General features: G+C 40.6%; 52 protein-coding genes, 1 tRNA gene, 1 rRNA gene and 1 other RNA gene (1 of these 55 running past the window's edge). 51 read left to right on the top strand and 4 right to left on the bottom strand.

The genetic code is table 11. The features are described 5' to 3' along the window. Positions 1 to 31 precede the first annotated feature (31 nt). Together rrf and D2908_RS07645 are read left to right on the top strand one after the other, a co-directional pair. A 5S ribosomal RNA gene (rrf, locus tag D2908_RS07640) occupies positions 32 to 147 on the top strand. 5 nt (positions 148 to 152) lie between these two features. After that, positions 153 to 226 (top strand) — tRNA-Asn (locus D2908_RS07645). Between the two features lie 78 nt (positions 227 to 304). On the opposite strand, the gene D2908_RS07650 is transcribed toward D2908_RS07645, so the two are convergent. Further along, positions 305 to 1,405, bottom strand: a complete 1,101-nt coding sequence (locus D2908_RS07650) for a transposase (protein WP_206269744.1) — start codon at positions 1,403 to 1,405, stop codon at positions 305 to 307. Positions 1,406 to 1,712: 307 nt separating this feature from the next. On the opposite strand from D2908_RS07650, the gene comW reads away from it, so the two are divergent. The 14 genes from comW to D2908_RS07720 all read left to right on the top strand — a co-directional run bounded on the left by comW (position 1,713) and on the right by D2908_RS07720 (position 14,398). Further along, positions 1,713 to 1,949: a sigma(X)-activator ComW gene (gene comW, locus D2908_RS07655; protein ID WP_117306090.1), complete on the top strand. Its 237-nt coding sequence runs from the start codon at positions 1,713 to 1,715 to the stop codon at positions 1,947 to 1,949. 230 nt (positions 1,950 to 2,179) lie between these two features. Next, a complete protein-coding gene (locus D2908_RS07660) occupies positions 2,180 to 3,466 on the top strand; it encodes an adenylosuccinate synthase (protein ID WP_117306279.1) in 1,287 nt (428 codons plus the stop codon). Between the two features lie 198 nt (positions 3,467 to 3,664). Further along, positions 3,665 to 4,132, top strand: a complete 468-nt coding sequence (tadA, locus tag D2908_RS07665) for a tRNA adenosine(34) deaminase TadA (protein WP_117306092.1) — start codon at positions 3,665 to 3,667, stop codon at positions 4,130 to 4,132. 32 nt (positions 4,133 to 4,164) lie between these two features. Further along, positions 4,165 to 4,262: signal recognition particle sRNA small type (gene ffs, locus D2908_RS07670), an RNA gene on the top strand. A gap of 56 nt (positions 4,263 to 4,318) precedes the next feature. Further along, positions 4,319 to 4,762 carry a dUTP diphosphatase gene (locus D2908_RS07675; RefSeq protein WP_000701981.1) on the top strand — a complete coding sequence of 148 codons (444 nt, stop codon included), beginning with the start codon at positions 4,319 to 4,321 and terminating at the stop codon, positions 4,760 to 4,762. Further along, positions 4,713 to 5,279, top strand: coding sequence for a histidine phosphatase family protein (locus D2908_RS07680; protein WP_117306093.1), 567 nt, complete (start codon positions 4,713 to 4,715; stop codon positions 5,277 to 5,279). Before D2908_RS07675 ends, D2908_RS07680 begins: the two co-directional genes overlap by 50 nt. Before the next feature lie 10 nt (positions 5,280 to 5,289). Continuing rightward, a complete protein-coding gene (gene radA / locus D2908_RS07685; RefSeq protein ID WP_206269745.1) occupies positions 5,290 to 6,654 on the top strand; it encodes a DNA repair protein RadA in 1,365 nt (454 codons plus the stop codon). A 72-nt stretch (positions 6,655 to 6,726) separates the two neighbouring features. Then, a complete protein-coding gene (locus D2908_RS07690) occupies positions 6,727 to 7,224 on the top strand; it encodes a carbonic anhydrase (RefSeq protein WP_165847471.1) in 498 nt (165 codons plus the stop codon). Between the two features lie 24 nt (positions 7,225 to 7,248). Next, positions 7,249 to 8,064 carry a PrsW family glutamic-type intramembrane protease gene (locus D2908_RS07695; protein ID WP_117306098.1) on the top strand — a complete coding sequence of 272 codons (816 nt, stop codon included), beginning with the start codon at positions 7,249 to 7,251 and terminating at the stop codon, positions 8,062 to 8,064. A 145-nt stretch (positions 8,065 to 8,209) separates the two neighbouring features. Further along, positions 8,210 to 9,178, top strand: a complete 969-nt coding sequence (locus tag D2908_RS07700) for a ribose-phosphate diphosphokinase (protein ID WP_117306100.1) — start codon at positions 8,210 to 8,212, stop codon at positions 9,176 to 9,178. A gap of 299 nt (positions 9,179 to 9,477) precedes the next feature. Next, positions 9,478 to 10,098: an amylase-binding adhesin AbpA gene (gene abpA, locus D2908_RS07705; RefSeq protein ID WP_117306101.1), complete on the top strand. Its 621-nt coding sequence runs from the start codon at positions 9,478 to 9,480 to the stop codon at positions 10,096 to 10,098. Positions 10,099 to 10,172: 74 nt separating this feature from the next. Then, positions 10,173 to 11,009 carry a class B sortase, LPKTxAVK-specific gene (srtB, locus tag D2908_RS07710; RefSeq protein ID WP_117306103.1) on the top strand — a complete coding sequence of 279 codons (837 nt, stop codon included), beginning with the start codon at positions 10,173 to 10,175 and terminating at the stop codon, positions 11,007 to 11,009. Positions 11,010 to 11,240: 231 nt separating this feature from the next. After that, complete coding sequence (polA, locus tag D2908_RS07715) at positions 11,241 to 13,874, top strand: DNA polymerase I (protein ID WP_117306281.1); 2,634 nt, start codon at positions 11,241 to 11,243, stop codon at positions 13,872 to 13,874. Between the two features lie 86 nt (positions 13,875 to 13,960). Then, on the top strand, positions 13,961 to 14,398 hold the full coding sequence (locus tag D2908_RS07720) for a CoA-binding protein (RefSeq protein ID WP_000076477.1): 438 nt from the start codon (positions 13,961 to 13,963) through the stop codon (positions 14,396 to 14,398). A 31-nt stretch (positions 14,399 to 14,429) separates the two neighbouring features. Here D2908_RS07720 and D2908_RS07725 read toward each other — a convergent pair whose 3' ends face one another. Next, positions 14,430 to 15,440 (bottom strand): YeiH family protein, encoded by a 1,011-nt coding sequence (locus D2908_RS07725; protein WP_117306105.1) that lies wholly within the window; start codon positions 15,438 to 15,440, stop codon positions 14,430 to 14,432. 149 nt (positions 15,441 to 15,589) lie between these two features. On the opposite strand from D2908_RS07725, the gene D2908_RS07730 reads away from it, so the two are divergent. The 28 genes from D2908_RS07730 (at position 15,590) to purB (ending at position 46,141) form a co-directional block, all read left to right on the top strand. Further along, entirely contained in the window at positions 15,590 to 16,759 is a 1,170-nt protein-coding gene (locus D2908_RS07730) for a pyridoxal phosphate-dependent aminotransferase (RefSeq protein ID WP_117306106.1), read from the top strand. After that, entirely contained in the window at positions 16,756 to 17,526 is a 771-nt protein-coding gene (gene recO, locus D2908_RS07735; protein ID WP_117306108.1) for a DNA repair protein RecO, read from the top strand. Before D2908_RS07730 ends, recO begins: the two co-directional genes overlap by 4 nt. Then, positions 17,523 to 18,515, top strand: a complete 993-nt coding sequence (gene plsX, locus D2908_RS07740; RefSeq protein WP_117306110.1) for a phosphate acyltransferase PlsX — start codon at positions 17,523 to 17,525, stop codon at positions 18,513 to 18,515. Before recO ends, plsX begins: the two co-directional genes overlap by 4 nt. A gap of 5 nt (positions 18,516 to 18,520) precedes the next feature. Continuing rightward, positions 18,521 to 18,757, top strand: a complete 237-nt coding sequence (locus tag D2908_RS07745) for an acyl carrier protein (RefSeq protein WP_000136444.1) — start codon at positions 18,521 to 18,523, stop codon at positions 18,755 to 18,757. A gap of 452 nt (positions 18,758 to 19,209) precedes the next feature. Next, positions 19,210 to 19,311 (top strand): class IIb bacteriocin, lactobin A/cerein 7B family, encoded by a 102-nt coding sequence (locus D2908_RS07750; protein ID WP_117306112.1) that lies wholly within the window; start codon positions 19,210 to 19,212, stop codon positions 19,309 to 19,311. A gap of 79 nt (positions 19,312 to 19,390) precedes the next feature. Then, entirely contained in the window at positions 19,391 to 19,585 is a 195-nt protein-coding gene (locus D2908_RS07755; protein WP_117306113.1) for a ComC/BlpC family leader-containing pheromone/bacteriocin, read from the top strand. Positions 19,586 to 20,504: 919 nt separating this feature from the next. Further along, positions 20,505 to 20,693 (top strand): class IIb bacteriocin, lactobin A/cerein 7B family, encoded by a 189-nt coding sequence (locus D2908_RS07765; RefSeq protein WP_117306116.1) that lies wholly within the window; start codon positions 20,505 to 20,507, stop codon positions 20,691 to 20,693. A 20-nt stretch (positions 20,694 to 20,713) separates the two neighbouring features. Beyond that, entirely contained in the window at positions 20,714 to 20,881 is a 168-nt protein-coding gene (locus tag D2908_RS07770; protein WP_117306118.1) for a class IIb bacteriocin, lactobin A/cerein 7B family, read from the top strand. Positions 20,882 to 20,890: 9 nt separating this feature from the next. Continuing rightward, the gene (locus tag D2908_RS07775) at positions 20,891 to 21,070 is read left to right on the top strand and encodes a hypothetical protein (RefSeq protein WP_117306119.1); all 180 of its coding nucleotides are present in this window, start codon (positions 20,891 to 20,893) and stop codon (positions 21,068 to 21,070) included. A 696-nt stretch (positions 21,071 to 21,766) separates the two neighbouring features. Further along, entirely contained in the window at positions 21,767 to 23,920 is a 2,154-nt protein-coding gene (gene comA, locus D2908_RS07785) for a peptide cleavage/export ABC transporter ComA (protein WP_117306123.1), read from the top strand. Between the two features lie 12 nt (positions 23,921 to 23,932). Next, positions 23,933 to 25,282: a competence pheromone export protein ComB gene (gene comB / locus D2908_RS07790; RefSeq protein ID WP_117306124.1), complete on the top strand. Its 1,350-nt coding sequence runs from the start codon at positions 23,933 to 23,935 to the stop codon at positions 25,280 to 25,282. A gap of 169 nt (positions 25,283 to 25,451) precedes the next feature. Next, entirely contained in the window at positions 25,452 to 26,159 is a 708-nt protein-coding gene (purC, locus tag D2908_RS07795) for a phosphoribosylaminoimidazolesuccinocarboxamide synthase (RefSeq protein WP_165847472.1), read from the top strand. Positions 26,160 to 26,361: 202 nt separating this feature from the next. After that, the gene (locus tag D2908_RS07800) at positions 26,362 to 30,087 is read left to right on the top strand and encodes a phosphoribosylformylglycinamidine synthase (RefSeq protein ID WP_117306128.1); all 3,726 of its coding nucleotides are present in this window, start codon (positions 26,362 to 26,364) and stop codon (positions 30,085 to 30,087) included. Positions 30,088 to 30,099: 12 nt separating this feature from the next. Further along, complete coding sequence (gene purF / locus D2908_RS07805) at positions 30,100 to 31,542, top strand: amidophosphoribosyltransferase (RefSeq protein ID WP_117306130.1); 1,443 nt, start codon at positions 30,100 to 30,102, stop codon at positions 31,540 to 31,542. A 217-nt stretch (positions 31,543 to 31,759) separates the two neighbouring features. Then, positions 31,760 to 32,782, top strand: coding sequence for a phosphoribosylformylglycinamidine cyclo-ligase (gene purM / locus D2908_RS07810; protein ID WP_117306132.1), 1,023 nt, complete (start codon positions 31,760 to 31,762; stop codon positions 32,780 to 32,782). After that, positions 32,779 to 33,333, top strand: a complete 555-nt coding sequence (gene purN / locus D2908_RS07815) for a phosphoribosylglycinamide formyltransferase (protein ID WP_117306133.1) — start codon at positions 32,779 to 32,781, stop codon at positions 33,331 to 33,333. The genes purM and purN overlap by 4 nt, the downstream gene beginning before the upstream one ends. A 2-nt stretch (positions 33,334 to 33,335) precedes the next feature. After that, the gene (locus D2908_RS07820; protein ID WP_117306135.1) at positions 33,336 to 35,153 is read left to right on the top strand and encodes a DUF262 domain-containing protein; all 1,818 of its coding nucleotides are present in this window, start codon (positions 33,336 to 33,338) and stop codon (positions 35,151 to 35,153) included. Between the two features lie 21 nt (positions 35,154 to 35,174). Beyond that, complete coding sequence (purH, locus tag D2908_RS07825; RefSeq protein ID WP_117306137.1) at positions 35,175 to 36,722, top strand: bifunctional phosphoribosylaminoimidazolecarboxamide formyltransferase/IMP cyclohydrolase; 1,548 nt, start codon at positions 35,175 to 35,177, stop codon at positions 36,720 to 36,722. Between the two features lie 116 nt (positions 36,723 to 36,838). Further along, positions 36,839 to 38,311: an AAA family ATPase gene (locus D2908_RS07830; protein WP_117306139.1), complete on the top strand. Its 1,473-nt coding sequence runs from the start codon at positions 36,839 to 36,841 to the stop codon at positions 38,309 to 38,311. A 16-nt stretch (positions 38,312 to 38,327) separates the two neighbouring features. After that, positions 38,328 to 39,305 carry a DUF4435 domain-containing protein gene (locus D2908_RS07835; protein ID WP_165847473.1) on the top strand — a complete coding sequence of 326 codons (978 nt, stop codon included), beginning with the start codon at positions 38,328 to 38,330 and terminating at the stop codon, positions 39,303 to 39,305. Between the two features lie 185 nt (positions 39,306 to 39,490). Further along, positions 39,491 to 40,753 (top strand): phosphoribosylamine--glycine ligase, encoded by a 1,263-nt coding sequence (purD, locus tag D2908_RS07840; RefSeq protein WP_117306141.1) that lies wholly within the window; start codon positions 39,491 to 39,493, stop codon positions 40,751 to 40,753. Between the two features lie 190 nt (positions 40,754 to 40,943). Further along, positions 40,944 to 41,435 carry a 5-(carboxyamino)imidazole ribonucleotide mutase gene (gene purE, locus D2908_RS07845; RefSeq protein WP_049509947.1) on the top strand — a complete coding sequence of 164 codons (492 nt, stop codon included), beginning with the start codon at positions 40,944 to 40,946 and terminating at the stop codon, positions 41,433 to 41,435. After that, positions 41,422 to 42,513 carry a 5-(carboxyamino)imidazole ribonucleotide synthase gene (gene purK / locus D2908_RS07850; RefSeq protein ID WP_117306143.1) on the top strand — a complete coding sequence of 364 codons (1,092 nt, stop codon included), beginning with the start codon at positions 41,422 to 41,424 and terminating at the stop codon, positions 42,511 to 42,513. Before purE ends, purK begins: the two co-directional genes overlap by 14 nt. A gap of 9 nt (positions 42,514 to 42,522) precedes the next feature. Continuing rightward, positions 42,523 to 43,200, top strand: a complete 678-nt coding sequence (locus D2908_RS07855; RefSeq protein WP_117306145.1) for a hypothetical protein — start codon at positions 42,523 to 42,525, stop codon at positions 43,198 to 43,200. Between the two features lie 169 nt (positions 43,201 to 43,369). Beyond that, positions 43,370 to 43,537, top strand: a complete 168-nt coding sequence (locus D2908_RS09960; RefSeq protein ID WP_165847474.1) for a hypothetical protein — start codon at positions 43,370 to 43,372, stop codon at positions 43,535 to 43,537. A gap of 42 nt (positions 43,538 to 43,579) precedes the next feature. Continuing rightward, positions 43,580 to 43,819 carry a DUF6261 family protein gene (locus tag D2908_RS10285; protein ID WP_006149148.1) on the top strand — a complete coding sequence of 80 codons (240 nt, stop codon included), beginning with the start codon at positions 43,580 to 43,582 and terminating at the stop codon, positions 43,817 to 43,819. Positions 43,820 to 43,964: 145 nt separating this feature from the next. Beyond that, entirely contained in the window at positions 43,965 to 44,831 is an 867-nt protein-coding gene (locus D2908_RS07865; RefSeq protein WP_223336345.1) for a hypothetical protein, read from the top strand. Positions 44,832 to 44,842: 11 nt separating this feature from the next. After that, positions 44,843 to 46,141 (top strand): adenylosuccinate lyase, encoded by a 1,299-nt coding sequence (gene purB, locus D2908_RS07870; RefSeq protein WP_117306147.1) that lies wholly within the window; start codon positions 44,843 to 44,845, stop codon positions 46,139 to 46,141. A gap of 55 nt (positions 46,142 to 46,196) precedes the next feature. On the opposite strand, the gene strH is transcribed toward purB, so the two are convergent. Both strH and D2908_RS07880 read right to left on the bottom strand, forming a co-directional pair. Continuing rightward, positions 46,197 to 50,198, bottom strand: coding sequence for an LPXTG-anchored beta-N-acetylhexosaminidase StrH (gene strH / locus D2908_RS07875; RefSeq protein ID WP_117306149.1), 4,002 nt, complete (start codon positions 50,196 to 50,198; stop codon positions 46,197 to 46,199). 315 nt (positions 50,199 to 50,513) lie between these two features. Beyond that, positions 50,514 to 51,230 (bottom strand): GntR family transcriptional regulator, encoded by a 717-nt coding sequence (locus tag D2908_RS07880; protein WP_117306285.1) that lies wholly within the window; start codon positions 51,228 to 51,230, stop codon positions 50,514 to 50,516. A 321-nt stretch (positions 51,231 to 51,551) separates the two neighbouring features. Between D2908_RS07880 and D2908_RS07885 the strand changes: the two genes are divergently transcribed. From D2908_RS07885 to D2908_RS07915, 7 genes are all read left to right on the top strand, one after another. Then, a complete protein-coding gene (locus tag D2908_RS07885; RefSeq protein ID WP_117306151.1) occupies positions 51,552 to 53,339 on the top strand; it encodes a beta-galactosidase family protein in 1,788 nt (595 codons plus the stop codon). Then, positions 53,336 to 53,812: a PTS system mannose/fructose/N-acetylgalactosamine-transporter subunit IIB gene (locus D2908_RS07890; RefSeq protein ID WP_049496992.1), complete on the top strand. Its 477-nt coding sequence runs from the start codon at positions 53,336 to 53,338 to the stop codon at positions 53,810 to 53,812. Before D2908_RS07885 ends, D2908_RS07890 begins: the two co-directional genes overlap by 4 nt. A gap of 26 nt (positions 53,813 to 53,838) precedes the next feature. Then, positions 53,839 to 54,744 carry a PTS mannose/fructose/sorbose/N-acetylgalactosamine transporter subunit IIC gene (locus D2908_RS07895; protein WP_117306153.1) on the top strand — a complete coding sequence of 302 codons (906 nt, stop codon included), beginning with the start codon at positions 53,839 to 53,841 and terminating at the stop codon, positions 54,742 to 54,744. Continuing rightward, the gene (locus D2908_RS07900) at positions 54,731 to 55,552 is read left to right on the top strand and encodes a PTS system mannose/fructose/sorbose family transporter subunit IID (RefSeq protein ID WP_117306155.1); all 822 of its coding nucleotides are present in this window, start codon (positions 54,731 to 54,733) and stop codon (positions 55,550 to 55,552) included. The genes D2908_RS07895 and D2908_RS07900 overlap by 14 nt, the downstream gene beginning before the upstream one ends. Positions 55,553 to 55,555: 3 nt before the next feature. Continuing rightward, entirely contained in the window at positions 55,556 to 55,960 is a 405-nt protein-coding gene (locus D2908_RS07905; RefSeq protein WP_117306157.1) for a PTS sugar transporter subunit IIA, read from the top strand. 210 nt (positions 55,961 to 56,170) lie between these two features. Next, positions 56,171 to 57,337: an SIS domain-containing protein gene (locus D2908_RS07910; RefSeq protein ID WP_117306159.1), complete on the top strand. Its 1,167-nt coding sequence runs from the start codon at positions 56,171 to 56,173 to the stop codon at positions 57,335 to 57,337. Positions 57,338 to 57,453: 116 nt separating this feature from the next. After that, positions 57,454 to 57,671 carry the start of an aldose epimerase family protein gene (locus D2908_RS07915; protein WP_117306161.1) on the top strand. 820 nt of this gene lie beyond the right edge of the window, so 218 of the gene's 1,038 nt are visible here — the first part of the coding sequence; the start codon lies at positions 57,454 to 57,456; its stop codon lies beyond the right edge, outside the window.

Consider the following 57,671-nt stretch of genomic DNA (forward strand, 5'->3'; position numbering starts at 1 on the left):
ATATTCAATTTTGAGTAGGTATTACTCAGAGTTAAGTGACGATAGCCTAGGAGATACACCTGTACCCATGCCGAACACAGAAGTTAAGCCCTAGAACGCCGGAAGTAGTTGGGGGTTGCCCCCTGTGAGATAAGGAAGTCGCTTAGCTTTTATCCGCCATAGCTCAGTTGGTAGTAGCGCATGACTGTTAATCATGATGTCGTAGGTTCGAGTCCTACTGGCGGAGTAGTTATTTCAAGGAGGTTTAGACCTCTTTTTATGTAATTAATAAGGCTCTTTGTCAACTGTAGTGGGTTGAAGTCAGCTAAGATCGAGAAAGGACAAATTTTGTCCTTTCTTTTTTGATGTTCAGAGCGATAAAAATCCTTTTTTTGAAGTTTTCAAAGTTCCGAAATCCAAAGGCGTTTCGTTTGATAAGTTTGATGAGATTATTGGTGGCTTCTAATTTGGCGTTGGAATAAGGTAATTGAAGAGCGTTGACGATTTTCTCTTTGTTCTTTAGAAAGGTTTTAAAGACAGTTTGAAAAATAGGATGAACCTGCTTCAGATTGTCCTCAATGAGTCCGAAAAATTTCTCTGGTTTCCTATTCTGAAAGTGAAAAAGTAAGAGCTGATAGAGCTGATAGTGGTGTTTCAAGTCTTCTGAATAGCTCAAAAGCTTGTCTAGAATTTCTTTATTGGTTAAGTGTATACGACTGGGAGAATGTTTCAGCCTGAGCCTAGAAATTCGAAATCGAAGCTGTTTAGCCAAGTCATAGTAAGGACGAAACATATCCATCGTAATGATTTTCACTTGACAACGAACGGCTCTATCGTAGCGAAGAAAGTGATTTCGGATGACAGCTTGTGTTCTGCCTTCAAGAACAGTGATAAGATTAAGATTATCAAAATCTTGCGCAATGAAACTCATCTTTCCCTTTGTAAAGGAGTACTCATCCCAGGACATAATCTTAGGCAGACGAGAAAAATCAAGCTTAAAACGGAAGTCATTGAGCTTACGAATGACAGTTGAAGTTGAAATGCCAAGCTGATGAGCAATATCGGTCATAGAAGTTTTTTCAATCAACTTTTGCACAATTTTTTGGTTGATGATACGAGGGATTTGATGATTCTTCTTGACGAGAGAAGTCTCAGCAACCATCATTTTTGAACAGTGATAGCACTTGAAACGGCGTTTTCTAAGGAGAATTCTAGAAGGCATACCAGTTGTTTCGAGGTAAGGGATCTTAGAAGTTTTTTGAAAGTCATATTTCTTCATTTGATTTCCACAATCAGGACAAGAAGGGGCCTCATAATCCAGCTTAGCGATAATTTCTTTGTGGGTATCCCTATTGATGATTTCTAGAATCTTGATATTTGAGTCTTTAATATCGAGTAGTTTTGTGGTAAAATGTAATTGTTCCATAGGATTCTTTCTAATGATGGTTTGGTCACTTTTCATTATAGATCTTATGGGACTTTTTTCTACACAATAATAGGCTCCATAATATCCATAGGGGATTTACCCATTACGAATATTATAGAGCTAAAGTTTTAAGGCGGTTTTTAGGACTTTAATCGTTTGAAATTTAGTTAGTAAATCTATTCCTATTCTGTCACTTTTTTCTATTTGTTATCTTTTTGAGGTTGATATTTGAGCAATTCAGGATTTGATAATAACTGTTTATAATTTTTTGTTAGAATAAGGTCATAAAAAGAAAAGGAGTATAATTATGCTACAAAATATTTATAATCAGATGACAGATTTCTATAACAGTATCGAAGAAGAGTATGCTACTTTCTTTGGTGATAGTTGGGACTGGGAACATTTTCATTTTAAATTTTTGATTTATTATCTTTTCCGATATGGCATTGGTAATCATCGGGATTTTATTGTTTACCATTATCGTGTTGCTTATCGTTTGTATCTTGAAAAATTGATAATGAAACAAGGTTTTGTTGCTTGTTGAGACAGTATGAATTAATTTCCGAACAAATTTAACTTTTTGTGGGAAAATAATGATAAATAGCCGGAATTTTTTCTAAAACATTTTTTAATAGTTGGAAATAGCAACTCTTTCTATTGTTTCTTCTTGATAAAAAGGCAATTTTTTCTTATAATAAATTGTAAGATATAATTGCAGGTGAGAGTCCTGCCATGTATGTGAGAAAGGAAGAGCCTGAGGGCTCAGACAAGATTATGACTTCAGTTGTTGTTGTAGGTACCCAATGGGGTGATGAAGGTAAAGGGAAGATTACTGACTTCCTTTCAGCGAATGCAGAAGTGATTGCACGTTACCAAGGTGGTGATAATGCAGGTCACACGATTGTGATAGATGGTAAGAAATTTAAGTTGCACTTGATTCCATCTGGGATTTTCTTCCCTGAAAAAATCTCTGTTATTGGAAATGGGATGGTTGTAAATCCTAAATCTCTTGTAAAAGAGTTGAGCTATCTTCATGAGGAAGGTATTACAACTGATAACTTACGAATTTCTGATCGTGCGCATGTTATTTTGCCTTATCATATCGAGTTGGATCGTTTGCAAGAAGAAGCTAAGGGTGAAAATAAGATTGGGACTACTATCAAAGGGATTGGTCCAGCTTATATGGACAAGGCTGCTCGTGTTGGGATTCGTATCGCAGATCTTTTGGATAAAGATATTTTCCGTGAGCGTTTAGAACGTAACCTTGCTGAGAAGAATCGTCTTTTTGAAAAATTGTATGACAGTAAAGCGATTGATTTCGATGATATTTTTGAAGAGTATTACGAATATGGTCAACAAATCAAGAAGTATGTGACAGATACATCTGTCATTTTGAACGATGCGCTTGATAATGGCAAACGTGTTCTCTTTGAAGGTGCACAAGGTGTTATGTTAGATATTGATCAAGGTACTTATCCATTTGTTACGTCATCAAATCCTGTGGCTGGTGGTGTGACTATCGGTTCTGGTGTTGGTCCAAGCAAGATTGATAAGGTTGTAGGTGTATGTAAAGCCTATACCAGTCGTGTAGGAGACGGTCCATTCCCAACTGAGTTGTTTGATGAAGTGGGAGAAAGTATCCGTGAAGTAGGTCATGAGTATGGTACAACTACTGGTCGTCCACGTCGTGTGGGTTGGTTTGACTCAGTTGTGATGCGTCATAGTCGTCGTGTTTCTGGTATTACTAATCTTTCATTGAACTCTATCGATGTTTTGAGCGGTTTGGATACAGTGAAAATCTGTGTGGCCTATGATCTTGATGGTCAACGTATTGACTACTATCCAGCTAGTCTTGAGCAATTGAAACGTTGCAAGCCTATCTATGAAGAGTTGCCAGGTTGGTCAGAAGATATTACCGGAGTTCGTAATTTGGAAGATCTTCCTGAGAATGCGCGTAACTACGTTCGTCGTGTGAGTGAATTGGTTGGCGTTCATATTTCTACTTTCTCAGTAGGTCCTGGTCGTGAACAAACAAATATTTTAGAAAGTGTTTGGTCCTAAGATATTTTTAAGATTTGTTTAAGATAGGTCGGGTATACTATAGACAGTTACAAGAAGACCTCCTAACTTGTTGTAACAATATCCTAAACTTTTCTTTTTCATAATAATCTCCCTATAAAGTCACCGCATTCGGTGGCTTTTTTTGTCTTGGGATTCATGATATAATAATAAAATCGACAAGTAGAAAAAGGGAAATTGATGAATTATACAGTTGAAGAAAAAGAAGTCTTTATGAGGAAAGCTTTGAGAGAGGCTGAGATTGCTCTTGAACACGATGAAATTCCAATTGGTTGTGTGATTGTCAAGGACGGAGAAATCATTGGTCGTGGGCATAATGCGCGTGAGGAATTGCAACGAGCGGTTATGCATGCGGAAATTATGGCTATAGAGAATGCGAATCTGAGTGAGGAGAGCTGGCGCTTGCTGGATTGCACGCTTTTTGTGACCATTGAGCCTTGTGTCATGTGTAGTGGAGCTATTGGACTCGCCCGTATTCCAAACGTAGTCTATGGGGCTAAAAACCAGAAATTTGGTGCTGCTGGGAGCTTGTACGATATCTTGACAGATGAGCGTCTCAATCATCGTGTGGATGTTGAAACGGGAATTTTGGAAGATGAATGCGCAGCTATTATGCAGGATTTTTTTAGAAATAGACGGAAAAAATAATTTTGCTTTTAAAATGAACAGGAATGTGATATAATAAATAATGGAGCAACAGTTCTGCGTGAAGCGGGTCAGGGGAGGAATCCAGCAGCCCTAAGCGATTTGAATTGTGTGCTCTTTTTTTCGTGCTTTTTCCGAATAAATAAGATAGAATAATCTAGAATAAATGATGATAGAAAAGAGAAGATGATGAAAATTCGTGGTTTTGAATTGGTTTCGAGTTTTACAGATGAAAATTTATTGCCCAAGCGCGAGACAGCGCATGCGGCTGGTTACGACTTAAAGGTTGCAGAGCGTACAGTGATTGCACCAGGAGAAATCGTTCTCGTCCCAACTGGGGTCAAGGCTTATATGCAACCGACTGAGGTTCTCTATCTCTATGATCGTTCTTCAAACCCTCGCAAGAAGGGCTTGGTTTTAATTAACTCCGTTGGGGTCATTGATGGGGACTATTATGGAAATCCTGGAAATGAAGGGCATATTTTTGCGCAGATGAAGAATATCACAGACCAAGAGGTTGTTCTTGAAGTTGGGGAACGTGTAGTTCAGGCTGTTTTTGCACCATTTTTAATCGCAGATGGAGATGAGGCAGACGGCGTGCGGACTGGTGGATTTGGATCGACTGGGCACTAAGATGAAGATTATCTTTGTGCGTCACGGGGAGCCAGATTACCGTGAGTTAGAGGAGCGTTCTTATACGGGATTTGGAATAGATTTGGCACCCTTGTCTGAGAAGGGACGGCAGCAAGCTAAGGAACTGGGCAAAAATCTTTTGCTACACTCAGCTGAAATAATCGTATCTTCTGCAGTCACAAGAGCTTTAGAAACGGCTTCTTATGTGGTTTGTGCTACGGAACTTCCTTTAAGAGTAGAGCCTTTATTACATGAATGGCAGGTCTATGAAAGTGGCACAGATAATTTTGAAAAAGCTCGTATTCTGTTTCTAGAAAATAGAGGGGAGTTACTTCCTAATAGTCCTATTCAATATGAGACAGCTGAAGAGATGAGAGCTCGATTTCTCGAATCTATGGGCAAGTATCGGGACCATCAAACTGTGGTAGTTGTCACTCATCGGATGCTGATACGGCAGTTTGTGACAAATGAGAAGATTGATTTTTGCCAAGTGATTGAGTGTGAGATAGAGATTTAGAAAGAGGTTTATTATCGCAAAGAAAAAAGCGACATTTGTATGTCAAAATTGTGGGTATAATTCCCCTAAATATCTGGGACGTTGCCCCAACTGTGGGTCTTGGTCTTCTTTTGTAGAAGAGGTTGAGGTTGCCGAGGTCAAAAATGCGCGTGTGTCCTTGACAGGGGAGAAAACTAAGCCCATGAAACTGGCTGAGATTACTTCAATCAATGTTAATCGAACAAAGACAGAGATGGAGGAGTTCAACCGTGTGCTTGGAGGCGGAGTGGTACCAGGAAGTCTTGTTCTCATCGGTGGGGATCCTGGGATTGGGAAATCAACTCTCCTCTTACAAGTATCGACCCAGTTGTCTCAAGTGGGGACTGTTCTCTACGTCAGTGGGGAGGAGTCTGCCCAGCAGATTAAACTCCGTGCAGAACGCTTGGGAGATATTGATAGCGAGTTTTATCTCTATGCAGAGACTAATATGCAGAGTGTTCGCGCAGAGGTAGAGAGAATCCAGCCAGATTTTCTCATTATTGACTCTATCCAGACCATTATGTCTCCTGAAATTTCAGGGGTACAGGGATCTGTTTCTCAAGTGCGTGAGGTGACGGCAGAACTGATGCAGCTGGCCAAGACCAATAATATCGCCATCTTTATCGTAGGACATGTAACCAAGGAAGGTACCTTGGCTGGTCCTCGTATGTTGGAGCATATGGTGGATACGGTACTTTACTTTGAAGGGGAGCGCCACCATACCTTTCGTATTTTGAGAGCGGTCAAAAACCGTTTTGGTTCGACTAATGAGATTGGGATTTTTGAGATGCAGTCAGGTGGCTTGGTTGAGGTCCTCAATCCGAGTCAAGTTTTCTTAGAAGAGCGTTTAGACGGGGCAACTGGTTCTTCCATCGTTGTGACCATGGAAGGGACGCGTCCGATTTTGGCGGAGGTTCAGGCTTTGGTGACACCGACCATGTTTGGAAATGCCAAGCGTACTACGACAGGACTTGATTTTAATCGTGCGAGCTTGATTATGGCTGTTTTGGAAAAGCGGGCAGGGCTACTTTTGCAAAATCAAGATGCCTATCTAAAATCTGCTGGTGGTGTTAAACTAGATGAGCCTGCGATAGACTTAGCTGTGGCGGTTGCCATTGCATCAAGTTACAAGGATAAGCCTACCAATCCTCAGGAATGTTTTGTGGGAGAACTCGGCTTAACGGGAGAAATTCGGCGCGTGAATCGTATCGAGCAACGCATCAATGAAGCTGCTAAACTGGGCTTTACTAAGATTTATGTACCGAAGAATTCCTTGACAGGAATCACTCCACCCAAGGAAATTCAGGTCATTGGAGTAACAACGATTCAGGAAGTTTTGAAAAAGGTCTTTGCATAATTCGTGACAAATCCTCTTAAAAATGATAAGATAGGAGAAATATTTGACTATCAAATTTTCAAGGAGGGAATCGTGTCGTATTTTGAACAGTTTATGCAAGCCAATCAGGCTTATGTTGCTCTACATGGGCAGTTAAATCTGCCACTTAAACCTAAAACTAGAGTAGCCATTGTGACCTGTATGGACTCACGTTTGTACGTTGCGCAAGCTCTGGGCTTGGCACTTGGGGATGCTCATATCTTGCGAAATGCAGGTGGTCGAGTAACTGAGGACATGATTCGTTCGCTAGTTATTTCCCAGCAACAAATGGGGACAAGAGAGATTGTGGTATTGCACCATACAGACTGTGGAGCTCAGACCTTTGAAAATGGCCCTTTTCAGGAGTATTTAAAAGAGGAACTAGGTGTTGATGTGTCAGACCAGGACTTTTTGCCTTTCCAAAATATAGAGGAGAGTGTACGCGAGGACATGCAACTCCTTATCGAGTCCCCCCTAATACCAGATGATGTCATTATCTCTGGTGCTATTTACGATGTAGATACAGGAAATATGACAGTCGTAGAATTATAAATACTTGATTTAGAAAGAAAGTGTATGAAGAAAAACAGTATACTATTTATTTTTATTTTATTGCTATGTATTGGTTTACAGTATGAAACCATCTACTATACGGACGGTTCGATGTCAGGTGCGGAATTTAGACTAATGGGAGTTTCTATCTTTCTAGCTCTTTTTTACATGATTCCGGCTCTTTATTTCCTTTTCCGTTTTGGAAAAAAGTGGGAATTGCCAAAGAAGGCCTTGATCTTGTCTTTATTGGGTGGAATGTTCCTCTCAGGTTGGTTGTCTAGCTTTGCGAATACCTATATCCATGATTTATTGGGTGCTCTTTTCCCAGATAGTGCATTTTTAAATGCCTTTGAAAGTGCGATTGTGGCTCCTTTGGTAGAAGAGCCGTTGAAATTGTTGCCACTTATCTTTGTTTTAGCTTTGATTCCTGTGCGAAAATTAAAATCTTTGTTTTTATTAGGGATTGCTTCTGGTTTGGGATTTCAAATGATTGAGGATATTGGCTATATTCGTACGGATTTGCCAGAGGGATTTGACTTTACTATTTCGAGAATTTTAGAGCGTATCATCTCAGGAATTGCCTCTCACTGGACTTTTTCAGGTCTGGCTGTAGTAGGTGTTTACTTGCTTTACAGAGCCTATAAAGGACAAAAGGTTGGCAAGAAAGAGGGGCTTATTTTCCTAGATTTAGCCTTAGGAACTCACTTCTTGTTTAACTCTCCTTTTGTAGAATTAGAGACAGAGTTGCCAGTAGCGATTCCAGTAGCTACGGCTATTACTCTTTATGGTTTTTACCAGGCTTATCGCTTTGTTGAGAAGCACAATGAGTTGATGAACTAGAATATTTTTCAAAAGAATGATGCAAGGGTACAAATATGGTACCCTTCTTTTATTTTTGATTGAAAAATACTGCAAAAAGCGCTACAATGGTAGATGGAAAAATCTTGTGAAAAGCACAAGCGATACATATATACCGGAGGAAATCATGTCTTTTTCTGATTTAAAGCTGTTTGCCCTTTCTTCTAATCAAGAATTGGCAGAGCGTGTGGCGCAGGAGATTGGGATAGAGTTGGGGAAATCAAGTGTCCGCCAATTTTCGGATGGAGAGATTCAGGTCAACATCGAAGAATCAATCCGTGGGAAACACGTCTTTATCCTACAATCAACTAGCTCGCCTGTAAATGACAACCTGCTTGAAATTTTGATTATGGTAGATGCTTTGAAGCGTGCCAGTGCAGAATCTGTCAATGTTGTCATGCCTTACTATGGGTATGCACGTCAGGATAGAAAGGCGAGAGCGCGTGAGCCAATCACTTCAAAACTTGTCGCAAATATGCTTGAAGTAGCTGGAGTGGATCGTTTATTGACCATCGACTTGCATGCTGCGCAGATTCAAGGATTCTTTGATATTCCTGTGGATCATTTGATGGGGGCTTCTCTGATTGCGGATTATTTTGAGCGTCGTGGCATGGTTGGTTCTGACTATGTGGTTGTCAGCCCAGACCATGGAGGGGTGACTCGTGCCCGTAAGTTGGCAGAATTTTTGAAAACACCTATCGCTATCATTGATAAACGTCGTAGCGTTGATAAGATGAATACTAGTGAAGTCATGAACATCATCGGTAAGGTCGAAGGCAAGACTTGTATCTTGATTGATGATATGATTGATACAGCAGGAACGATTTGTCATGCGGCAGATGCCCTTGCAGAAGCTGGTGCTGTTGAAGTCTATGCAAGCTGTACGCACCCAGTTCTTTCTGGTCCTGCTATGGATAATATCCAAAATTCAGCCATTAAGAAACTAGTTGTTTTGGATACTATCTATCTGCCAGAAGAACGTTTGATTGATAAGATTGAGCAGATTTCAATCGCTCATCTTCTAGGGGATGCTATCGTACGTATCCATGAAAAACGCCCACTTTCTCCACTTTTCGGTATTGAGAAAAAGATTTAATGAATTCGTTGGATCAGACAAAACTCCTAACAAAATGATAGACCTTGTTGGGAGTTTTCTTAATTAGATCAGAAAAATGTGAAAATTTCACTAATTCTTCGTTTTTTAGTCCATTTTTTCCTTAATCTTTTGAGAATATTGCTTGTTTTTTAAGAATATAATAAATTTTACTAGATTTTTACCAGGAATTTTAAAAAAAGATTAAGAAAAAGCTTGACAACCTAGATATATGTGATATAATTTGAGTTAATAAGGTTTATCCTTATAAATAAAATTAAAATTAAAGAGGAGATAAGACAATGAAGAAAGTTTTATTGACATCAGTAGCAGCTCTTGCAGTATTCTCAGCAGCAGCTCCAGTTTTTGCACAAGGAGAAAATCCAGCTTCTTCTAACCAATTGATCCAAAAGAAATATGTTTCTGAACGTGATATTGCAGACGAAGTAAATACACAAGTTGCAGCACATGACGCTGAAATTCGTGCCGAAGTTGCAACACAACCTTCTGTAGTGGCAGCTCAAGCAACTCTTGATGCAGCTAAAGATTACACTGGTCATGATCATGATGTAAAACTTGCTCGCGCTCAAGAAGACTTTGATCGTGTTTACAACGAAGCTTACAACATTGTTCGTAACCGTTACGTTCAAGTAATGCAACAAAAACTTCGTGACACTCTTGCGAACCAGTATAATGATCCAATCAAAGATAACGAACCAAATGATAAACGTATTGCTGACGACCAAGCAGCACAAGGTAAAGCGCCTGCAGCATCAGCTGATGATCAAGATGCAACTAAACCAGCAGATGGTAAACCAGGTGCTGTAGACCAAGCTAAAAAAGCAGACGATGCTGCTAAAAAAGCAGGCGCAACTGCTAAAGCAGGTCAAAAAGCCCTTCCAAAAACACACGCTGCTAAATAATTTTATTTAAAAAGTAGCCAATCACTGAAACTTGGTTTCAGTGATTTTTTTGGTAAAAAATGAGGGAGGAAAAGATGAGTAGACGTTCTACGACAAAGAAATCACCAATTACTAAAATAATTGCTTCAATCGTTGCAGTAGCTATCGTTGCTTTGGGAGGCTTCTTTATCTATAAGAGCTTCCTAGCTCCAAGTGGAGATAAGCTAAATGATGCAAAGATTACTCAGGAAGCTCCAAAACAAGCCTATACTACTAGCGCAGAAGAAAAGGAATACCTCGCAAATAAATTTAAAGGCTTGCTTGCAACAAACTCTGAAACAGTTGGTTATGTCTATATTCCTGGTACTCAATTGGATGAACCAGTCGTTCAAACAACTGATAATTCAACTTATTTAGATAAGAGATTTGATGGTGGTCACGAACCTTATATGGGAACAGTGTTTATGGATACAGATAATAAAAAGGATTTTAGTGACCGTTTAACTTGGTTATTTGGTCATGCTCGTGGTAGTAAAGTTGGGGATCATCGTATGTTTAATGATGTGAACTACTATAGTCGTCAAGATTATTTTGATGAACATCCATATGTTGTGATTGAGACTCCAGAGAGAAAGTATTACTATGAAGCAGTTGCTATGATTATAGTACCAGAAGAAACAGCCTTTTATCGCACTTCATTTGATGATGATAAAGATTTTCAAACTCAGTTAACAACTATTTATGAAACAGCTGAAGTTAAGAAACCAAATGTTAAAGTGTCAGCTAAAGATAAGTACTTAGTTCTTTCAACTTGTCGTGAAGAAGATGAAACGATTCGTGCGAATCTATATCTTCGTCAAATACCAGACTCAGAAATGAGTGAGTTTGTCAAACAACACAAAGATCAATTAATGTATAAACCAACAAGATAAATATATAGACTATTACTACAATAGGAATGAATATAGTCTAGCAAGAATAAAAGTTCTTTGCAGTGAAAAAGGATTTCACTTTTATAATTATAAATCATAACAACAGAATTTAGTCATGGGCTAAGTTCTGTTTTTTAAAAACTAAATGGCTATATTCGAAAAAAGATTGAAAAATACTTGGTCTGACTCTTCCCAATGGTATTTTTTGGTGCTTTCCTTTATAATGGGTGTATGGATAAGAAAAAATTATTATTGATTGATGGGTCTTCTGTTGCTTTTCGGGCGTTTTTTGCGCTCTATCAGCAGTTGGACCGTTTTAAGAATGCGGCTGGTTTACATACCAATGCGATTTATGGCTTTCAGTTGATGTTGAGCCATTTGTTGGAGCGGGTTGAGCCTAGTCATATTTTGGTGGCTTTTGATGCGGGAAAGACGACCTTCCGTACCGAGATGTATGCGGACTATAAGGGTGGTCGAGCTAAGACTCCGGATGAGTTTCGTGAGCAATTTCCTTTCATTCGTGAGTTGCTGGATCATATGGGGATTCGTCATTATGAGTTGGCTCAGTATGAGGCAGATGACATCATTGGGACACTGGATAAGCTAGCTGAGCAGGATGGTTTTGATATTACCATTGTCAGTGGGGACAAAGACTTGATTCAGCTGACGGATGAGCATACAGTTGTTGAAATTTCTAAGAAAGGTGTGGCTGAGTTTGAGGCCTTTACGCCAGACTATCTCATGGAAAAGATGGGCATCACACCGACTCAGTTTATCGATCTAAAGGCGCTCATGGGTGATAAGTCGGATAATATCCCTGGGGTGACCAAAATTGGTGAAAAGACGGGTATCAAGCTCTTGCTGGAGCATGGCTCACTCGAGGGGATTTATGAAAATATCGATGGGATGAAGGCTTCTAAGATGAAGGAAAATCTCATCAATGATAAGGAACAGGCCTTTTTATCGAAAACACTAGCGACCATTGATACCAAGGCACCGATTGAGATTGGTGTGGAGGATTTGGTCTATAGTGGTCCAGATGTGGAAAATCTCGGGAAATTCTACGATGAGATGGGCTTCAAACAGCTCAAGCAGGCTTTAAATGTGTCGTCAGCTGATGTGGCTGAGAACTTGGACTTTACTATTGTTGACCAAATCAGTCAAGACATGCTGAGTGAAGAGTCTATCTTCCATTTTGAGCTTTTTGGTGAGAATTACCATACGGATGATTTGGTTGGTTTTGCCTGGTCTTGTGGGGAAAAGCTCTATGCTACAGACAAGCTTGAACTTTTGCAAGAGCCGATTTTCAAAGACTTTCTAGAAAAAACACCTCTGAGAGTGTATGACTTTAAGAAGGCTAAAGTTCTCTTGAATCGTTTTGGTGTGGATTTGCAGGCGTCTGCTTTTGACAGTCGCTTGGCTAAATACCTCCTTTCGACTGTGGAGGACAATGAAATTGCGACCATCGCTAGTCTTTATGGTCAGACTTATTTGGTCGATGATGAGACTTTCTATGGTAAGGGAGTCAAGAAGGCCATTCCTGAACGCGAGAAATTCTTGGAACATTTAGCTCGCAAGCTTGCAGTTTTGGTTGAAACAGAGTCTGTTTTGCTTGAGAAACTAAGCGAAAATGGGCAATTAGAGCTTCTTTATGATATGGAGCAACCTCTGGCTTTTGTCCTTGCTAAGATGGAAATTGCTGGGATTACGGTTAAGAAAGAGACCTTGCTTGAGATGCAGGCTGAAAATGAGCTTGTCATTGAAAAACTGACTCAGGAGATTTATGAACTGGCTGGTGAGGAGTTTAATATCAACTCGCCTAAACAGCTGGGCGTGCTTCTCTTTGAGAAATTGGGACTTCCTCTCGAATACACTAAGAAAACCAAGACTGGATACTCGACAGCGGTGGATGTCTTGGAGCGCCTTGCTCCTATTGCGCCAATCGTTAAGAAAATCCTAGACTATCGTCAGATTGCTAAGATTCAATCTACCTATGTGATTGGTTTGCAGGACTGGATTTTGGCTGATGGAAAGATTCATACTCGCTATGTGCAGGATTTGACCCAGACCGGGCGTCTATCTAGTGTGGATCCAAACTTGCAAAATATTCCTGTTCGCTTGGAACAAGGTCGTCTCATTCGTAAGGCTTTTGTACCTGAGTGGGAGAATAGTGTGCTGCTCAGTTCCGACTATTCACAGATTGAATTGCGCGTTTTGGCGCATATCTCTAAAGATGAACACTTGATCAAGGCCTTTCAAGAGGGGGCAGATATCCATACTTCGACAGCCATGCGAGTCTTTGGCATTGAGCGTCCTGAGGATGTGACTCCAAATGACCGTCGCAATGCCAAGGCTGTCAACTTTGGAGTGGTTTACGGGATTTCAGATTTTGGTTTATCTAATAATTTGGGTATTAGCCGTAAGGAAGCCAAGGCCTACATTGATACCTACTTTGAACGCTTCCCAGGTATTAAAAACTACATGGATGAAGTGGTGCGTGAGGCGCGTGATAAGGGCTATGTGGAGACCCTCTTCAAGCGTCGTCGTGAGTTGCCAGATATCAATTCACGTAACTTTAACATTCGTGGTTTTGCGGAGCGTACAGCGATTAACTCACCTATACAAGGATCGGCTGCAGATATTCTCAAGATTGCTATGATTCAGCTGGATAAAGCTTTGGTTGCAGGTGCTTATCAGACTAAGATGCTTCTACAAGTTCACGATGAAATTGTCCTTGAAGTTCCTAAGTCTGAATTGGTAGAGATGAAAAAATTGGTCAAACAAACCATGGAAGAAGCTATTCAACTCAGTGTTCCCCTCATTGCAGATGAAAATGAAGGGGCAACTTGGTACGAGGCTAAATAAAAAGGGGGCTAGTCCTCCTTTTTTGTAGTAGAATATGATGCAAGCCTTTTCAAATTGTGCTATACTGAAGAAAAAGGAGGATTTCTATGAGTCAAGAATTTATCAATCCAAGTGATGGCGTGATTCGTCAGTATCTCGCAACAAGTAAAACCCTTGCTGTGGTGGGTTTATCAGACCGTGAGGAAACAACCAGCAATCGAGTAACCAAGGAAATGCAGGCTCGGGGTTATAAAATCATCCCAGTCAATCCCAAGGCGGCAGGTGGCGAAATCTTGGGTGAAAAGGCTTATGCTAGCCTAGCTGAGATTCCTTTTCCTGTAGATATTGTCAATGTTTACCGTCGCAGTGAGTTTTTGCCAGATGTGGCGCGTGATTTTCTCAAGGCTGATGCTAAGATTTTTTGGGCACAGCTAGGACTTGAAAGTTTAGAAGCGGAAGAAATCTTGCGTGCTGGTGGATGTGATGACATTGTGATGAATCGTTGCATCAAGAGAGAACATACACGCTTGATTGAGGAAGCATAAGAAAAAGGTAGCTGATTGGCTATCTTTTGTATTAGAAAATTCCGATAAGGGTCTGCACACCAAGACTAGTGAGGATGATGGCAATCCAGCAAATGGCTCCGAGAACAATGGATTTTCCGCTGGATTTGATCATAGTGACAAGATTTGTTTTGAGGCCGATAGCACTCATGGCCATGACAATAAGGAATTTAGAGAGTTCTTTGAGAGGGGTAAAGAAACTACTGGACACACCTAGAGAGGTGAGTAGTGTAGTGAGGAGAGAGGCAAGGATAAAGTAAAGGATAAAAAGTGGGAAGACTTTTTTCAGTTGTAGGCTTTGCTTGTTTTCTTGCTTACGACTTTGCCAGTAGGATAGAAAGAGCGTGATAGGGATAATGGCCAAAGTACGTGTGAGTTTAACAATGGTTGCAGACTCGAGGGTATTGCTTTGGTAAAGACTGTCCCAAGCGCTGGCGGCAGCCGTTACAGAGGAAGTGTCGTTGACCGCAGTCCCTGCAAAGAGGGCGAAGCCTTCATTGGATAGATGAAGCCAAGTGCCGAGGGTTGGAAAGATGAGCGCAGCCAAGACATTGAAGAAAAAGATAACGGAGATGGCTTGGGCTACTTCCTTTTCCTTAGCATCAATAACGGGCGCTGTCGCTGCAATGGCAGAGCCACCGCAGATAGAAGAACCTACTCCAACCAAGGTAGCCAGTTTTGTGTCCAGTGCAAAGAAACGCTGGAAGAGGTAGGCAATAATCAAGGCTATTGAAATGGTGGACAGGATAACGGGGAGTGAGGATTGGCCAACTGCAAAGACCTGCGAGATATTAAGACCAAAACCAAGCAAGACAACGGCATACTGGAGCAATTTCTTGGAACTGAAGGTCAATCCAGCATCCAGTTGTTTATAGGACGAGAGAAAGGGATGTAGGAGCATTCCCATGAAAATGGCAAAAACGGGCGCGCCAATAACAGGGAAGAATCCTCCTAAGTACCAAGATACAATAGAAATGAGAAGGCAGGCCAAGATACCTGCTCCATTTTTTGATAGAAATGACATAAAAACCTCCGAATAGAATCTCTTATCATTATAGACCTATAAACAGGAAAAGTAAAGTAGAAAGAGGAAAAGCTATTCTATAATGTATTTTTGCGGTCGGGGGGCTTTTGTAGTATAATAGAGATATGTTTTGACAGTAGGAGGTATCTATGGACTTAACTAAGCGCTTTAATAAACAGTTAGATAAGATTCAAGTCTCGTTGATTCGTCAGTTTGACCAGGCTATTTCGGAGATTCCTGGGGTCTTGCGTTTGACTTTGGGGGAACCTGATTTTACAACGCCAGACCATGTCAAGGAGGCGGCCAAGCGAGCGATTGATCAGAACCAATCCTACTATACAGGGATGAGTGGCCTGCTGACTCTACGTCAGGCGGCCAGTGACTTTGTTAAGGAAAAGTACCAACTGGACTATGCTCCTGAAAATGAAATCTTGGTTACAATTGGAGCGACAGAGGCTTTATCGGCTACTTTGACAGCTATTTTGGAAGAGGGAGATAAGGTGCTCTTGCCAGCTCCTGCCTATCCAGGTTATGAGCCGATTGTCAATCTGGTTGGGGCAGAGGTTGTCGAGATTGACACGACTGAAAATGGGTTTGTCTTGACTCCTGAGATGTTGGAGAAGGCCATTTTGGAGCAGGGTGATAAGCTCAAGGCGGTTATTCTTAACTATCCAGCTAATCCGACAGGAATCACCTATAGTCGGGAGCAATTGGAAGCCTTGGCGGCTGTTTTACGCAAGTACGAAATTTTCGTTGTCTGCGATGAGGTTTACTCAGAATTGACCTACACAGGGGAAGCCCATGTGTCTCTAGGAACCATGTTGAGAGACCAGGCCATTATCATCAATGGTTTATCTAAATCACATGCCATGACCGGTTGGCGTTTAGGTTTTATCTTTGCTCCTGCGGCCTTCACTGCCCAGATAATCAAGAGTCACCAGTACTTGGTCACTGCCGCAAATACTATGGCTCAACATGCTGCGGTGGAAGCCTTGACAGCTGGTAAAAATGATGCGGAACCTATGAAGAAGGAATACATCCAGCGTCGAGATTATATTATCGAGGAAATGACTGCTCTTGGTTTTGAGATTATCAAACCAGACGGTACCTTCTATATCTTTGCTAAGATTCCAGCTGGTTACAATCAAGACTCCTTTGCTTTTCTGAAGGATTTTGCTCAGAAGAAGGCTGTCGCCTTTATCCCTGGTGCAGCCTTTGGGCGTTATGGAGAAGGTTATGTTCGTCTGTCTTATGCAGCTAGCATGGAGACTATCAAAGAAGCCATGAAACGACTTGAGGAGTACATGAGAGAAGCATGATTCAGTCTATCACGAGTCAAGGTTTGGTGCTCTACAATCGTAACTTTCGTGAGGATGACAAGCTAGTCAAGATTTTTACAGAGCAGGCTGGTAAGCGGATGTTTTTCGTCAAACACGCTAGTCAGTCCAAACTAGCTCCGGTTATTCAGCCCTTGGTACTAGCTCGTTTTCTCTTACGAATCAATGATGACGGACTCAGTTACATTGAGGACTATCACGAGGTGATGACTTTTCCCAAGATTAATAGCGACCTCTTTGTCATGGCCTATGCGACCTACGTGGCCGCTCTTGCAGATGCTAGTTTGCAGGATAATCAGCAAGATGCTCCTTTGTTTGCTTTTTTGCAAAAGACTTTGGAATTGATGGAAGCTGGCTTGGATTATCAGGTTTTGACTAATATTTTTGAAATTCAAATCTTGACTCGATTTGGGATCAGCCTCAATTTTAATGAATGTGTTTTTTGCCATCGGGTCGGTCAGGCTTTTGACTTTTCTTTTAAATATGGAGCCTGCCTCTGTCCAGATCATTATCATGAAGACGAGAGACGTTGCCATCTCAATCCCAACATTCCTTATCTGCTTAACCAATTTCAAGCCATTGATTTTGAAACCTTGGAGACCATTTCGCTCAAGACTGAAATCAAGCAAGAGCTACGACAATTTATGGATCAACTCTACGAAGAGTACGTTGGAATTCACCTAAAATCAAAGAAATTTATTGATTCCCTAGCCGATTGGGGACAATTACTAAAAGAGGAAAAGAAATGAAAAAAATCGCAGTAGATGCCATGGGTGGCGATTATGCACCTCAAGCCATCGTTGAAGGTGTCAATCAAGCCCTAGCTGACTTTTCAGATATCGAGGTTCAACTCTACGGAGATGAAGCTAAAATCAAGCAATATCTTACAGCGACAGAGCGCGTCAGCATTATCCATACGGACGAGAAGATTGATTCAGACGATGAACCTACGAGAGCTATTCGGAAGAAGAAAAATGCCAGTATGGTATTGGCGGCCAAGGCTGTCAAAGAAGGCGAAGCAGATGCTGTTCTCTCAGCTGGGAATACAGGTGCTTTGTTGGCTGCTGGATTCTTCATCGTGGGTCGTATCAAGAATATCGACCGTCCTGGACTCATGTCGACCTTACCGACTGTAGATGGGAAGGGGTTTGACATGCTGGACCTCGGTGCCAATGCGGAAAATACAGCCCAGCACCTTCATCAATATGCGGTTCTAGGTTCTTTCTATGCTAAAAATGTCCGTGGCATTGCGCAACCACGTGTTGGCTTGCTCAATAACGGGACAGAGAGTAGTAAGGGCGACCCGCTTCGTAAGGAAACCTATGAATTACTGGTGGCTGATGAAAGTTTGAACTTTGTCGGAAATGTGGAAGCGCGTGATTTGATGAATGGCGTTGCGGATGTTGTCGTGGCAGACGGTTTCACGGGAAACGCTGTACTCAAATCCATCGAAGGGACAGCCATGGGAATCATGGGCTTGCTAAAAAATGCTATCACAGGTGGTGGCTTTAGAGCCAAACTAGGTGCCATCCTTCTCAAGGACAGCCTCAGAGGTTTGAAAAAACAGCTCAACTACTCAGATGTTGGAGGTGCAGTCTTGTTTGGTGTCAAGGCGCCGGTTGTCAAGACTCATGGTTCCAGCGATGCCAAGGCTGTATACAGTACGATTCGTCAGATTCGTACCATGCTAGAAACAGACGTAGTTGCTCAAACTGCGCGTGAATTTTCAGGAGAATAAAAGAGATGACAGAAAAAGAAATTTTTGACCGTATTGTGACCATTATCCAAGAACGACAGGGAGAAGACTTTGTCGTGACAGAATCCTTGAGTTTGAAAGACGACTTGGATGCTGACTCAGTTGACCTGATGGAGTTTATCTTGACACTGGAAGATGAATTTAATATCGAAATCAGCGATGAGGAAATTGACCAACTCCAAAGTGTAGGAGATGTGGTAGAAGTCGTCAAAAGTAAAGAATAGCAAGAAGCAACATGCAAGTCGTGTTGCTTTTTATTGTTAGGAAAAATAAAAAATTTAGAACTTTTAGTGGGAATTACGAATAGATAGATAAGAAAGAAAAAGGAGGAATATTTATGTATGTGACTGGTTTTTATACGTAGTTCATTAAATTATTATTCAAATAAAATTTAATTTAGTTGTACATTTTTGAATTGTTTTTCGAATAAATAAGTGAGACGAGAAGGAAGGAGACTACGCGATGTATTTACCAATCTTATTGCCATGGTTTATCAAATGGTATTTAAAATAAATGAAATTTACCTGTTCATTTTAAACCACTTCTCAAATAGATAAGTGAGAAGAAAAGGAAGAAAAAAGAATTCAGTAATTCATCCATTCTGGTTTTTAAAATGGTTTAAGGTCCAGGAGTCGTAAACTAAAAAACGGAAATAAAGGAGACAAAAGATGACAAAATGGAACAGAACTTTGTAGCTCTTACAGAAGAAGAGTTGGTGAATGTAGATGGGGGATTCTTTGGTCCTGTATTGTTTACTATTTGGGGAACAGAAGTATGAGTAGGCCATCCTCTATCAGCAGGTGTAGCAGTAGGTTTTGCTGCTCTAGCTACTAATTAATAGATGAAGGGGATAGATAATGAATTATAACTTTGAAAATATGAAATCAGATGAATTGGAAAAAATTTTAGGTGGCTCTGTAGTAGGTGCTCTTTCGTTAGCATGGGGTGTAACCAAGGCGGTTGGAATCATTGGTGGGACAGCTGTTTCTGTTTACGTTGCAGGAAAAAGCGTTAAAGCAATAGGTGATTTGGGACTTTCAAGATTGCGATAATTTTTTAATATTTATGAGGTGATGCAATGAAAAATGAAATAACTAATGAAAAATGAAATAACTAAAGTAATAAAAATTGTTTTATTATTTATCTCTATGGCTATCATGAATTTGATGTTGCTTGGAATATTAGCTATGCTTGGTTTTTCTTTGACGGGCAGTGTATCTAGTTACCTCGTGTTACCTTTATTTTCTACTCTTATGTTGCTCTTCATTAACAAGATGATAACAAGGTTAGACAGACAGAAGGAAAAATAAGAGCTTGCTATGAAAAATTTTTTATTAGGTTTTGTTTTAACAGCTTACAGCATATTATTAATTTATTCTCTATTTAATTTAGAAAAGGTATCGTTGGAAAGCTGTATTTTGTTAGTAGCATTGACATACTATATTAATAAAAAAGAAACATTTAAACCAAAAGTGAATTAGACTAAGAATATTTTAGGAAATGATCATCAGTTTACAGCAATGACAGAAAAAAACGATAATCAATGAAAACAAGAACAGAGCAAAGAGTTTCGTAAAAGGTATATTATCGGAGGTTTATCTAATGTATGGCTAGTTGCATGGGGTTACTCTTTCTAAGATAAAACACTTTGGAGAAATCATAAATTTTCAAATAAAATTTAATTTAGTTGTGTATTTTCGGATTATTTTTCGAATAGATAGGTAAGAGGGAAACGAAAGGAGTCTAGTTCATGTATCTACCAATTTTCTATCCGTGGTTTGCTAAATTATTTTTCAAATAAATTTAATCTAGTTGTACGTTTTCGAATTATTTTTCGAATAGATAAGTGAGAAGAAAAGGAAGGAGATTAGAAATGATTATTTCAGCTATTTATCCAACTTGGCTATTTAAGTGGCTTAGAGGCTAAACATTAAAAATATAACAAAACATAAAAATTGAGGAGAAAAAAAGATGACAAATTTTGACAAAATGGAACAGAACTTTGTAGCTCTTACAGAAGAAGAGTTGATGGATGTGGATGGAGGAGCAATTCCTCTTGTAGCTTGGGCAATCGCTAATCCTGTGACGGCAGCCAAAATTGCTGGTGGAGTTGCTGCAGTGGGAATTGCAGGTTATCATTATGTGACAGGTAAGTGGTAAAAATTAAAGGAGAAATTGCTATGGAAAAATCTATTTTAAAATTTGAAAAAATGACTAATACAGACTTGCAGGAAATTCAAGGGGGAGCATTTCCTCTCCTTATCCCTATTGCCACTGGTTTTGTTAAAGGATTTGTATATACTGGTGGAGCTATTCTGACAACTCGGGCACTCTTGTCAGGTAAATAGGAGTCTATTATGAAACAATTCTTATTAGGTTTTGCTGAGGGGTATTTTACCGTATCGCTCATAATCTACATCGCAACGTATTTGATTTTGAGAAATCCAATCAATACCCTATTTTATCCAGAAATTTACCCTATTTTATTTGGACTCTTTTATCTAGGATATAAGGCCAATAAAAAGCAAGTAGAGTGAGCAGTTAAGAATGACTTTTTAGTCTGTGCTAAAAATAGCTAGGCTAGAATCTAAGAATGCATCACATTGGAGTTTAATATGAAATTTGTTAAATCAATACTGAAAGTGTGGCCTGAAATCATGGTATCACTTAGTTCGATGTTCTATATAATCATCAGATTGGTAACTGACATAAATAAAGTATCTTTACCTACTTGGTTTAATAGTTTCAATATACCAACGATTGCATTATTTATGATGGTCTTCATTCTTTTATACAGAAGTAAAGAAAAAAAGAATGGATAAATTTGAGGTAGTAGACGCTCTATAGGGAATAGGTGTCTTATAGTAATGAATCAAAAAAAGAAGTAACTATGAATCGTAATTTAGAATGGTGTTATCTATTCTGACTATGAATAGATCATACCATAGGTGGCTTAGAAATAGCAGGGACATTAAAAATTGAAGTAATAAATAAGATGTCGTAAATGTTACTATCAATGATTTATTTGTCCCAAGCTTGCCTAGTGTGTCAGTAAAACATCAATTTCCTTTCATACCATATTTTTAGTAGGTAGGACATTTGTTCTACCTATTTTTTTGTAAAAAAGTGCAGTTGGGAGGGAGATAGGCGCATTTGGGAATGAAGTCCAGCTTTTGTTTGGGGATTGGGGTAAGATAGTTGTTATCAGATGAGTTTAGGAAAAGGAGATGAATATGAAATTTGGGAAACGTCACTATCGTCCGCAGGTGGATCAGATGGACTGCGGTGTAGCTTCATTAGCCGTGGTTTTTGGCTACTATGGTAGCTATTATTCTTTGGCTCACTTGCGAGAATTGGCCAAGACGACCATGGATGGGACGACAGCTTTGGGCTTGGTCAAGGTGGCAGAGGAGATTGGATTTGAGACGCGAGCCATTAAGGCGGATATGACGCTATTTGACTTGCCAGATTTGACTTTTCCTTTTGTTGCCCATGTGCTTAAGGAAGGGAAATTGCTCCACTACTATGTGGTGACTGGGCAGGATAAGGATAGCATTCATATTGCCGATCCAGATCCTGGGGTGAAATTGACCAAACTGCCACGTGAGCGTTTTGCGGAAGAATGGACAGGAGTGACTCTTTTTATGGCACCTAGTCCAGACTACAAGCCTCATAAGGATCAAAAGAATGGTCTGCTCTCTTTTATCCCTATATTAGTGAAGCAGCGTGGCTTGATTGCTAATATCGTTTTGGCGACACTCTTGGTAACTCTGATTAACATTGTGGGTTCTTATTATCTGCAGTCTATCATTGATACCTATGTGCCAGATCAGATGCGTTCGACCTTGGGGATTATCTCTATTGGGCTGGTGATTGTTTATATTCTCCAGCAGATCTTGTCTTACGCTCAGGAGTATCTCTTGCTTGTTTTGGGGCAACGCCTGTCGATTGACGTGATTTTATCCTACATCAAGCATGTTTTTCACCTGCCTATGTCCTTTTTCGCGACACGTCGTACAGGGGAGATCGTGTCTCGTTTTACAGATGCTAATAGTATCATCGATGCGCTGGCTTCGACCATTCTTTCGATTTTTCTAGATGTGTCAACGGTTGTCATTATTTCCCTTGTTTTATTTTCACAAAATACCAATCTCTTTTTCATGACTTTATTGGCGCTTCCTATCTATACAGTGATTATCTTTGCTTTTATGAAGCCGTTTGAAAAGATGAATCGGGATACCATGGAAGCCAATGCGGTTCTGTCTTCTTCTATCATCGAGGACATCAACGGTATTGAGACGATCAAGTCTTTGACCAGTGAAAGTCAGCGTTACCAAAAAATTGACAAGGAATTTGTGGATTATCTGAAAAAATCCTTTACCTATAGTCGGGCAGAGAGTCAGCAAAAGGCTTTGAAAAAAGTTGCCCATCTCTTGCTCAATGTGGGTATTCTCTGGATGGGGGCTGTTCTGGTTATGGATGGTAAGATGAGTTTGGGGCAGTTGATTACCTATAATACCTTGCTGGTTTACTTTACCAATCCTTTGGAAAATATCATCAACCTGCAAACCAAGCTTCAGACAGCGCAGGTTGCCAATAACCGTTTGAATGAGGTTTATCTGGTAGCTTCTGAGTTTGAGGGGAAGAAAACGGTTGAGGATTTGAGCTTGATGAAGGGAGAGATGACCTTCAAGCAGGTTTCCTACAAGTATGGCTATGGTCGAGATGTCTTGTCGGATATCAATTTGACTATTCCGCAGGGTTCTAAGGTGGCTTTTGTAGGGATTTCAGGATCAGGTAAGACGACCTTAGCCAAGATGATGGTTAATTTTTACGACCCTAGTCAGGGAGAAATTAGTCTGGGTGGTATCAATCTCAATCAGATTGATAAAAAGGCTCTGCGTCAGTACATTAACTATCTGCCTCAGCAGCCCTATGTCTTTAACGGAACGATTTTGGAGAATCTTCTTTTGGGAGCTAAGGAGGGGACGACTCAGGAGGATATCTTACGGGCGGTCGAATTGGCAGAGATTCGGGAGGACATTGAGCGCATGCCACTGAATTACCAGACAGAACTGACTTCGGATGGGGCAGGGATTTCAGGTGGTCAACGTCAGAGGATTGCTTTGGCGCGTGCTCTCTTGACAGATGCGCCGGTCTTGATTTTGGATGAGGCGACCAGCAGTTTGGATATTTTGACAGAGAAGAGGATTATCGATAATCTCATGGCTTTAGACAAGACCTTGATTTTCATCGCCCACCGCTTGACCATTGCTGAGCGGACAGAGAAGGTTGTTGTCTTGGATCGGGGCAAGATTGTCGAAGAAGGAATTCATGCTGATTTGCTTGCACAGGGTGGTTTTTATGCCCATTTGGTGAATAGCTAGAAAGAGGAGAGGATGAAACCAGAATTTTTAGAAAGTGCGGAGTTTTATAATCGTCGTTACCATAATTTTTCCAGTCGGGTGATTGTCCCCATGTCTCTTCTGCTCGTGTTTTTGCTTGGCTTTGCAACTTTTGCAGAGAAGGAGATAAGTTTGTCTACTAGTGCGACTGTAGAACCTAGTCGTATCCTTGCAAATATTCAGTCAACTAGCAACAATCGCATTCTTGTCAATCATTTGGAAGAAAATAAGCTGGTTAAAAAGGGAGAATTGTTGGTTCAATACCAGGAAGGGGCAGAGGGTGTCCAAGCGGAGTCTTATGCCAGTCAGTTGGACATGCTTAAGGATCAAAAAAAGCAATTGGAGTATTTGCAAAAAAGTCTGCAAGAAGGGGAGAACCACTTTCCAGAGGAGGATAAGTTTGGCTACCAAGCCACCTTTCGCGACTACATCAGTCAAGCAGGCAGTCTTAGGGCTAGTACATCGCAACAAAATGAGACCATCGCGTCCCAGAATGCAGCAGCTAGTCAAACCCAAGCCGAAATCGGCAACCTCATCAGTCAAACAGAGGCTAAAATTCGTGATTACCAAACAGCTAAGTCAGCTATTGAAACAGGTGCTTCCTTGGCCAGTCAGAATCTAGCCTACTCTCTCTACCAGTCCTACAAGTCTCAGAGTGAGGAAAATCCGCAAGCTAAATCTCAGGCTGTTGCGCAGGTTGAAGCACAGCTTTCTCAGTTAGAATCTAATCTTGCTACTTACCGTGTTCAGTATGCAGGTTCAGGTACCCAGCAAGCCTATGCGTCAGGCTTAAGCAGTCAATTGGAATCCCTTAAATCCCAACACCTGGCAAAGGTTGGTCAGGAATTGACCCTTCTAGATCAGAAAATCTTGGAGGCAGAGTCAGGTAAGAAGGTACAGGGAAATCTTTTAGACAAGGGAAAAATCATGGCGAGTGAGGATGGGGTGCTTCACCTTAATCCTGAGTCCAGTGACTCTACCATGGTAGCAGAGGGGACTCTACTAGCCCAACTCTATCCGTCCTTGGAAAAAGAAGGGAAAGCTAAACTAACAGCTTATCTTAGTTCAAAAGATGTAGCAAGGATCAAGGTCGGTGATTCTGTTCGTTATACGACGATTCATGATGCCAAGAATCAACTTTTCCTAGATTCTACTATTACCAGTATTGATGCGACAGCTACTAAGACTGAAAAAGGGAATTTCTTTAAAATCGAGGCGGAGACTAATCTGACTTCCGAGCAGGCTGAAAAACTTCGGTACGGAGTGGAAGGTCGCCTGCAGATGATTACAGGTAGGAAAAGTTATCTAYGTTATTATTTGGATCAATTTTTGAACAAAGAATAATGTTCGTATTTTGGTAGTTAAATGATTTTAAAACTGTGAGAAAGATTCTTCTTGCAGTTTTTTCTTTACAATTTTTGAAACACATCTGTTATTTATTCGTTTAAATTCTTGTATTTTTTGGTTTTTTATGGTAGAATGTGCTCAAGTAATACGAAAGGCGAACTTTAAAATGTCAAAACAATTGATCTATTCGGGAAAAGCTAAAGATATCTATACAACTGATGATGAAAATCTTATTATTTCAACTTATAAGGACCAGGCGACTACTTTCAATGGTGTCAAAAAGGAGCAGATTGCAGGAAAGGGAGTGTTAAATAATCAGATTTCATCTTTTATTTTTGAGAAATTAAATGCGGCTGGCGTGGCGACTCACTTTGTGGAGAAACTTTCAGATACGGAACAACTCAATAAAAAGGTGGAAATCATTCCTTTGGAAGTCGTGCTTCGCAACTACACAGCTGGTTCCTTTTCAAAACGTTTTGGCGTAGATGAAGGTATCGCCCTTGAGACTCCAATTGTCGAATTTTACTACAAAAATGATGATTTGGATGATCCCTTTATCAATGACGAACATGTGAAATTCCTACAGATTGCGGATGACCAGCAAATCGCCTACTTGAAGGAAGAAACCCGTCGTATTAATGAACTTTTGAAATCCTGGTTTGCTGAGATTGGACTTAAGTTGATTGACTTTAAGCTAGAGTTCGGTTTTGACAAGGATGGTAAGATTATCTTAGCAGATGAATTTTCACCAGATAACTGCCGTTTGTGGGATGCGGATGGCAATCACATGGATAAGGATGTTTTCCGTAGGGGATTAGGAGAACTAACAGATGTTTACGAGATTGTTTGGGAAAAGTTGCAGAGTTTAAAATAATCTGTTAGCAACGGAAAACCTTCGTCTCTCAACTAAAAGGACTTAGGCTGAAAAAGGTCCCCCAGACCTTTTCACTCCTTAGGGGACTAGGGAAGTTTGACAGATGTGTACAAGGTTATGTTGGAGAAATTGTAGGGATTGAAGTAAAATTTTATTTGGTCGCCACTACAATCTTTAAGTAGAAATAGATAAAGGAACTAAAATGGATAAACGTATTTTCGTTGAGAAAAAGGCCGATTTTCAGGTCAAGTCAGAGAGTTTGGTTAGAGAACTCCAGCATAACTTGGGACTTTCAAGCTTGAAAAGTATTCGTATTGTGCAAGTTTATGATGTATTTGACTTGGCAGAGGACTTATTTGCACCCGCAGAGAAACACATTTTCTCTGAGCAGGTGACAGACCATGTTTTGGATGAAGCGGTTGTGCGGGCAGATCTTGCTAACTATGCTTTCTTTGCGATCGAAAGCTTGCCTGGTCAATTTGACCAACGCGCAGCATCTTCACAGGAAGCCTTGCTTTTGCTGGGAAGTTCGAGTGATGTGACAGTTAATACAGCACAATTGTACTTGGTTAATAAAGACATTGATGCGACTGAGTTAGAGGCGGTCAAGAACTACTTGCTCAACCCAGTCGATTCTCGTTTCAAGGACATCACGACAGGGATTGCCAAGCAGGAATTTTCAGAGTCAGACAAGACCATTCCAAAATTGACTTTCTTTGAAAGCTATACAGCAGAAGACTTTGCTCGCTACAAGGCTGAGCAAGGGATGGCCATGGAAGTGGATGATTTGCTCTTTATCCAAGACTATTTCAAGTCAATCGGGCGCGTGCCAACGGAAACTGAACTCAAGGTTTTGGATACTTACTGGTCTGACCACTGTCGTCACACAACTTTCGAGACTGAGTTGAAGCACATCGACTTCTCAGCTTCTAAATTCCAAAAACAATTACAGTCAACCTATGACAAATATATCGCCATGCGTGATGAGTTGGGACGTACCGAGAAACCTCAAACCTTGATGGATATGGCCACTATTTTCGGTCGATATGAGCGTGCTAATGGACGTTTGGACGATATGGAAGTGTCTGATGAAATCAATGCCTGCTCTGTTGAAATTGAGGTGGATGTTGATGGGGTCAAAGAACCATGGCTTCTCATGTTTAAGAACGAAACTCACAACCACCCAACGGAGATTGAGCCATTTGGTGGTGCGGCTACCTGTATCGGTGGTGCCATTCGTGACCCATTGTCAGGTCGCTCATATGTTTACCAAGCCATGCGGATCTCAGGAGCTGGTGATATTACGGCACCAATCGCTGAAACGCGTGCTGGGAAATTGCCACAACAGGTTATTTCTAAAACAGCGGCTCATGGTTATTCTTCATATGGGAACCAGATTGGTCTGGCAACAACTTATGTTCGTGAATACTTCCACCCAGGCTTTGTAGCTAAACGCATGGAGCTAGGTGCAGTTGTCGGAGCGGCTCCTAAGGGCAATGTTGTCCGTGAAAAACCGGAAGCGGGAGATATGATTATTCTTCTTGGAGGCAAGACTGGACGTGATGGTGTCGGTGGTGCGACAGGTTCTTCTAAAGTTCAAACGGTTGAATCTGTTGAAACAGCTGGTGCTGAAGTTCAAAAAGGGAATGCCATCGAAGAGCGTAAGATTCAACGCCTTTTCCGCAATGGGGAAGTGACGCGTCTGATCAAGAAGTCCAATGACTTTGGAGCTGGTGGTGTCTGTGTCGCCATCGGTGAATTGGCAGATGGTCTTGAAATCGACCTCAACAAGGTTCCTCTTAAATATCAAGGATTGAATGGTACCGAAATTGCCATTTCTGAATCTCAAGAACGGATGGCTGTGGTGGTTCGTCCTGAGGACGTAGATGCCTTCGTTGCGCAATGTCACAAAGAGAATATTGATGCTGTTGTGGTGGCGACAGTAACTGAAAAATCAAATTTAGTCATGCACTGGAATGGTGAGACAATCGTGGACTTGGAGCGTCGTTTCCTTGACACCAATGGTGTGCGTGTGGTCGTTGACGCCAAGGTTGTGGACAAGGATGTCAAACTCCCAGAAGAACGTCAAACATCTGCTGAAACCCTTGAAGCAGATACCCTTGCCGTTCTATCTGAACTCAATCATGCGAGTCAAAAAGGATTACAGACTATCTTTGACTGTTCTGTTGGTCGTTCAACGGTCAATCACCCACTTGGCGGTCGCTACCAACTTACACCAACTGAGGCATCTGTGCAGAAATTACCAGTTCAACACGGTGTGACTCACACTGCGTCAGTCATGGCCCAAGGTTTCAATCCATATGTGGCAGAATGGTCTCCATACCATGGTGCTGCTTATGCGGTTATTGAAGCAACTGCTCGTTTGGTGGCTGCTGGTGCCAACTGGTCTAAGGCTCGTTTCTCTTACCAAGAGTATTTCGAGCGTATGGATAAACAAGCAGAGCGTTTTGGTCAGCCAGTAGCAGCTCTTCTGGGATCAATCGAAGCTCAGATTCAACTTGGTTTGCCATCTATTGGTGGTAAGGACTCTATGTCAGGTACCTTTGAAGAATTGACAGTACCGCCAACCTTGGTAGCCTTTGGTGTGACAACAGCAGATAGCCGTAAGGTGCTCTCCCCTGAGTTCAAGACTGCTGGTGAAAATATCTACTACATCCCAGGTCAAGCCCTTTCTGCTGATATCGACTTCGATTTGATTAAGAAGAACTTTACTCAGTTTGAAACCCTTCGAAAGGCTCACAAAGTGACAGCTGCATCAGCGGTCAAATATGGTGGTGTGGTTGAAGCTCTTGCCCTTGCAACATTTGGTAACCATATTGGTGCCACTGTAACCCTTGAAAATCTTGAGACTGCCTTGACAGCTCAATTAGGCGGATTTGTCTTCACATCTCCTGAAGAAATTGCTGGAGTAGAGAAAATCGGTCAAACGAAAGCAGACTTTACACTAACTGTCAACGATGTGAAGCTAGATGGACACAAGCTTGACAGTGCCTTCCAAGGAAAACTGGAAGAAGTTTACCCAACAGAATTTACTCAAGCGAAAGAACTTGCTGAAGTACCAGCTGTGGCATCAGCTGTTGTGATTAAAGCCAAAGAAAAGGTTGAAAAACCAGTGGTCTATATCCCAGTCTTCCCAGGAATCAACTCAGAATATGACTCAGCAAAAGCCTTTGAAAAAGAAGGTGCAGAGGTTAACTTGGTACCATTTGTGACCTTGAATGAAGTTGCTATTGTCAAGTCAGTCGAAACCATGGTTGACAACATCGGCAAGGCTAACATCCTCTTCTTTGCAGGTGGCTTCTCAGCAGCCGATGAACCAGATGGATCCGCTAAATTTATCGTTAATATCTTGCTTAACGAAAAAGTGCGTGTAGCTATTGATAGCTTTATCGCCCGTGGTGGCTTAATTATCGGCATCTGTAATGGATTCCAGGCTTTGGTCAAATCAGGTCTTCTTCCATACGGAAACTTTGAAGATGCCAGCAGTACCAGCCCAACTCTTTTCTACAATGATGCTAACCAGCACGTGGCTAAGATGGTGGAAACTCGTATTGCCAATACTAATTCACCATGGTTGGCTGGAGTAGAAGTGGGCGATATCCACGCTATTCCTGTTTCGCACGGTGAAGGGAAGTTTGTCGTGACGGCTGAGGAATTTGCGGAGCTCCGTGACAATGGTCAAATTTTCAGCCAATACGTTGATTTCGAAGGCAAACCAAGCATGGATTCTAAGTACAATCCAAATGGTTCTGTCCATGCCATCGAAGGAATTACCAGCAAGAATGGTCAAATCATTGGGAAGATGGGACATTCAGAACGTTATGAAGACGGTCTTTTCCAAAACATCCCAGGAAATAAAGATCAGCACCTGTTCGCGTCGGCTGTGCGTTATTTCACAGGAAAATAAAAGGTATATAAAATGACATACGAAGTAAAATCTCTTAATGAAGAATGTGGTGTTTTTGGTATCTGGGGTCACCCAGACGCTGCCAAATTGACCTATTTTGGACTCCATAGTCTTCAGCACCGTGGTCAGGAGGGGGCAGGAATCCTCTCCAATGACCAAGGAAAACTAAAGCGCCATCGTGACATGGGGCTTTTATCAGAAGTCTTCAGAAATCCTGCTAATTTGGATAAATTGACAGGAACTGGTGCGATTGGGCATGTGCGTTACGCGACTGCTGGCGAAGCTTCTGTAGATAATATCCAGCCCTTCCTCTTCCGTTTTCACGATATGCAGTTTGGCTTGGCTCATAATGGGAATTTGACCAATGCAGCCTCTCTCAAGAAAGAACTGGAACAAAGAGGAGCGATTTTCAGCGCGACTTCGGACTCTGAAATCTTGGCTCATCTCATTCGTCGCAGTCACAATCCGAACTTAATGGGAAAAATCAAGGAAGCGCTCAGCCTTGTCAAAGGTGGTTTTGCCTATATCTTGCTATTTGAAGACAAGTTGATTGCCACTCTTGACCCCAATGGTTTCCGTCCGCTTTCTATCGGAAAAATGGCCAACGGAGCAGTAGTTGTTTCCTCTGAAACCTGTGCTTTTGAGGTCATTGGTGCCGAGTGGATTCGTGATTTGAAGCCAGGTGAGATTGTGATTATTGATGACAAGGGCATCCAGTATGATAGCTATACAGATGATACTCAGTTAGCAATCTGTTCTATGGAGTATATCTATTTTGCTCGCCCTGATTCTAACATTCATGGTGTCAATGTCCATACGGCACGGAAACGTATGGGTGCCCAATTGGCGCGTGAATTCAAGCATGAGGCGGATATCGTAGTTGGTGTACCCAATTCTTCCCTCAGCGCAGCTATGGGATTTGCAGAAGAGTCCGGGCTACCAAATGAAATGGGTCTTATCAAGAACCAATACACCCAACGTACCTTTATCCAACCGACTCAAGAATTGCGGGAGCAAGGGGTGCGGATGAAACTGTCTGCTGTTTCAGGCGTTGTAAAAGGCAAGCGTGTGGTTATGATTGATGACTCTATTGTGCGTGGAACAACCTCTCGTCGGATCGTTCAGCTCTTGAAAGAAGCGGGTGCAACTGAGGTTCACGTTGCTATTGGAAGTCCAGCGCTAGCTTATCCATGCTTTTACGGTATTGATATCCAGACCCGTCAGGAACTGATTGCAGCTAATCACACGGTTGAAGAAACGCGCCAAATCATTGGTGCGGACAGTCTGACTTACCTTTCTGTTGAAGGTTTGATTGATTCGATTGGGATTGAAACGGATGCACCAAATGGCGGTCTCTGTGTCGCTTACTTTGACGGTGACTACCCAACACCTCTCTACGACTATGAAGAAGACTATCGTAGAAGTTTGGAAGAAAAGACCAGTTTTTACAAATAGACAATAGATCCTCCATTAAAGAAAAGGAAAAATAAAATGGCAAATAAAAATGCGTACGCTCCACGTCTCACTACTGACTAAAAGCTAAAGCATTTGTCAGTAGACGCTTTGTCCTATGGGGCAAAGCTAGAGCCCTGACTAGTATTTTTAGATAAAATGATGATTTATCTAAAAATACGTCGCAATCTTTCTCAAAAAAAGAAAAGGAATAAACAAAATGACAAATAAAAATGCGTACGCTCAATCTGGTGTGGATGTTGAAGCGGGTTATGAAGTTGTTGAACGGATTAAAAAGCACGTAGCTCGTACGGAGCGTGCAGGTGTCATGGGAGCTCTTGGTGGCTTTGGTGGTATGTTTGACCTTTCAAAGACTGGGGTTAAAGAACCCGTCTTGATTTCAGGAACTGATGGTGTCGGAACCAAGCTGATGTTGGCTATCAAGTATGACAAGCATGACACGATTGGGCAGGACTGTGTGGCTATGTGTGTCAACGATATCATCGCTGCAGGTGCGGAGCCCCTCTATTTTCTTGACTATGTAGCGACAGGGAAGAATGAACCAGCTAAGCTAGAACAAGTTGTCGCTGGTGTGGCAGAAGGTTGTATGCAGGCAGGCGCTGCCCTCATCGGTGGGGAAACGGCTGAAATGCCTGGCATGTACGGCGCAGATGACTATGACTTGGCTGGTTTTGCGGTCGGTGTGGCTGAAAAATCTCAAATCATTGACGGTTCAAAGGTGGCAGAAGGAGATCTTCTTCTCGGACTTGCTTCAAGTGGAATTCACTCAAATGGCTACTCTCTGGTTCGTCGTGTCTTTGCCGAATATACAGGTGAGGAAGTCTTACCAGAATTGGAAGGCAAGCAACTCAAGGAAGTTCTTCTTAAGCCGACTCGTATCTATGTCAAGGCTGTCTTACCCCTCATCAAGGAAGGGTTGGTCAACGGCATTGCCCACATTACAGGTGGTGGTTTTATCGAGAATGTCCCTCGCATGTTTGCAGCTGACTTAGCTGCTGAGATTGAGGAAAGCAAGGTTCCAGTTCTTCCGATTTTCAAAGCCCTTGAAAAATACGGTCAGATCAAACACGAAGAAATGTTTGAAATCTTCAATATGGGTGTGGGACTTATGCTAGCAGTTAGCCCTGAAAATGTACCTCGCGTCAAGAAATTGTTGAATGAACCAGTCTATGAAATTGGTCGTATCGTCAAGAAAGAAAACGAAAGTGTCATCATTAAATGAAAAAAATAGCGGTTTTTGCCTCTGGTAATGGCTCAAATTTTCAGGTGATAGCGGAACAATTTCCAGTAGAGTTTGTCTTTTCAGACCATCGTGATGCCTATGTACTGGAGCGTGCAGACAAGTTCGACGTTCTGTCCTATGCTTTTGAACTCAATGAATTTGAGAGCAAGGCAGACTACGAAGCAGCCCTGGTCGAACTCTTAGATGAGCACCAGATTGACTTGGTTTGTCTCGCAGGCTATATGAAAATCGTTGGGCCAACCTTGCTAGCGGCTTATGAAGGTCGTATCATCAATATTCACCCAGCTTATCTGCCAGAATTTCCAGGAGCTCATGGCATTGAGGATGCTTGGAATGCAGGTGTTGAGCAGTCTGGTGTGACCATTCATTGGGTGGATTCAGGTGTGGATACAGGAAAGGTTATCAAACAAGTGCGCGTGCCACGGCTGGCTGATGATACCATAGAGAGTTTTGAAACTCGTATTCATGAGGCGGAGTATCAGCTCTATCCAGAAGTGTTGGAACGTTTGGGAGTGGAGAGGAAGTGTTAAATATGGCAACAACTATAGAGGTTAATAAACAGACTGTAAAGGAATTGCTTGGATCGGGGAAAAATAAGAAATTCGCTATTCCAGAATATCAGAGACCATATGCATGGACAACTGATCAGATTCAGACTCTATTTGATGACTTAGTTGAGTATACCAGTGGTGAAGAAAAAGACAGTACATACTTTTTAGGCACTATTGTAGCATATGAGAATGATGAGAACGAACAAGAAATTATAGATGGGCAGCAACGCATTACTTCTTTATTTTTACTTCTAAGAGCTCTATATTCTAAACTGAGTTCTATGAGTGAAACTCTTCAGTCAAAGAATTTTATGCGACAGATTGAAGCAGCAATGTGGGAACAAGATGAACTTACGGCAGAAGTTGATTTTGAAAAAGTTTTAATAGTTTCAAGAGTTGTTGGTGAAGAAGAAAATAATATTTTTACAAATATATTAGTTACGGGAGAAACAGAAAAAGGAAGAAAAGACCCTTATTCTGAAAACTATAAGTTATTTGTGGAGTTAATTGAAGATTATGCAAGTAAAGAACCAGAATTGTTTTACTGGTTTATTCAAAATGTTTTAAATAGGGCCATTTTGCTTCCTATTACTGCTGATTCACAGGATACTGCACTGACAATATTTTCTACACTAAATGATAGAGGACTAGCTTTATCTGATGCAGATATTTTTAAGGCTAAGATATATAACTATATAGACAATAGTCAGAAAAAGGATTTTATCGAAGAGTGGAAACTGATTGATGAATCCGCATCAAATGCAAATGAGAGTATTCAAAAGTTGTTTTATTACTATATGTTTTATCTGAGAGCTAAAGAGAATGATAGAAATACTACAACTCCGGGTATTAGAAAATACTATTCTCAGAATCAATTTGAAAAGTTATATCAAAGTGACTTATTGACGAATCTTCGTTTACTAGTAAGTTTATGGACAGTTATTAATAATAGGATAGTTGTGGAAGGCGAGAATTGGTCAGAGAATAAAGAAATTCTTAAAGTACTGGATTCTCTATCCTCTTATCCGAATGAATTTTGGAAGTATCCTGTAGTAATATATTATTTACGTTACAAAAACTCTGAAAATTTTGAGTCAGATTTTTTGAACTTTTTAAGAAATTTATTTGCAGTTTTGTCAGCAAGGTACGTAGTTACTCCAACAATAAACGCAGTCAAGCGTAGTATTTTAAATTTGAATGCTTCAGTTTATCAATCTAAAACACCTAAATTTGATTTCTCTTTAGTTGATGAAGAAGAATTCAAAGAAAAAGTAAAGAATGCACACCGAAATACGGTTCGAATGCTTCTAAAGGTACTGGCTTATCAAAGACAAGATGAATTATTGCCAGAAAAATGGGAAATAGAGCATATTTTACCTCAAAAGTGGCAAAATAGTTTCTTTCCAGATAATTCAGAAAGAGAAGTTAGGAATTTGATAGAACATATTGGTAATAAGATACCTTTTGAGAAGAAGCTGAATATTATTGCTAGTAACGGATATTTTGCTAAGAAGAAAGAAAGTTATCAAAAATCATCAATTACCATGGTACAAGATTTATCCAAGGAAAAAAGTGATTGGAAACTTGATGAAATTCGTGAAAGAGATATCCGCATTGCTGATGAACTTATAAATTTATTATCAAGTTGGGGATTGAATAAGATTTCTGAAGAACATATGGAAACAAGACGATTTAAAATTGAAATTCCCACAGAATCTACAGATAATTATATAAATTTTTTAAAAATGTTTCAAAAAGTTGATTCAGATGAAGTTCGTCAACAATTTTTAGATATATAAACTGGGAATGAAAGGAAAAAAATGACTAAACGCGTCTTAATCAGCGTCTCAGACAAAGCGGGCATTGTTGAATTTGCCCAAGAACTTAAAAAACTTGGTTGGGACATCATCTCAACAGGTGGAACCAAAGTTGCCCTTGATAATGCTGGTGTTGATACCATTGCCATTGACGATGTGACTGGTTTCCCAGAAATGATGGATGGTCGTGTCAAGACCCTCCACCCAAATATCCATGGCGGTCTCCTCGCTCGTCGTGACTTGGATAGCCACTTGGAAGCGGCTAAAGACAACAAGATTGAGCTCATTGACCTTGTTGTGGTCAACCTTTACCCATTCAAGGAAACCATTCTTAAACCAGATGTGACTTATGCGGATGCCGTTGAAAACATCGATATCGGTGGGCCATCAATGCTTCGTTCAGCAGCTAAAAACCACGCTAGCGTAACAGTTGTTGTAGATCCTGCTGACTATGCTGTTGTTCTTGACGAATTGTCAGCAAACGGCGAAACAAGTTATGAAACTCGCCAACGGTTGGCAGCCAAGGTTTTCCGTCACACAGCAGCTTATGATGCCTTGATCGCAGAATACTTCACAGCTCAAGTGGGCGAAAGCAAACCTGAAAAACTCACTTTAACCTATGACCTCAAGCAAGCCATGCGCTATGGAGAAAATCCTCAGCAGGATGCAGACTTCTACCAAAAAGCCTTGCCGACAGATTACTCCATCGCTTCAGCCAAACAGCTCAACGGGAAGGAATTATCTTTTAACAATATCCGCGATGCGGATGCGGCCATTCGTATCATCCGTGATTTCAAAGATCGTCCAACCGTTGTGGCACTCAAACACATGAACCCATGTGGAATTGGTCAGGCAGATGACATCGAGACTGCTTGGGACTATGCCTATGAGTCCGACCCAGTGTCTATTTTTGGTGGTATCGTTGTTCTTAACCGTGAGGTGGATGCTGCGACAGCTGAGAAGATGCACGGCGTTTTCCTTGAAATCATCATCGCACCAAGCTATACGGATGAGGCGCTAGCTATTTTGACCAATAAAAAGAAAAACTTGCGTATCCTTGCCTTGCCATTTGATGCTCAAGAGGCCAGTGAAGTGGAAGCAGAATACACAGGCGTGGTTGGTGGACTTCTTGTGCAAAACCAAGACGTGGTCAAGGAAAGTCCAGCTGACTGGCAAGTGGTGACTAAACGTCAACCAACTGAGACAGAAGCGACAGCTCTTGAGTTCGCTTGGAAGGCTATCAAGTATGTCAAATCAAATGGAATCATCGTGACTAATGACCACATGACACTTGGCGTTGGCCCTGGTCAAACCAATCGTGTGGCTTCCGTCCGTATTGCCATTGAGCAAGCTAAAGACCGCCTTGACGGCGCTGTTCTTGCTTCGGATGCCTTCTTCCCATTTGCAGATAACGTGGAAGAAATCGCTAAAGCAGGTATCAAGGCCATTATCCAGCCAGGGGGCTCTGTCCGTGACGAAGAGTCAATCGAAGCGGCTGATAAATACGGCTTGACCATGGTCTTTACAGGCGTTAGACATTTTAGACATTAAGAAGACAAAGTTTCAATATAAACAAAAATTGATTATAATAACATTTGTAAAAAGTAAGCCGTAAGGCTTGCTTTTTGGTATAATTGTAATAAATAAAACTATCAAGGAGTATATGCATGCCTTTAATTGAGAAATTTAAAATTAATAATCTTCATAATTATTATGATGTTGAGTTGAATTTTAAGAATGATAAGACTATTTACATTGGAGAAAATGGTATTGGTAAGACGACTATTCTTGCAATACTTTATTATTTGCTCGATTTAAATTATGAAAAATTATTGAGTTTTATTTTTGAAAGCATTGAGATTAAATTAGAGAGTAGAGAGCTTTTAAAGATTACTAAAGAAGATATTAGACAAATTAATATAGATAAGAGGAACCATAGAAGACAGGTTCCGAGATTTGTAGTTGATGATTTATTCACTGGAATAAAACATGATGAAAATTTGATGGGAGAGTTATTGGAATTATGTAAATCAAAGGATTCAGATTTTGATATAAATGTTAGAGAATTGTACAGAAAATATGAATTATTTAGAAAATATCCTTTCCCTCTAGCTTCACAAGCAATTAATGAGGTTCTTTATAGAATTAATCCGGAAGGATATGTAAAAGTAATCAATGAGATAGAGAATATAAAAAATAAATATAAAATTTTATATTTCCCAACTTATAGAAGAATTGAGGAAGATTTACGTAAATTAAATATAGGTCCTAAAAATGTTGCTCCTGGAGAAGAGATATTAAATAGTAAATTTAGTGGAGAATTAATCCATTTTGGTATGGAAGATGTTGAGCAGAGGATAAAAGAACTATTAAATAAGATTAGTAAGGAAACCAACGAAAGTTACAATAATATGACTAGTGGTTTATTAAATACTTTTTCTAATGGGGAAAGTATTAAAATTTCTGGTGAGAATTTTGATCCTGAAGAAATAGATATCGCTCTATCTAGATTAGGTGATAAAATAACTGATGAAACTAAATCTATAATTTTAAGTAAGATACATCAAGGTGTCTTGCATGAAGATAAGTATTTGGACTATCTTGTTTCAAGTATTCTTGAAAATTATAGAACTTTGGCAGATATTGATAGTAGAATTAATGATTTTAATAAAAGAGTAAATAAATATTTGTTTAGGAAAAAATTTTATTATAATCCACAGTCGTTAAGGTTAGATATCAAGAGGATTGATAGTAATGGGGAAACTATTTTTAAGAATAGTCAGTATGGAGAAATAGTTGAAGATATTATTGATTTAAGTAATCTTTCCTCAGGAGAAAAGCAACTAATTTCCACTTTTTCTAAAATATTTTTAGAAGATGAGAAAGAACTTATTATTTTATTTGATGAACCTGAGTTGTCTTTATCTGTTCCTTGGCAGGAGGAATTTATTTATGACATTTCTCAAGCAAATAAGTGTAGATTTTTATTAACAGTAACTCATTCTCCATTTATATATACCAATCTTTTACCTTATGCAGAACAGATTGATAATTGTATTAAAGAAACTTTACAAAATAGTGATAATAAATTTTCATTTATCTTTTTAGATGATGACAATGATGATGAAATGCCTTTTTAAATAAGGGGGATATAATTTGAAATCAGTAACAATAGAAAATCACCTAGAAAGTTTGACAGAATCCTCAGTTATTTGGGAAAGGTATACGAGAGATGCTAAGGCTAACCCCAATAGATATTTTGTATTTTATGAAGGAAAAGATAGGCAGTATTATGATTGCCGAATACAAAATTTTACTAAAAATTATAACGCATATGGGGTTGGTGGTAAGAGTAAGGTGTTGGAATTAGTCGATAAATTTACTCATGAGGAGGGTTATAAATTAAAGAATAAATTATTTTTTATAGATAAAGACTATGAAAAACGCCGACTAGATTCGGATGTATATATGACTCCAAAATACGCAGTTGAAAACTTTTACGTAAGCCAAACTGCAATCGAGAGAATACTGAAAACACATTATGGGATAAATGAAGATGATCAAGAATTTAGCATAGTATTAGATTATTTTAACAAAAGATATAAAGAATTTATTCAACATCTGACGAATATGAATCTATGGGCAATTTGTTGCCAATTAAATGAGGTCAAAATAGACTTTGATTTGTTGGGGTTAAAAAATAATGCAGATAATATAGTTAAAATCAAGCATGAAAAGTTAGAATTATCAGTGAAAGATATAAGTTTTAATTTTTTTGAAAGTATGTATGAGAAAATGCTAAGTGAGAAAATTAAAAAAGGTAGTGAAAAGAATGGCAGAGATTATGTCTCGGAGTTATCTATTTTTAGAGATAGACGAGAACACATACACTACACTTTCGAAAATGATATAGAGGAATACCGTGTTCACATAGAGGATTATTCTAGAGGGAAACAGTTGTTATGGTTTTTAAAAGAGTTTATATTATCCGTAGAGAATAAAAATGGAGGTATTCTGAAAAGACAATTTTTTATTGATGATAGAGCTATAATGACAGTGTTTACTAATTGTGCAGACACGCCTGAGTGCTTGAATGACTACTTGAAAAGAAAATGTTGTTTGACATTCAACTAGTCTTTATTATATGTGGAAATTATATAAGATTAGTTGAAACTTTGAGTAAATTTTTAGACATTAAGAATGTAAAGGAAAGAAAACAGTTTCTTTCCTTTTTTTAGCTTAAAATGCTAAGTGAAACAAGATTAAAACGAACGTTTATGATATAATGTTAGTAAATAATTCGCAAAAGAGGTTGAGGAATGAAGCTGTTAGTTGTCGGTTCGGGTGGTCGTGAACATGCGATTGCTAAAAAGTTGCTTGAGTCAAAAGACGTTGAAAAAGTCTTTGTAGCTCCTGGGAATGATGGGATGACTCTGGATAGTCTGGAATTGGTAGATATCTCTATTTCCGAACATTCTAAGCTAATCGACTTTGCAAAAGCCAACGATATTGCTTGGGCCTTTATCGGGCCAGATGATGCCCTTGCGGCTGGTATCGTGGATGATTTCCATGCAGCTGGTCTCAAGGCCTTTGGTCCGACAAGATTGGCAGCGGAGCTGGAGTGGTCCAAGGATTTTGCTAAGGAAATCATGGTCAAATACGGCGTTCCGACAGCAGTCTATGGCACATTCTCAGACTTTGAGGAAGCCAAGGCCTATATCGAAAAGCAGGGTGCGCCTATCGTAGTCAAGGCGGATGGCTTGGCGCTTGGGAAGGGTGTCGTCGTTGCTGAGACAGTTGAGCAAGCGGTCGAAGCAGCTTATGAGATGCTTTTGGACAATAAATTCGGTGACTCAGGTGCGCGTGTGGTTATCGAGGAATTCCTCGACGGTGAGGAGTTCTCTCTCTTTGCCTTTGTCAATGAGGACAAGTTCTACATTATGCCAACAGCTCAGGACCACAAACGTGCCTATGATGGTGACAAGGGGCCTAACACAGGCGGTATGGGGGCCTATGCGCCAGTTCCTCACTTGCCACAGAGCGTGGTTGACACAGCGGTTGACACCATTGTCAAGCCAGTCCTCGAAGGCATGATCAAAGAAGTTCGTCCTTATCTTGGTGTCCTTTACGCTGGTCTTATCTTGACAGCTGATGGACCCAAAGTGATCGAGTTCAACGCTCGTTTCGGAGATCCTGAAACTCAGATTATCCTACCTCGTTTGACATCTGATTTCGCCCAAAATATTACGGATATCCTCGATGGTAAGGAGCCAAACATCACATGGACGGACAAGGGTGTGACACTTGGCGTAGTTGTCGCATCCAATGGGTACCCGCTAGACTATGAAAAAGGTATTGAGTTGCCAGCCAAGACAGAAGGTGACATCATCACCTACTATGCCGGAGCTAAGTTTTCGGAAAATAGCAGAGCACTGCTATCAAACGGCGGACGTGTCTATATGCTCGTCACCACAGCCGATACCGTCAAAGAAGCCCAAGAAACCATCTATCAAGAACTCTCTCAACAAAACACAGAAGGTCTCTTCTACCGAACAGATATCGGAAGCAAGGCCATTAAGTAAAGATATAAGAATAACGCGACGAAGTCGCCAAATACGATAATGGTCGCCGTGGTGAAAAGACCAGAACAGTGAATGTTCCGGTCTAGAGAAAATTTGAGACTTAGGCTCAAATTTTAGGAATGAAACCGAAGGTTTGCTTCCGTACCCACCACCTAAGACCATTATCAAAAAAGAAGGAAAAGGAAAAATTATGACTAAACCAATTATTTCCATTATCATGGGCTCAAAATCCGACTGGGCAACCATGCAAAAAACAGCAGAAGTTCTCGATCGCTTCGGTGTTGCTTACGAAAAGAAAGTTGTTTCCGCACACCGTACACCTGACCTCATGTTCAAACATGCGGAAGAAGCACGGAGTCGTGGAATCAAGGTCATCATCGCTGGTGCGGGTGGCGCAGCGCACTTGCCAGGGATGGTAGCAGCTAAAACTACCCTTCCAGTCATTGGTGTGCCTGTCAAATCTCGTGCTCTTAGCGGCGTGGATTCACTTTATTCCATCGTTCAGATGCCAGGTGGAGTACCTGTTGCGACCATGGCTATCGGTGAAGCAGGTGCGACCAACGCAGCCCTCTTCGCTCTCCGTCTTCTCTCAGTAGAGGATCAGGCTATCGCGACAGCCTTAGCTGATTTCGCAGAAGAGCAAGGAAAAATCGCAGAGGAGTCGACAAATGAGCTCATCTAAAACAATTGGAATTATCGGTGGCGGTCAGCTGGGTCAGATGATGGCCATTTCGTCTATCTACATGGGCCATAAGGTTATCGCGCTAGATCCTGCGGCGGATTGCCCAGCTTCTCGTGTGGCGGAAATCATCGTGGCGCCTTATAATGACGTGGATGCTCTGCGTCAGTTGGCGGAACGTTGCGATGTTCTGACTTATGAGTTTGAGAATGTTGATGCTGACGGTTTGGATGCTGTTATCAAGGAGGGGCAACTCCCTCAAGGGACAGACCTACTTCGTATTTCTCAAAATCGGATCTTTGAAAAGGATTTTCTCTCAAACAAAGCTCAAGTCACTGTAGCACCCTACAAAGTCGTGACTTCTAGCCAAGACTTGGCAGATATTGATCTGTCGAAAAACTATGTCCTCAAGACGGCGACAGGTGGTTACGATGGGCATGGACAAAAGGTCATTCGTTCAGCAGAAGATTTGGAAGAAGCCTATGCGCTAGCCGATTCAGCCGACTGTGTTTTGGAAGAATTTGTCAACTTCGACCTTGAAATTTCTGTCATCGTGTCAGGCAACGGCAAGGAAGTGACAGTTTTCCCAGTTCAGGAAAATATCCACCGCAACAATATCCTGTCTAAAACCATTGTGCCAGCCCGCATTTCAGAAAGTCTAGCTGAAAAAGCCAAAGCGATGGCAGTGCGAATCGCTGAACAGTTGAACCTGTCTGGAACCCTTTGTGTGGAAATGTTTGCGACAGCTGATGATATCATTGTCAACGAGATTGCCCCACGACCACACAACTCTGGGCACTACTCTATTGAAGCTTGCGACTTCTCCCAGTTTGATGCCCATATTCTGGGTGTTCTGGGGGCACCATTACCAGCTATCAAACTACATGCACCAGCAGTCATGCTCAATGTCCTCGGCCAGCATGTCGAAACTGCTGAAAAATATGTCACAGAAAATCCAAGCGCCCACCTCCACTTGTATGGTAAAATAGAAGCGAAGCACAATCGCAAAATGGGACATGTGACTTTGTTTAGTGATGTGCCGGATAAGGTTGAGGAGTTTGGGGAAGGGATGGATTTTTAGAGGAGAGGTATGCCATTAAAGTATTTTGAGATCAAAAACTTATTAAGAAGCCAGATAGGTTTAGTTGACTCCCTTACGGGAAAAGTTATGAAGTATGTATTATTGTATGGGATTTTATATGCGCTTTTTCTAATTGGTAGAACTCAAGATCCAGATTCCTCAGGGGGACTTGTTGCTTTATTATTAATTATGGGAGTGCTTTATAGATTTAATTTTCTTTTTGAGAAAATTAATATTAAAAATTTAACGATAGCTTTTAGAAAAGGATATTTTTTAAATGACGAACATACGGAAATGTTAATTTCTGATATAGAATTATCGTTGAAAAAAATAAATAGTTTTGCAAATTGGAGTTGTGGTATTTTAGCAACTATTTCAATATTTGTGACTACAACCTATCTTAATTTTTTTAAAGATTCTATTCCTAAAGAAGAACTTTCAAAACTGTTAATTGATGAAAATGCTGGTTTGCAAAATGACTTGGTTGTTTTTTTAGCATTGTTGATGTTTCTGATAATTTTAGGATTACTAGGTTATTATCTTGCTGTTCAAGCCTTTACTTACGATATGCGATTTGTAAATACTATTTTAAAAAGCAGCCTTTACATTGATGAAGATGACATAATCATAGGTGGATTTTGGAAGAAGCTTGCGCACAGTTTAGATCATTTTATTTCGGGATTTTGATAAGTAGACGATATGAAAGGTGATCAATTGCTTCCTCCTCCCCATTCCCTCCCCGTCAGAATCAGACCGCTGAAACTTCCCGACGATGTGTTTCTGTTTGCGGGAAACCTTTGGGATTTTCTCCCATATCATTTATGAAAATAATATTTTTAAAAAAAGGAGACGATAGATGAATTTGAAAACTTATGGGATTGAATCTCTGGCGACAGAGAAGTTGAAAACCGATGAGTTTTCGCAGTTGACAGCTGACACGGTTTCAGCTTTGATAACTTTTGCCAAGGAGCACAAGCAGGAGTACTTGCTCACGACTCACGCTAGCCGTCTGGAAACGGCTTAGGCTAATTATCAGAGCGCGCCAAAGGGCAAAGCAGCATCGGCTGTGGTCAAGGACTTGGACGAGGTCGACCAAAAGCGTGACAATGCCTACCAAACGCTGGTCAATTTTGTAAAAGCCTACGCTCATGTTGACGGACAGGCGGTGGAGGCAGCCTACACCAAGCTGCGCAAAGCAAATTCGTTGCGGTTTATAAAGCCCGCCTCAGCGAGCAAGCCAATACAAGATTGGCCAAAGCAAGCAACAAAAACAAACCCTGCAAGCCGCTTACGACTACATCATTGACCTAGTCGCCGTCCTATCCCACGGCCAACCCGAACACTAAGACTACCAAAATCTCAAAGCCCAACTCAACACCATCAGGAAGAGATATAGGGCTAGTGGGAAGAAGAAAGTTACAAAACCAGAGGGTGAGAGTTGAGGAGGAAGTTTGAAAAAAGTAATTTACTTAATTACAGCCGTAATTACACTTTTATTAATAATATTGAGCTGTTCTTATTGGAATAGCATTGTTAATAACTTTGAAACTAAACCAGGTGATTACCTTATCCAATTACTGTGTATGTTGATTCCTGTATTAATATCATTATTTCTTTTTCATGTCGAGAGTTTGGAAAGGAAAGACGATCTGATTTTGCAAGAGCAACGTTTAGATAAACAAGAAGAAAATCAGAAACAAATGCAAGAAACTTTTGTAGAAATTACAAACATTTTAGATGCACAGAATACAAAACAAGAAAAGATGGGGGAATCTCTAGAAAAAACAGCGCTTGAGTTAAGACGAATAAGATTACCGAAGGGATTAGAATTTTTATATGAAAATATTGATCGTATTGAGGAATATATTCAGAGTGACTCAAGGGTTCAAAACACAATGAATGTCGTTGCTAGACATTATGCTATGGGAGAATTGCTAGAAAAGTGGAGGGAAATAGAGCTTGAGGAAGTTCCGCTAAAAATTAGAAGAGAGTTTGGAAACGCAAGATACTTTTTTGAAGATTATTCAAAATTACTATTTATTTCATATAATTTTTTGGTATCTCAAGAGAAAGATTTAGAAAAGAAAAATATTTTTGCTATTGGTTTTAATGCTTCAATTAGAATTGTAGACATGATTGCGATGGCATCAGAAAAATTAAATAGTCTACCTGATGAGAATCGGAAAGATATCAGTAAGGAAGATAGTCAATTACTATCTATTTATTATAACGATAGTAAAGAAAAAACTGTTGAAGCACTTGAAAAAAGAATTGAAAATTTTCATTCTAACCTGTTCAAGATGAAAGAAATGCTTTAAAGGAGAAAAAAATGATCAACCGTTACTCTCGCCCTGAGATGGCGAATATTTGGAGTGAAGAAAATAAATACCGTGCTTGGCTTGAGGTGGAAATCTTGGCTGATGAGGCATGGGCTGAGTTGGGGGAAATCCCTAAGGAAGATGTGGCTTTGATTCGCGAAAAGGCGGACTTTGACATCGATCGTATTTTAGAGATTGAGCAGGAGACGCGCCACGACGTGGTGGCTTTCACGCGTGCGGTTTCTGAGACTCTTGGTGAAGAGCGCAAGTGGGTCCACTATGGTTTGACTTCTACCGACGTGGTGGATACGGCCTATGGTTACCTTTACAAGCAGGCCAACGACATCATCCGTCGTGACCTTGAAAACTTCACCAACATCATCGCTGATAAGGCTAAGGAACACAAGTTTACCATTATGATGGGTCGTACCCACGGTGTGCATGCGGAGCCTACAACTTTTGGTCTTAAATTGGCGACTTGGTACAGCGAAATGAAGCGCAACATCGAGCGTTTCGAGCATGCGGCTGCTGGTGTGGAAGCTGGTAAGATTTCTGGTGCGGTTGGTAACTTTGCCAACATCCCACCATTCGTTGAAAAATATGTCTGCGACAAATTGGGCATCCGTGCTCAAGAAATCTCTACACAGGTGCTTCCTCGTGATCTTCACGCTGAGTACTTTGCGGTTATTGCCAGCATCGCAACTTCTATCGAACGTATGGCAACGGAGATTCGCGGTCTTCAAAAATCAGAACAACGTGAAGTGGAAGAGTTCTTTGCCAAAGGTCAAAAAGGCTCTTCAGCAATGCCTCATAAACGTAACCCTATCGGTTCTGAAAATATGACTGGTTTGGCGCGTGTTATCCGTGGTCACATGATTACGGCCTATGAGAATATTGCTCTCTGGCATGAACGAGACATTTCCCATTCATCAGCTGAGCGTATCATCACACCAGATACGACTATTTTGATTGACTATATGCTCAACCGTTTCGGAAACATTGTTAAGAACTTGACAGTCTTCCCAGAAAACATGATTCGCAACATGAACTCGACATTTGGTTTGATTTTCAGTCAACGCGCTATGTTGACATTGATTGAAAAAGGCATGACCCGTGAGCAAGCTTATGACCTGGTACAACCAAAAACAGCCTACTCTTGGGACAACCAAGTAGACTTTAAACCACTTCTTGAGGCAGACCCAGAAGTAACATCACGCCTGACACAAGAGGAAATCGATGAAATCTTCAACCCTCTTTATTACACTAAACGGGTGGATGACATCTTTGAACGTCTTGGACTAGGTGATTAATTAAAAAAATAAACAGCGAGCTTCAATCTCGCTGTTTATTTTTTATCGAAAAGATTTAGTCTTCTTTTCTTTTAGTGAGTCCGTAGGTTGCTAGTGTAGCCATGAGTCCTGCGACTACTAGTCCTGCAGAATCGTGACTTCCTGTTTCAGGAAGTTTTTTCTCTGTTGCCAGAGGAGCTGGACTTTGAGGAAGAGCTTTGTTTTCCTCAGCAGGAACAGTTGTTGGAGCTGGTTGGCTTGGGGTTTCTAGTTTTGGTTTTTCTTCTGTCGCAGGAGTTGGCACACTTGGGATTTCTTGTGCTGGTTTTTCTTCTTTGACGGCGGCTTGTCCATTTTCATCACCTACATGTGTTACCAGAGTTCCGACTTCGACTACTTGTGTAACAGCTTCCTGCGCTACGACACTATTTACAAGTGTTTTCACTTCCTTGCCATCGGCAGAAATGCTCACAGAGTAGAAGTTAGTACGGCGACCGTTGACACCTTCCGTCACGATACGAGATTGTCCTTTAGGCAATTGATCGGTTTCACGAGTGATGGTTGTGAATGGAATTACTTCCTCTTGGACATCTAGTCTAGGTTTTGTATCACTAGTTGGTGCAAGACCACTTTCATCACCCTTGTGAGTTACAAGAGCACCGACTTCGACCACTTGGTTCACAGGTTCTTTGGTTACTTGACTATCTAGAACGGTTTCACTAGCCTTTCCATTTTCAGTAAGAACAGATAGGTAAGAAGTGCGTTCACCTAGAACTCCAGCTTTGACAACTTTTTCTTGACCTGCTGGGAGGTTAGGATTTTCTTTCTTAACGATCTCAAATGGAATTTCTTCTGTTCTTGTGATAAGCTCTGGTCGATTTTCAACTGTAGCAGCAGTTTCACTCTCATCTAGGCTTCCTGAATGAGTTGCAGCTGGTTTGAGACCTTGAAGAGCGGCTTTGAGCTTACCTACTAGTGCGTCTAATTCAGCTTGTTTATTACGGTTGAGGTTGTAATTTAGAGATGTTTTAGCTGCGTCAAGGGCCTCAAGACTTTCTTTACTATATCCTTCTAAGTTTGTAGGAATTTTAGCTAATTCCTCGCGTAGAGCATTATAATTAGCACGGAAGTAGTCTTTGTTGTGGTCTGCAAAGGCAGTCATGAGTTCAAAGATTTCCTCTTCCTTGTACTCAGCACTTGGTCTATCTGCCCAGATTGAAAGCATACTTCCAACTGTTGGAAGGTCTACTTCAGGATATTTGGTAGAAGCTAGTTGATTGAATGGTGTTTTTCCAGTATTCTCAATAGCTTTTTTGAGGAAACCACCACCATCTTCTGGTTTTTGGCCGAGAATGTAGTACCAGTCACCGTTGGTATTCAAGAACTTATAACCCTTGCTTGCCAGATACTGTGGTGATGCAAGGTTGTAGCCCCACCAGCCTTTAGACCAGTAAGAAATCAAGACATCCTTATCAAATTCAGCATCATCCTTGTCTTCGTAATAGAAGCCATCGTTGAAGGCCATTGGTTGTAGCCCTCTTTCCTTAGCCATAGCAGCTAGACTGTTAGAATAGTCTGCGAACTTGTTATAGAGTCCATACCATTTGAGGTAGTACCAACCTTGGGCGTTGGTAGCATCATTGGCGTATTCATCTGTACCATAGTTGAATATCTTTGATTTATCAGCAAAGTAATCCATATACTTACCGATAAGGGCTTTGGTAAATCCAACTGCTTCTTGATTTTCAAGGTCCATGGTTGTTTTTGAGACCTTATCAAAGTTGGCTTGAGGATTCGCGATGCCCAATTTTTCCATGGCAACAAGCATAGCGTCCATATGCCCTGGACTATTGATAGCTGGAATCAGACCAATACCTTTTTCCTTAGCGTATTGAACAAGCTCTGTCACTTCTGCCTGTGTCAGTGCAGTACCGTTTGGATCGTCGTAGTAAGCTTTAGTTCCTTCGATAATAGCTTTTTTAACGTCATCACTAGCATAGGTTTTTCCGTTGGCAGTAATGGTCATATCATCGAGTAGGAAGCGAAGTCCGTCATTTCCTAGAAGGAGGTGGGCATCAGAGTAGCCGAGCTCGCTCGCCTTGTCTACGATACGTTTGAGTTGATCTAGAGAGAAATATTTGCGACCTGCATCGATGGAAATGACTTTATTCTTATTCAGTTTTTCAAGTTCGCGTTTAGCATCCTCTTCTTTTTGTGCTTCAGGGGTTAAGGCCAAGTTTTTAATAGCTTCTTGAAGGTTTACGATTGCTTGTTCAATCGTGTCTTGTTGAGCACGGCTGAGATTGCTATCGAGCGAACGGATGGCTTTTTCAGCTTCTTTGACAGCAGCAAAACTTTCAGCAGTATAACGGTTAGAGTCTTTTGGAATAGTTTCTAGTGCTTTTTCTGCAGGTTCATAGTTGGCTGCGAAGTATTCAGCATTGGCATTTGCAAAATGACGCATGAGTTTGAAAAGACGAGATGGAGAATAACGTGCAGATGGGGTATCGGCCCAAGCAGCTACCATACCACCGATGATTGGGACATCAGCTCCTTCTGTTTTGGGTACAGAAGTGATTGGTGTGTTTTTAATACCATTGAGCCCTTGATCGAGATTGTACCAACCTTGGCCATCAGCGTTTCGTCCAAGAACGTAGTACCAAGCATCATTGGTATTAAGGATTTGGTGACCTTTTTCGGCTAGTAGTTTAGAAGAAGCGACGTCGTAACCTCCCCAACCACCAGTCCACATAGAAACGATGATGTCTTTGTCAAAACTACCAAAGCTTGTGTCGCTATTGTAGTAGATACCGTCGTTAAAGGCCATTGGTTTGAGACCGTGAGATTTTACAATACGAGCGAGGTCATTAGCGTAAGAGATGAATTTTTCATATCCTTTTTCAGGGTAACCTTCATTTGGATAATATTTATCAGCTTGAAGCACACTCCAACCTTTAGCATCTGTCGCATCATTGGCATATTCATCTAGTCCAATATTGAAGATTTCAGATTTTTTAGAGAAGTAGTTAGCGTATTTGTCAATCAGAGTTTTTGTAAACTCAACTGCTTGTTTATTATTTAAGTCAACAGTTCGTTCCGATTTTTTACCAAAATAATCAAAGTTAGGATTTTCAATGCCAAGTTCTTTCATAGCATGGAGAATAGCATCCATATGGCCAGGACTATTGACAGTTGGAATTACTCCAATTCCTTTATCTTTGGCATAATTAATCAAATCTGTCATCTGACTTTCAGTGAGATGGTTACCATTTGGATCATCGTAATAAGCATTTGTTCCATTTTCAATGGCCCGTTTGACATCATCACTAGAGTAGGTTTTATCGCCCACTTTCATAGACATATCATCCAACATGAAACGGAGGCCATCGTTACCTACTAAGAGATGAAGATCTGTGTAACCATATTCTTTCGCTTTATCGATAATTTCTTTGAGCTGCTCAGGTGAGAAATATTTACGTCCGGCATCAATTGAAACGATTTTTCGTTTAGCTAATTTTTCATTTTCAGTTGCAACACGTTCCTTTCCTGCCTCTGTTGCTGGTTTATCAGCTTCTGCTTTCGTTTCATCTTTTTTAGCTGGTTTATCCTTGTCAGCTTCTGGTTTGTCAGTTTTTTCTGTATTCGACTCTTTAGAATCAGCCTCTTTTGGTTCTTCTTTTTTAGGGCTAGCTTCTTCTGCCTTTTTATCGGCAGCTTCTTTTTCAACAGAAGTTGGAGTTACCACTTCTTCTTTATCACTAGGAGTTGAACGAACTTCCTCTTGTGGTTTTTCCTCTATTTTTGGAAGACTAGCTACCTCATCAGTAGCTGGAGTTACTGTTTCTACAGTTTTTGGAGCTTCTGGTTGAAGCTCTGCTTTAGGTATTTCCTCAGTTCGATTTTCGGATGGTTGAGGGGAATCGGAAACCGTATGGATGGTCGGTTGGTTTTCCGTAGTAGTAAGAGTAACTCCATCAGCTGCAACTGTCTGTGCTTGGAAGGCAAATCCAATTAGGACAGAAGCTGCTCCTACAGCGTATTTACGAATAGAAAAACGCTGTTGTTTTTCACGTTTCATTGCAAAACCTCCTGATTGCATTTTATATTGATAGCGTTTACATAAATCAACACCCTTATTTTATTTCTTATATTAATAAGAGTCAAGAGGAGATGATAAAAAACTATAATAAGTATAAAAAAATATAAAATTAAAGCTTAAGCTTTCAGATTGGTTAGAAAATAAACATATATATATTTAGTATAATTTTTTTAGTCTTATTTCTATAAAATACTCTACAAACTATAGAATCTACTACAAAAGGTAAGCGCTACCTTTTTGGTATGGTATAATAAGCATAGAAAAAGCCCAAGCGATTAGGCTTAGGCTTTCTTCTTAGTGATCACGGTCACATGAAATGAATTTGATTTTGTAGTAATCTGCTCGTTTATATGTTTCGCTGTAAGCGAGAACTTGACCAGTAGACTCTAGTTTAGTAGTCTTGGTTTGTAAAACGGTTGGGAATTGTTCATCGACTCCGAGGACTGAAGCCGCATGTTCTGGGGTTGGAAATTCTATTTCATTGATTTCTTCAAAATGTTCATCATTCATGTGAATGTGGTAATCCAATTTGAAACGGTTATAGATAGAGCTATAATATTCAAGATTTGGATAATTTGCGTTGATGTATTGTTCTGGAATGTAAGATGTATGGTAGATGTACACAACACCATCAGTTTCGCGTACGCGTTCAATTTTGTAGTAGAACTGATCTCCGCGTAGTCCAAGTTTTTCTAAGTAGCTTAGTTTATTTCCACGCTCGATAGAAAGGACGGTCACTTTATCATCTTTAGTTTCAAAAACTTCTACATCTGAAAACTCTACGAGTTTGTGTTTGCGTGCGCGTGAAACGAATGTCCCCTTTCCTTGTTGGCGGACAATATAGCCATCCTTGGCAAGGTCGTTTAAGGCGCGGACAACTGTGATAGAACTTACATCATACATTGCAATCAATTCAGCTTCAGTGTAGAATTTATCTCCACTAGCAAATTGACCAGAAATGATTTTGTTCTTTAACTCATCTTTAATATATTGATACTTTGGAATTGCCATATTTTCACCTCGAATCTCTTTCTCCATCCTCGATTCTACCACAAATGTAAAGAAAATAGTAGCATTTAGGCAGAAAAATTAAAATAATAGGTTAAAAATATTATAATATGTGTAAAAAATCCATTTTATAATTGGATAACTCTCTGTATTTTTAAAATAGCCACTTTCATGCGAACTTTTGATAATTTCGGTAAAAGCTAAGTAAAAAAATGGAAAAATTTTAAAGAATCTTCCAAAACCTATTGACAAATGCAAAAAATTTGATTATATTTAATATTATAATAAATGAAAGCGCAAACTTAGTTAGTCAGAGGTAAAAAAATGACAAGGTTTAAAATTGAGGACGATTTCTATTTAGATGGAAAACCGTTCAAGATTTTGTCCGGAGCCATTCATTATTTTAGAATTCCAGCAGAGGATTGGTATCATTCGCTCTACAACTTAAAGGCGCTTGGCTTTAATACAGTCGAGACTTACGTTGCATGGAATTTACACGAGCCTGTTGAAGGGGAGTTTAATTTTGAAGGTGATCTGGATTTAGAGAAATTTCTCCAAATAGCGCAGGACTTGGGTCTCTACGCAATTGTGCGTCCGTCTCCTTTTATCTGTGCGGAATGGGAATTTGGTGGTTTACCAGCTTGGCTCTTGACCAAGAACATGCGAATTCGCTCATCTGATCCAGCATATATCGAGGTAGTTGGTCATTACTATGATCAATTATTGCCAAGACTGGTGCCTCATCTGTTGGACAATGGCGGAAATATTCTCATGATGCAAGTCGAGAACGAATACGGTTCTTACGGAGAGGATAAATCTTACCTAAAAGCGATTCGAAAATTGATGGAAGATCGTGGAATTGATTGTCCACTCTTTACTTCAGATGGCCCATGGCGAGCTACTTTGAAAGCTGGAACCTTAATCGAAGATGACCTCTTTGTAACAGGAAACTTTGGTTCTAAGGCGCCTTACAACTTTTCACAGATGCAGGAATTCTTTGATGAACATGGTAAGAAATGGCCACTCATGTGTATGGAGTTTTGGGATGGTTGGTTCAATCGTTGGAAAGAACCGATTATCACACGGGATCCGGAAGAGTTAGCAGAAGCTGTTCGAGAGGTATTGGAGCAAGGCTCCATCAATCTTTACATGTTCCACGGTGGTACAAACTTTGGCTTCATGAATGGTTGCTCGGCTCGAGGGACTTTGGACCTGCCACAGGTTACATCTTATGATTACGATGCCCTTCTGGATGAAGAAGGAAATCCAACTGCCAAATATTTGGCAGTCAAGAAGATGATGGCAACCTATTTCCCAGAGTATCCGCAGTTGGAACCACTCTACAAAGAGAGTATGGAGTTGGATGCTATTCCACTAGTTGAAAAAGTTTCCTTGTTTGAAACCTTGGATAGCTTGTCAAGTCCAGTAGAAAGTCTCTATCCTAAAAAAATGGAGGAGTTGGGACAAAGCTATGGCTATCTACTCTATCGAACAGAAACAAACTGGGATGCAGAAGAAGAAAGACTTCGTATCATTGACGGTCGAGATAGAGCTCAGCTTTATGTCGATGGTCAGTGGGTCGAAACCCAATATCAGACAGAGATTGGGGAAGATATTTTTTATCAAGGCAAAAAGAAAGCGCTATCTATGTTAGATATCTTGGTAGAAAATATGGGGCGTGTCAACTATGGACACAAGTTCTTAGCGGATACGCAACGTAAGGGAATTCGGACAGGGGTTTGTAAGGATTTGCACTTCTTACTAAACTGGAAACACTATCCACTCCCACTAGATAATCCAGAGAAAATTGATTTTTCAAAAGGATGGACAGAAGGACAACCAGCCTTTTACGCTTATGACTTTACAGTCCAAGAGCCAAAAGATACTTACCTAGACTTGTCTGAGTTTGGTAAGGGAGTTGCCTTTGTCAACGGGCGTCACCTAGGACGTTTTTGGAACGTCGGCCCAACCCTCTCGCTTTATATTCCTCATAGTTATCTCAAAGAAGGCGATAACCGCATCATTATCTTTGAAACAGAAGGTGAATATAAAGAAGAGATTCATTTAACTCGTAAACCTATACTAAAACATATAAAGGGGGAAAACTTATGACAATTGTAGGATGCCGTATCGATGGACGTTTGATCCACGGACAAGTAGCCAATCTATGGGCTGGAAAACTAAATGTTTCACGTATTATGGTTGTAGATGACGAAGTTGTCAACAACGACGTTGAAAAGAGTGGTTTGAAACTAGCGACACCACCAGGTGTAAAATTGAGTATTTTGCCAATTGAAAAAGCGGCAGCCAATATTCTTGCTGGTAAATACGATAGCCAACGTCTCTTTATCGTTGCTCGTAAACCAGACCGCTTCCTTGGTTTGGTCGAAGCAGGTGTACCACTTGAAACCCTCAATGTTGGGAATATGTCTCAAACACCAGAAACTCGTGCCATCACACGTTCTATCAACGTAGTGGACAAGGATGTGGAAGACTTCCGCAAATTGGCCGAAAAAGGGGTTAAACTTACTGCTCAAATGGTTCCAAATGATCCAATTTCAGACTTTTTGAGCTTATTAAAATAGGAAAAAATTTTTAGGAGGTCATTGTTATGATACAATGGTGGCAAATTTTACTTCTCACTTTGTACTCAGCTTATCAAATCTGTGATGAGTTGACGATCGTTTCATCTGCAGGCTCCCCTGTATTTGCTGGTTTCATTACTGGTTTAATTATGGGAGATGTGACTACTGGTCTGCTTATCGGTGGTAACTTGCAACTGTTCGTTCTTGGGGTTGGTACCTTCGGTGGTGCTTCTCGTATCGACGCAACTTCTGGTGCGGTTCTTGCGACAGCCTTCTCTGTTTCACAAGGAATTGATACAGCCCTTGCGATTACAACAATCGCTGTACCAGTAGCAACTCTCTTGACTTACTTCGACGTTCTTGGTCGTATGACTACTACCTTCTTTGCTCACCGTATTGATGCTGCAATCGAACGCTTTGACTACAAAGGTATTGAACGCAACTACTTACTTGGTGCGATTCCTTGGGCTTTATCTCGTGCCCTTCCAGTCTTCTTCGCGCTTGCCTTTGGTGGTGCCTTCGTACAACATGTAGTAGACTTTGTTAAGGAATACCAATGGGTTGCAGATGGTTTGAAACTTGCAGGACTTATGCTTCCAGGTCTTGGATTTGCAATCTTACTTCGTTACCTTCCAGTTAAACGTAACCTTCACTACCTTGCTATGGGATTTGGTTTGACAGCTATGTTGACTGTTCTTTACTCATATGTAACAGGTCTTGGTGGCGCTGTTGCTGGTATTGTAGGCACTCTTCCTGCTGATGTTGCTGAAAAAATTGGTTTCGTGAACAACTTCAAAGGTTTGTCTATGATCGGTATCTCTATCGTAGGGATCTTCCTTGCAGTGCTTCACTTCAAAAATAGCCAAAAAGTAGCTGTAGCAGCACCTTCTACACCATCAGAAAGTGGGGAAATTGAAGATGACGAATTCTAATTACAAATTAACAAAAGAAGATTTTAATCAAATCAACAAACGTAGCTTGTTCACTTTCCAATTGGGATGGAACTACGAACGTATGCAAGCTTCTGGTTACCTTTACATGATTTTGCCTCAATTGCGTAAAATGTATGGGGATGGAACTCCTGAATTGAAAGAAATGATGAAAGTTCATACTCAATTCTTCAACACTTCACCATTCTTCCACACAATTATCGCTGGTTTTGACCTTGCCATGGAAGAAAAAGATGGTGTAGGTTCAAAAGATGCGGTTAACGGTATCAAGACAGGTTTGATGGGACCATTCGCTCCTCTTGGAGATACTATCTTTGGTTCACTTGTTCCTGCTATCATGGGATCTATCGCAGCAACTATGGCTATCGCAGGCCAACCATGGGGTATCTTCCTTTGGATCGCAGTTGCAGTTGCTTATGACATCTTCCGTTGGAAACAGTTGGAATTTGCTTATAAAGAAGGAGTTAACCTTATCAACAACATGCAAAGTACTTTGACAGCTTTGATTGACGCTGCATCTGTACTTGGTGTCTTCATGATGGGTGCTCTTGTAGCAACAATGATCAACTTTGACATTTCTTACAAATGGGCAATCGGTGAAAAGATGATTGACTTCCAAGACATCTTGAACTCAATCTTCCCACGCTTGCTTCCAGCAATCTTTACTGGCTTTATCTTCTGGTTGCTTGGTAAGAAAGGTATGACCTCTACTAAAGCTATCGGTATTATTATCGTACTTGCATTGGCTCTTTCTGCCCTTGGTAAATTTGTACTTGGAATGGGCGCTTAATTTATGACGAAATCATTAATTTTGGTGAGCCATGGTCGTTTCTGTGAAGAACTTAAAGGTAGCACGGAAATGATCATGGGTCCACAAGACAATATTTATACAGTAGCTCTTCTTCCAGAAGATGGACCAGAAGAATTCACTGCAAAATTTGAAGTTGCTATTGAAGGATTGGATGATTTCTTAGTCTTTGCGGATCTTCTTGGTGGAACACCATGTAACGTGGTCAGCCGTTTGATTATGGAAGGTCGTGATATTGACCTTTACGCAGGGATGAATCTTCCAATGGTGATTGAATTTATCAATGCGAGCCTTACAGGCGCAGATACAGACTATAAGAACCGTGCTGCAGAAAGCATTGTGAAAGTTAATGACCTGTTAGCGGACTTTGATGATGACGAAGATGAATAAGATGTGACAACGTAAAAATCACAGGGAAAATAGGCGATAGGAGGATGGAGCGATGCTCCGACGATAATCGGTCTTTTTCCCAAAGATTTTAGTTGGAACTCATTTCAATAAGATGTGACAACGTGAAAATCGTTAGAGCATTTTATATAGAATATACATGGGAATGGGGCTTACTCCCATTCCCATATTTAATAGAAAAAGAGGGAATCAATGTTACATTATACAAAAGAAGACTTGATTGAATTGGGTGCAGAAATCACTACACGTGAAATCTACCAACAGCCTGATGTATGGAAAGAAGCTTTTGAATCTTATCAAGCAAAACGTGAAGAAATTGCAGCCTTCCTGCAAGGAATTGCTGATAAACATGACTATATCAAGGTGATTTTGACCGGGGCTGGAACTTCTGCTTATGTGGGAGATACCTTGGTACCTTACTTTAAGGAAGTCTATGACGAACGCAAATGGAATTTTAATGCCATTGCGACAACAGATATTGTTGCCAATCCAGAAACCTATTTGAAAAAAGATGTGGCGACTGTCCTTGTATCTTTTGCTCGTAGTGGGAACTCACCTGAAAGTGTGGCGACTGTTGATTTGGCAAAAGCCTTGGTGGACGAGCTTTATCAAGTGACGATTACTTGCGCAGCGGATGGTGAGTTGGCTCTCCAAGCCCATGGCGATGACCGCAATCTTTTGCTCTTGCAACCAGCTGCTTCCAATGATGCTGGATTTGCCATGACTTCTAGCTTTACCTCTATGATGCTAACAGCTCTCTTGGTCTTTGATCCTACAGAATTTGCTGTGAAAGCTGAACGTTTTGAAGTTGTGTCTAGTCTTGCCCGTAAAATTCTAGACAATGCAGAAGATGTCAAAGAACTTGTTGACCTAGACTTTAACCGTGTCATCTATCTAGGCGCTGGTCCTTTCTTTGGTCTTGCTCATGAAGCTCAGCTCAAGATTTTGGAATTGACAGCTGGCCAAGTGGCGACTATGTATGAAAGTCCAGTCGGCTTCCGTCACGGTCCAAAATCTCTTATCAATGAAGATACAGTTGTCTTGGTCTTTGGTACAACGACAGACTACACTCGTAAGTACGACTTGGACTTGGTTCGTGAAGTTGCAGGTGATCAGATTGCTCGCCGTGTTGTGCTTTTGAGTGATCAAGCCTTTGGTCTTGAAAATGTCAAAGAAGTGGCCCTTGGTTGTGGCGGTGTCTTGAATGATATTTACCGTGTCTTCCCTTACATCGTTTATGCCCAACTCTTTGCCCTATTGACTTCACTCAAGGTAGAAAATAAACCTGATACACCGTCTCCTACCGGTACAGTAAACCGTGTGGTACAAGGTGTGATCATCCACGAATATCAAAAGTAATACTGTGTTTATAGATTCTTGACAAAGGAGTTTGTAAATCATACAAGTAAACCATAGATTGTCAGTAGGCTTTCTATGGTTTGTTTGCTTGAGAGAAATAGTAAAAGGAGAAGAGAATGAAAGCATACACAGAGCGTGTATTTGGAAATGTTGAGGGCAAGGATGTCTTGGCCTACCGATTTGAGACGGACGGTGGCTACCAGCTTGAGGTTATGACTTATGGTGCGACTATCTTGCGCTATGTCACACCTGACAAGGATGGGAATTTTGCCAATGTTATCTTGGGATTTGATGACTTTGACAGCTATGTAGGCAATAGCCCCAAGCATGGAGC

This window comes from Streptococcus sp. LQJ-218 (genome assembly GCF_003428885.1).
In the GTDB taxonomy this organism is placed as follows: Bacteria; Bacillota; Bacilli; order Lactobacillales; family Streptococcaceae; genus Streptococcus.

What these genes read in the sequence shown, in the direction of transcription:
- D2908_RS07650 (WP_206269744.1), bottom strand. Translation starts at nt 1,405, where the DNA reads ATGGAACAATTACATTTTACCACAAAACTACTCGATATTAAAGACTCA.
- comW (WP_117306090.1), top strand. Translation starts at nt 1,713, where the DNA reads ATGCTACAAAATATTTATAATCAGATGACAGATTTCTATAACAGTATC.
- D2908_RS07660 (WP_117306279.1), top strand. Translation starts at nt 2,180, where the DNA reads ATGACTTCAGTTGTTGTTGTAGGTACCCAATGGGGTGATGAAGGTAAA.
- tadA (WP_117306092.1), top strand. Translation starts at nt 3,665, where the DNA reads ATGAATTATACAGTTGAAGAAAAAGAAGTCTTTATGAGGAAAGCTTTG.
- D2908_RS07675 (WP_000701981.1), top strand. Translation starts at nt 4,319, where the DNA reads ATGAAAATTCGTGGTTTTGAATTGGTTTCGAGTTTTACAGATGAAAAT.
- D2908_RS07680 (WP_117306093.1), top strand. Translation starts at nt 4,713, where the DNA reads ATGAGGCAGACGGCGTGCGGACTGGTGGATTTGGATCGACTGGGCACT.
- D2908_RS07695 (WP_117306098.1), top strand. Translation starts at nt 7,249, where the DNA reads ATGAAGAAAAACAGTATACTATTTATTTTTATTTTATTGCTATGTATT.
- D2908_RS07700 (WP_117306100.1), top strand. Translation starts at nt 8,210, where the DNA reads ATGTCTTTTTCTGATTTAAAGCTGTTTGCCCTTTCTTCTAATCAAGAA.
- abpA (WP_117306101.1), top strand. Translation starts at nt 9,478, where the DNA reads ATGAAGAAAGTTTTATTGACATCAGTAGCAGCTCTTGCAGTATTCTCA.
- srtB (WP_117306103.1), top strand. Translation starts at nt 10,173, where the DNA reads ATGAGTAGACGTTCTACGACAAAGAAATCACCAATTACTAAAATAATT.
- polA (WP_117306281.1), top strand. Translation starts at nt 11,241, where the DNA reads ATGGATAAGAAAAAATTATTATTGATTGATGGGTCTTCTGTTGCTTTT.
- D2908_RS07720 (WP_000076477.1), top strand. Translation starts at nt 13,961, where the DNA reads ATGAGTCAAGAATTTATCAATCCAAGTGATGGCGTGATTCGTCAGTAT.
- D2908_RS07725 (WP_117306105.1), bottom strand. Translation starts at nt 15,440, where the DNA reads ATGTCATTTCTATCAAAAAATGGAGCAGGTATCTTGGCCTGCCTTCTC.
- D2908_RS07730 (WP_117306106.1), top strand. Translation starts at nt 15,590, where the DNA reads ATGGACTTAACTAAGCGCTTTAATAAACAGTTAGATAAGATTCAAGTC.
- recO (WP_117306108.1), top strand. Translation starts at nt 16,756, where the DNA reads ATGATTCAGTCTATCACGAGTCAAGGTTTGGTGCTCTACAATCGTAAC.
- plsX (WP_117306110.1), top strand. Translation starts at nt 17,523, where the DNA reads ATGAAAAAAATCGCAGTAGATGCCATGGGTGGCGATTATGCACCTCAA.
- D2908_RS07745 (WP_000136444.1), top strand. Translation starts at nt 18,521, where the DNA reads ATGACAGAAAAAGAAATTTTTGACCGTATTGTGACCATTATCCAAGAA.
- D2908_RS07750 (WP_117306112.1), top strand. Translation starts at nt 19,210, where the DNA reads ATGGAACAGAACTTTGTAGCTCTTACAGAAGAAGAGTTGGTGAATGTA.
- D2908_RS07755 (WP_117306113.1), top strand. Translation starts at nt 19,391, where the DNA reads ATGAATTATAACTTTGAAAATATGAAATCAGATGAATTGGAAAAAATT.
- D2908_RS07765 (WP_117306116.1), top strand. Translation starts at nt 20,505, where the DNA reads ATGACAAATTTTGACAAAATGGAACAGAACTTTGTAGCTCTTACAGAA.
- D2908_RS07770 (WP_117306118.1), top strand. Translation starts at nt 20,714, where the DNA reads ATGGAAAAATCTATTTTAAAATTTGAAAAAATGACTAATACAGACTTG.
- D2908_RS07775 (WP_117306119.1), top strand. Translation starts at nt 20,891, where the DNA reads ATGAAACAATTCTTATTAGGTTTTGCTGAGGGGTATTTTACCGTATCG.
- comA (WP_117306123.1), top strand. Translation starts at nt 21,767, where the DNA reads ATGAAATTTGGGAAACGTCACTATCGTCCGCAGGTGGATCAGATGGAC.
- purC (WP_165847472.1), top strand. Translation starts at nt 25,452, where the DNA reads ATGTCAAAACAATTGATCTATTCGGGAAAAGCTAAAGATATCTATACA.
- D2908_RS07800 (WP_117306128.1), top strand. Translation starts at nt 26,362, where the DNA reads ATGGATAAACGTATTTTCGTTGAGAAAAAGGCCGATTTTCAGGTCAAG.
- purF (WP_117306130.1), top strand. Translation starts at nt 30,100, where the DNA reads ATGACATACGAAGTAAAATCTCTTAATGAAGAATGTGGTGTTTTTGGT.
- purM (WP_117306132.1), top strand. Translation starts at nt 31,760, where the DNA reads ATGACAAATAAAAATGCGTACGCTCAATCTGGTGTGGATGTTGAAGCG.
- purN (WP_117306133.1), top strand. Translation starts at nt 32,779, where the DNA reads ATGAAAAAAATAGCGGTTTTTGCCTCTGGTAATGGCTCAAATTTTCAG.
- D2908_RS07820 (WP_117306135.1), top strand. Translation starts at nt 33,336, where the DNA reads ATGGCAACAACTATAGAGGTTAATAAACAGACTGTAAAGGAATTGCTT.
- purH (WP_117306137.1), top strand. Translation starts at nt 35,175, where the DNA reads ATGACTAAACGCGTCTTAATCAGCGTCTCAGACAAAGCGGGCATTGTT.
- D2908_RS07830 (WP_117306139.1), top strand. Translation starts at nt 36,839, where the DNA reads ATGCCTTTAATTGAGAAATTTAAAATTAATAATCTTCATAATTATTAT.
- purD (WP_117306141.1), top strand. Translation starts at nt 39,491, where the DNA reads ATGAAGCTGTTAGTTGTCGGTTCGGGTGGTCGTGAACATGCGATTGCT.
- purE (WP_049509947.1), top strand. Translation starts at nt 40,944, where the DNA reads ATGACTAAACCAATTATTTCCATTATCATGGGCTCAAAATCCGACTGG.
- purK (WP_117306143.1), top strand. Translation starts at nt 41,422, where the DNA reads ATGAGCTCATCTAAAACAATTGGAATTATCGGTGGCGGTCAGCTGGGT.
- D2908_RS07855 (WP_117306145.1), top strand. Translation starts at nt 42,523, where the DNA reads ATGCCATTAAAGTATTTTGAGATCAAAAACTTATTAAGAAGCCAGATA.
- D2908_RS09960 (WP_165847474.1), top strand. Translation starts at nt 43,370, where the DNA reads ATGAATTTGAAAACTTATGGGATTGAATCTCTGGCGACAGAGAAGTTG.
- purB (WP_117306147.1), top strand. Translation starts at nt 44,843, where the DNA reads ATGATCAACCGTTACTCTCGCCCTGAGATGGCGAATATTTGGAGTGAA.
- strH (WP_117306149.1), bottom strand. Translation starts at nt 50,198, where the DNA reads ATGAAACGTGAAAAACAACAGCGTTTTTCTATTCGTAAATACGCTGTA.
- D2908_RS07880 (WP_117306285.1), bottom strand. Translation starts at nt 51,230, where the DNA reads ATGGCAATTCCAAAGTATCAATATATTAAAGATGAGTTAAAGAACAAA.
- D2908_RS07885 (WP_117306151.1), top strand. Translation starts at nt 51,552, where the DNA reads ATGACAAGGTTTAAAATTGAGGACGATTTCTATTTAGATGGAAAACCG.
- D2908_RS07890 (WP_049496992.1), top strand. Translation starts at nt 53,336, where the DNA reads ATGACAATTGTAGGATGCCGTATCGATGGACGTTTGATCCACGGACAA.
- D2908_RS07895 (WP_117306153.1), top strand. Translation starts at nt 53,839, where the DNA reads ATGATACAATGGTGGCAAATTTTACTTCTCACTTTGTACTCAGCTTAT.
- D2908_RS07900 (WP_117306155.1), top strand. Translation starts at nt 54,731, where the DNA reads ATGACGAATTCTAATTACAAATTAACAAAAGAAGATTTTAATCAAATC.
- D2908_RS07905 (WP_117306157.1), top strand. Translation starts at nt 55,556, where the DNA reads ATGACGAAATCATTAATTTTGGTGAGCCATGGTCGTTTCTGTGAAGAA.
- D2908_RS07910 (WP_117306159.1), top strand. Translation starts at nt 56,171, where the DNA reads ATGTTACATTATACAAAAGAAGACTTGATTGAATTGGGTGCAGAAATC.